Annotated in this window: 50 protein-coding genes and 1 pseudogene (2 of these 51 running past the window's edge); 27 read left to right on the top strand and 24 right to left on the bottom strand. The window is 63.1% G+C overall.

Translation table 11 applies throughout. The annotated features are described in order from the left end of the window. Positions 1-559, bottom strand: the 5' portion of a protein-coding gene (locus E2A64_RS01350) for a Maf-like protein (protein WP_133282652.1). 38 nt of this gene lie to the left of the window's left edge; the window shows 559 of its 597 coding nt (coding positions 1-559); the start codon lies at positions 557-559; its stop codon lies beyond the left edge, outside the window. A 20-nt stretch (positions 560-579) separates the two neighbouring features. Then, positions 580-1,410 (bottom strand): pyruvate, water dikinase regulatory protein, encoded by an 831-nt coding sequence (locus E2A64_RS01345; RefSeq protein ID WP_428977436.1) that lies wholly within the window; start codon positions 1,408-1,410, stop codon positions 580-582. Between the two features lie 368 nt (positions 1,411-1,778). On the opposite strand from E2A64_RS01345, the gene hemE reads away from it, so the two are divergent. The 8 genes from hemE (at position 1,779) to E2A64_RS01305 (ending at position 10,520) form a co-directional block, all read left to right on the top strand. Continuing rightward, entirely contained in the window at positions 1,779-2,813 is a 1,035-nt protein-coding gene (gene hemE / locus E2A64_RS01340) for a uroporphyrinogen decarboxylase (protein ID WP_133282650.1), read from the top strand. After that, complete coding sequence (gene hemJ, locus E2A64_RS01335; protein ID WP_428977435.1) at positions 2,810-3,385, top strand: protoporphyrinogen oxidase HemJ; 576 nt, start codon at positions 2,810-2,812, stop codon at positions 3,383-3,385. Before hemE ends, hemJ begins: the two co-directional genes overlap by 4 nt. 172 nt (positions 3,386-3,557) lie before the next feature. Next, positions 3,558-4,823 carry a transcription termination factor Rho gene (gene rho, locus E2A64_RS01330; RefSeq protein WP_133282649.1) on the top strand — a complete coding sequence of 422 codons (1,266 nt, stop codon included), beginning with the start codon at positions 3,558-3,560 and terminating at the stop codon, positions 4,821-4,823. A gap of 26 nt (positions 4,824-4,849) precedes the next feature. After that, the gene (gene mnmE, locus E2A64_RS01325) at positions 4,850-6,151 is read left to right on the top strand and encodes a tRNA uridine-5-carboxymethylaminomethyl(34) synthesis GTPase MnmE (RefSeq protein ID WP_133282648.1); all 1,302 of its coding nucleotides are present in this window, start codon (positions 4,850-4,852) and stop codon (positions 6,149-6,151) included. A 136-nt stretch (positions 6,152-6,287) separates the two neighbouring features. After that, positions 6,288-8,159 (top strand): tRNA uridine-5-carboxymethylaminomethyl(34) synthesis enzyme MnmG, encoded by a 1,872-nt coding sequence (gene mnmG, locus E2A64_RS01320; protein WP_133282647.1) that lies wholly within the window; start codon positions 6,288-6,290, stop codon positions 8,157-8,159. A gap of 6 nt (positions 8,160-8,165) precedes the next feature. Then, positions 8,166-8,807, top strand: a complete 642-nt coding sequence (gene rsmG / locus E2A64_RS01315; RefSeq protein WP_133282646.1) for a 16S rRNA (guanine(527)-N(7))-methyltransferase RsmG — start codon at positions 8,166-8,168, stop codon at positions 8,805-8,807. Beyond that, a complete protein-coding gene (locus tag E2A64_RS01310; protein WP_133282645.1) occupies positions 8,804-9,598 on the top strand; it encodes a ParA family protein in 795 nt (264 codons plus the stop codon). Before rsmG ends, E2A64_RS01310 begins: the two co-directional genes overlap by 4 nt. A gap of 28 nt (positions 9,599-9,626) precedes the next feature. After that, positions 9,627-10,520 carry a ParB/RepB/Spo0J family partition protein gene (locus E2A64_RS01305; protein WP_133282644.1) on the top strand — a complete coding sequence of 298 codons (894 nt, stop codon included), beginning with the start codon at positions 9,627-9,629 and terminating at the stop codon, positions 10,518-10,520. A gap of 25 nt (positions 10,521-10,545) precedes the next feature. On the opposite strand, the gene holA is transcribed toward E2A64_RS01305, so the two are convergent. From holA to leuS, 3 genes are read right to left on the bottom strand one after another with little or no spacing between them, the layout of a single operon-like run. Further along, the gene (gene holA / locus E2A64_RS01300; protein ID WP_133282643.1) at positions 10,546-11,607 is read right to left on the bottom strand and encodes a DNA polymerase III subunit delta; all 1,062 of its coding nucleotides are present in this window, start codon (positions 11,605-11,607) and stop codon (positions 10,546-10,548) included. Beyond that, positions 11,607-12,125: an LPS assembly lipoprotein LptE gene (locus E2A64_RS01295; protein ID WP_133282642.1), complete on the bottom strand. Its 519-nt coding sequence runs from the start codon at positions 12,123-12,125 to the stop codon at positions 11,607-11,609. Before E2A64_RS01295 ends, holA begins: the two co-directional genes overlap by 1 nt. Continuing rightward, positions 12,112-14,733, bottom strand: a complete 2,622-nt coding sequence (gene leuS, locus E2A64_RS01290) for a leucine--tRNA ligase (RefSeq protein ID WP_133282641.1) — start codon at positions 14,731-14,733, stop codon at positions 12,112-12,114. Before leuS ends, E2A64_RS01295 begins: the two co-directional genes overlap by 14 nt. Positions 14,734-14,938: 205 nt before the next feature. On the opposite strand from leuS, the gene E2A64_RS01285 reads away from it, so the two are divergent. From E2A64_RS01285 to E2A64_RS01275, 3 genes are all read left to right on the top strand, one after another. Then, positions 14,939-15,610: a YggS family pyridoxal phosphate-dependent enzyme gene (locus E2A64_RS01285; protein WP_133282640.1), complete on the top strand. Its 672-nt coding sequence runs from the start codon at positions 14,939-14,941 to the stop codon at positions 15,608-15,610. 206 nt (positions 15,611-15,816) lie between these two features. After that, positions 15,817-17,727 (top strand): propionyl-CoA synthetase, encoded by a 1,911-nt coding sequence (locus E2A64_RS01280; RefSeq protein ID WP_133282639.1) that lies wholly within the window; start codon positions 15,817-15,819, stop codon positions 17,725-17,727. A 122-nt stretch (positions 17,728-17,849) separates the two neighbouring features. Next, entirely contained in the window at positions 17,850-18,635 is a 786-nt protein-coding gene (locus E2A64_RS01275) for an SDR family NAD(P)-dependent oxidoreductase (RefSeq protein WP_133282638.1), read from the top strand. Positions 18,636-18,714: 79 nt separating this feature from the next. On the opposite strand, the gene E2A64_RS01270 is transcribed toward E2A64_RS01275, so the two are convergent. Further along, positions 18,715-19,416, bottom strand: coding sequence for a DUF1013 domain-containing protein (locus tag E2A64_RS01270; RefSeq protein WP_133282637.1), 702 nt, complete (start codon positions 19,414-19,416; stop codon positions 18,715-18,717). A 253-nt stretch (positions 19,417-19,669) separates the two neighbouring features. Here E2A64_RS01270 and acs point away from each other — a divergent pair, with 253 nt between their 5' ends. Then, complete coding sequence (gene acs / locus E2A64_RS01265) at positions 19,670-21,616, top strand: acetate--CoA ligase (RefSeq protein WP_133282636.1); 1,947 nt, start codon at positions 19,670-19,672, stop codon at positions 21,614-21,616. Between the two features lie 319 nt (positions 21,617-21,935). Here acs and E2A64_RS01260 read toward each other — a convergent pair whose 3' ends face one another. Then, a complete protein-coding gene (locus E2A64_RS01260) occupies positions 21,936-22,178 on the bottom strand; it encodes an excalibur calcium-binding domain-containing protein (RefSeq protein WP_133282635.1) in 243 nt (80 codons plus the stop codon). 534 nt (positions 22,179-22,712) lie between these two features. Next, entirely contained in the window at positions 22,713-22,934 is a 222-nt protein-coding gene (locus E2A64_RS01255) for a DUF1674 domain-containing protein (RefSeq protein ID WP_133282634.1), read from the bottom strand. 90 nt (positions 22,935-23,024) lie between these two features. Between E2A64_RS01255 and htpX the strand changes: the two genes are divergently transcribed. The 4 genes from htpX to purH all read left to right on the top strand — a co-directional run bounded on the left by htpX (position 23,025) and on the right by purH (position 28,970). Then, positions 23,025-23,984 (top strand): zinc metalloprotease HtpX, encoded by a 960-nt coding sequence (gene htpX / locus E2A64_RS01250; RefSeq protein ID WP_133282633.1) that lies wholly within the window; start codon positions 23,025-23,027, stop codon positions 23,982-23,984. Beyond that, positions 23,975-25,399 carry an RsmB/NOP family class I SAM-dependent RNA methyltransferase gene (locus tag E2A64_RS01245; RefSeq protein ID WP_428977459.1) on the top strand — a complete coding sequence of 475 codons (1,425 nt, stop codon included), beginning with the start codon at positions 23,975-23,977 and terminating at the stop codon, positions 25,397-25,399. Before htpX ends, E2A64_RS01245 begins: the two co-directional genes overlap by 10 nt. 111 nt (positions 25,400-25,510) lie before the next feature. Then, entirely contained in the window at positions 25,511-27,211 is a 1,701-nt protein-coding gene (locus tag E2A64_RS01240) for a heparinase II/III family protein (protein WP_133282631.1), read from the top strand. A 145-nt stretch (positions 27,212-27,356) separates the two neighbouring features. Continuing rightward, positions 27,357-28,970, top strand: a complete 1,614-nt coding sequence (gene purH, locus E2A64_RS01235; RefSeq protein ID WP_133282630.1) for a bifunctional phosphoribosylaminoimidazolecarboxamide formyltransferase/IMP cyclohydrolase — start codon at positions 27,357-27,359, stop codon at positions 28,968-28,970. 95 nt (positions 28,971-29,065) lie between these two features. Here purH and E2A64_RS01230 read toward each other — a convergent pair whose 3' ends face one another. Genes E2A64_RS01230 through E2A64_RS18000 form a run of 3 tightly spaced genes read right to left on the bottom strand, consistent with a single transcriptional unit; the run spans position 29,066 to position 34,988 of the window. Further along, positions 29,066-32,494, bottom strand: a complete 3,429-nt coding sequence (locus E2A64_RS01230) for an error-prone DNA polymerase (RefSeq protein ID WP_133282629.1) — start codon at positions 32,492-32,494, stop codon at positions 29,066-29,068. A gap of 9 nt (positions 32,495-32,503) precedes the next feature. Further along, on the bottom strand, positions 32,504-34,006 hold the full coding sequence (locus E2A64_RS01225) for a Y-family DNA polymerase (protein WP_280177533.1): 1,503 nt from the start codon (positions 34,004-34,006) through the stop codon (positions 32,504-32,506). Then, complete coding sequence (locus E2A64_RS18000; RefSeq protein WP_244598108.1) at positions 33,957-34,988, bottom strand: ImuA family protein; 1,032 nt, start codon at positions 34,986-34,988, stop codon at positions 33,957-33,959. Before E2A64_RS18000 ends, E2A64_RS01225 begins: the two co-directional genes overlap by 50 nt. 218 nt (positions 34,989-35,206) lie before the next feature. On the opposite strand from E2A64_RS18000, the gene E2A64_RS01220 reads away from it, so the two are divergent. Beyond that, the gene (locus E2A64_RS01220) at positions 35,207-35,632 is read left to right on the top strand and encodes a metallopeptidase family protein (protein ID WP_133282627.1); all 426 of its coding nucleotides are present in this window, start codon (positions 35,207-35,209) and stop codon (positions 35,630-35,632) included. Between the two features lie 10 nt (positions 35,633-35,642). Here E2A64_RS01220 and E2A64_RS01215 read toward each other — a convergent pair whose 3' ends face one another. From E2A64_RS01215 to E2A64_RS01205, 3 genes are read right to left on the bottom strand one after another with little or no spacing between them, the layout of a single operon-like run. Further along, a complete protein-coding gene (locus tag E2A64_RS01215) occupies positions 35,643-36,803 on the bottom strand; it encodes an amidohydrolase (protein WP_133282626.1) in 1,161 nt (386 codons plus the stop codon). Position 36,804: 1 nt separating this feature from the next. Then, entirely contained in the window at positions 36,805-37,011 is a 207-nt protein-coding gene (locus tag E2A64_RS01210; protein ID WP_133282625.1) for a DUF1737 domain-containing protein, read from the bottom strand. An 11-nt stretch (positions 37,012-37,022) separates the two neighbouring features. Next, the gene (locus E2A64_RS01205; RefSeq protein ID WP_133282624.1) at positions 37,023-37,934 is read right to left on the bottom strand and encodes an HpcH/HpaI aldolase/citrate lyase family protein; all 912 of its coding nucleotides are present in this window, start codon (positions 37,932-37,934) and stop codon (positions 37,023-37,025) included. A gap of 163 nt (positions 37,935-38,097) precedes the next feature. Here E2A64_RS01205 and E2A64_RS01200 point away from each other — a divergent pair, with 163 nt between their 5' ends. From E2A64_RS01200 to E2A64_RS01170, 7 genes are all read left to right on the top strand, one after another. Continuing rightward, the gene (locus E2A64_RS01200) at positions 38,098-38,343 is read left to right on the top strand and encodes a hypothetical protein (protein WP_133282623.1); all 246 of its coding nucleotides are present in this window, start codon (positions 38,098-38,100) and stop codon (positions 38,341-38,343) included. Positions 38,344-38,494: 151 nt separating this feature from the next. After that, a complete protein-coding gene (gene leuD, locus E2A64_RS01195) occupies positions 38,495-39,100 on the top strand; it encodes a 3-isopropylmalate dehydratase small subunit (protein ID WP_133282622.1) in 606 nt (201 codons plus the stop codon). An 88-nt stretch (positions 39,101-39,188) separates the two neighbouring features. Continuing rightward, on the top strand, positions 39,189-39,452 hold the full coding sequence (locus E2A64_RS01190; RefSeq protein ID WP_133282621.1) for an acyl carrier protein: 264 nt from the start codon (positions 39,189-39,191) through the stop codon (positions 39,450-39,452). After that, complete coding sequence (locus E2A64_RS01185) at positions 39,449-40,660, top strand: beta-ketoacyl-[acyl-carrier-protein] synthase family protein (protein ID WP_133282620.1); 1,212 nt, start codon at positions 39,449-39,451, stop codon at positions 40,658-40,660. Before E2A64_RS01190 ends, E2A64_RS01185 begins: the two co-directional genes overlap by 4 nt. Before the next feature lie 127 nt (positions 40,661-40,787). Beyond that, the gene (leuB, locus tag E2A64_RS01180) at positions 40,788-41,891 is read left to right on the top strand and encodes a 3-isopropylmalate dehydrogenase (protein WP_133282619.1); all 1,104 of its coding nucleotides are present in this window, start codon (positions 40,788-40,790) and stop codon (positions 41,889-41,891) included. A 220-nt stretch (positions 41,892-42,111) separates the two neighbouring features. Next, a complete protein-coding gene (locus E2A64_RS01175; RefSeq protein ID WP_133282618.1) occupies positions 42,112-43,143 on the top strand; it encodes an aspartate-semialdehyde dehydrogenase in 1,032 nt (343 codons plus the stop codon). Between the two features lie 154 nt (positions 43,144-43,297). Next, positions 43,298-44,119, top strand: a complete 822-nt coding sequence (locus E2A64_RS01170; protein ID WP_133282617.1) for a lytic murein transglycosylase — start codon at positions 43,298-43,300, stop codon at positions 44,117-44,119. Positions 44,120-44,155: 36 nt separating this feature from the next. Here E2A64_RS01170 and E2A64_RS01165 read toward each other — a convergent pair whose 3' ends face one another. From E2A64_RS01165 to E2A64_RS01145, 5 genes are read right to left on the bottom strand one after another with little or no spacing between them, the layout of a single operon-like run. Further along, a complete protein-coding gene (locus tag E2A64_RS01165; protein WP_133282616.1) occupies positions 44,156-44,575 on the bottom strand; it encodes a nuclear transport factor 2-like protein in 420 nt (139 codons plus the stop codon). Between the two features lie 40 nt (positions 44,576-44,615). Further along, positions 44,616-45,266, bottom strand: a complete 651-nt coding sequence (locus tag E2A64_RS01160; RefSeq protein ID WP_133282615.1) for a carbonic anhydrase — start codon at positions 45,264-45,266, stop codon at positions 44,616-44,618. A gap of 58 nt (positions 45,267-45,324) precedes the next feature. Beyond that, complete coding sequence (locus E2A64_RS01155; RefSeq protein WP_133282614.1) at positions 45,325-46,071, bottom strand: DUF429 domain-containing protein; 747 nt, start codon at positions 46,069-46,071, stop codon at positions 45,325-45,327. Positions 46,072-46,085: 14 nt separating this feature from the next. Beyond that, positions 46,086-46,967, bottom strand: coding sequence for a pyridoxal kinase PdxY (pdxY, locus tag E2A64_RS01150; RefSeq protein WP_133282613.1), 882 nt, complete (start codon positions 46,965-46,967; stop codon positions 46,086-46,088). Then, positions 46,964-47,209, bottom strand: a complete 246-nt coding sequence (locus E2A64_RS01145) for a hypothetical protein (RefSeq protein ID WP_244598107.1) — start codon at positions 47,207-47,209, stop codon at positions 46,964-46,966. The genes pdxY and E2A64_RS01145 overlap by 4 nt, the downstream gene beginning before the upstream one ends. Before the next feature lie 229 nt (positions 47,210-47,438). On the opposite strand from E2A64_RS01145, the gene E2A64_RS01140 reads away from it, so the two are divergent. Together E2A64_RS01140 and E2A64_RS01135 are read left to right on the top strand one after the other, a co-directional pair. Further along, a complete protein-coding gene (locus E2A64_RS01140) occupies positions 47,439-52,235 on the top strand; it encodes an NAD-glutamate dehydrogenase (protein ID WP_133282611.1) in 4,797 nt (1,598 codons plus the stop codon). A gap of 58 nt (positions 52,236-52,293) precedes the next feature. Further along, positions 52,294-53,691, top strand: coding sequence for an MFS transporter (locus E2A64_RS01135; protein ID WP_133282610.1), 1,398 nt, complete (start codon positions 52,294-52,296; stop codon positions 53,689-53,691). A gap of 4 nt (positions 53,692-53,695) precedes the next feature. Here E2A64_RS01135 and E2A64_RS01130 read toward each other — a convergent pair. The 5 genes and pseudogenes from E2A64_RS01130 to E2A64_RS01110 form a co-directional block, all read right to left on the bottom strand. Further along, positions 53,696-53,923, bottom strand: a pseudogene (locus E2A64_RS01130) (ABC transporter permease); the annotation flags it as partial. A 122-nt stretch (positions 53,924-54,045) separates the two neighbouring features. Next, a complete protein-coding gene (locus E2A64_RS01125; protein WP_133282609.1) occupies positions 54,046-54,531 on the bottom strand; it encodes a hypothetical protein in 486 nt (161 codons plus the stop codon). A gap of 142 nt (positions 54,532-54,673) precedes the next feature. Next, complete coding sequence (locus E2A64_RS01120; protein ID WP_133282608.1) at positions 54,674-55,549, bottom strand: LysR family transcriptional regulator; 876 nt, start codon at positions 55,547-55,549, stop codon at positions 54,674-54,676. Positions 55,550-55,827: 278 nt separating this feature from the next. After that, a complete protein-coding gene (locus E2A64_RS01115; RefSeq protein WP_133282607.1) occupies positions 55,828-56,571 on the bottom strand; it encodes an SDR family oxidoreductase in 744 nt (247 codons plus the stop codon). Between the two features lie 28 nt (positions 56,572-56,599). Then, positions 56,600-57,001, bottom strand: a complete 402-nt coding sequence (locus E2A64_RS01110; protein ID WP_133282606.1) for a (R)-mandelonitrile lyase — start codon at positions 56,999-57,001, stop codon at positions 56,600-56,602. A 102-nt stretch (positions 57,002-57,103) separates the two neighbouring features. On the opposite strand from E2A64_RS01110, the gene E2A64_RS01105 reads away from it, so the two are divergent. Then, positions 57,104-57,347: the beginning of a LysR family transcriptional regulator gene (locus tag E2A64_RS01105; RefSeq protein WP_133282605.1), read on the top strand. The gene runs 650 nt beyond the window's last position; 244 of the gene's 894 nt are visible here — the first part of the coding sequence; its start codon is at positions 57,104-57,106; its stop codon lies off the right edge, out of view.

Genomic DNA, 57,347 nt, shown 5'->3' with positions numbered 1-57,347 from the left:
GCAGCGGCAAGAGCGGCAGACCGACGATGGTGAAATAGTCACCCTCGATCCTGTCGAAAAGCTGAACGCCCACGCCTTCGAGCTGGTAGGCGCCGACGCTCTTGAGAACCTCGTCGCCCGCCTCGGCCAGATGGCGGCCGACGAACTCCGGCGAAAGATCGCGCATCGTCAGGCGCGCGATCGAGACATGTCGCCACAGAACCTCTTCGCCACGCGCGATCACCACAGCGCTGTTGAGTTCGTGCGTGCCGCCCGAAAGCGCAAGAAGCCGGCGCCGGGCCGCATCCATGTCGGCAGGCTTGTGGAGAATTTCGTCGTTGAAGGAAAGGGTCTGGTCAGCGCCGATCACCAGCGCATCGGGATGCCGGGCGGCTACATCCTTTGCCTTGGCTTCGGCCAGGATCGTGGCCATGTCCTCGGGCGAGATCCCGCTGCCCCCGACTGCCTTCTCGACGGCACGCTCGTCGATATCAGCCGATTCGGTTTCGAAACGAACCCCGGCATTGCCGAGAAGCATCTTCCGGAAGGGGCTCGTGGAGGCAAGAATTATTCGTGTCATTTATATCTCTCTGTCCGGCATCAGCGCCATTTGGGACGAAGCGCGAGAATGGCGGCCGCGGTTTCCTCGATGGAGCGACGAGTGACGTCGATCAGCGGCCAGCCGTTCTTGTCGCACAGCATCCGGGCATATTTGATTTCCTCGGAAATCAGCGAACGATCGGTATAGACTTCGCCCTGAAAGCCCTCGGTGCGACCCAGTATACGGTTCTGGCGGACATGGGAAATCCGGTCGACCGAGGCGATGAGCCCGACGATCAAAGGCTTTTTCGCCCTGACGAGATCCTGCGGCAGCGGCACGCCCTGGACGATCGGGATATTGGCGACCTTGAAGCCGCGATTGGCGAGATAGATGCTCGTCGGCGTCTTCGACGTGCGCGAAATGCCGAGAATGACAATATCGGCATCCTCGAAATTCCCCGGCAGAACGCCGTCGTCATGGTCCATGGTGAAGTTCAGCGCGTCGATCCGACGGAAATATTCCTCGTTCATGTCGTGCTGGGCGCCGACACGGCGCTTCGACGGCGCACCGAGATAACGCTGGAAAACCTGCAGCACCGGCTCGAGCACCGATACGCAAGGAAGCCCCATGTCACGGCATTTGAGTTCGATGATCGAGGCGAGATCGGTGTCGATGATGGTGTAGAGCACGATCCCCGGCGCGCCATCGATCGCATCGAGCACGGCGAGAAGCTGTTTTCGGTTGCGGATCAGCGGATAGACGTGCTCGAGCGCCTGGGCGCCATGGAACTGGGCAGCCGCCGCGCGACCGGCCGCCATCAGCGTTTCCCCCGTCGAATCGGAGATCAGGTGGAGATGAAAATAGTTTTTACCCTGATCCACAAAATACATCCGCGACTGTTGAGAAAGCTGGACGAAACCCGAGGTAAGGAGGGGAAGGGGGTTTTGGCAAGGACAACCCACCGGGTTTTCCACACCGGCCGGAGTCGGGACAGAGGCCAGACACGATTCCGGAGCCTGGTTGTTGAATGCGGGATTTCGTCGCGGACCGCCAATTACCTGTTTCAGCAATTAACTGGAATCACTGCACGAATCCGAATTTTCCGGATTCGTTACATGCCTTCGTTAACGGCGGTTAATTTTCACAGCCTGTGGATTTCCTGTGACTCCCGTGGGGATTGGCGTTAATCCCGGGAACCAACAGACTCTAAGAAACAGAATCCTATTCAAAAAGGATTCTATATTTAGGAAGGTTGGGGATGACGTCCGTCAGAAAGCTCTTGAAAGTCCTTGAAGGTGAAGCGGTCACCCCGCCTCCGATCTGGCTGATGCGCCAGGCTGGACGCTACCTGCCCGAGTACCGGGCAACCCGTTCGCAAGCCAACGGCTTTCTCGATCTTTGCTACACCCCGGACTTGGCTGTTGAAGTGACGATGCAGCCGATCCGGCGTTTCGGTCTCGATGCCTCCATCCTCTTCTCCGACATCCTGGTGATTCCCGATGCCTTGGAGCGGAACGTCCGTTTCGTGGAAGGCGAGGGGCCGCGAATGGATCCCATCTCTGCCGAGGAGATCGCAAACCTTCCGAAACCCGAAATCGCCAGGAAGCTTGGGCCGGTCTTCGAAACGGTTCGGCGGTTGCGCGGGGACCTGCCGGAGGAAACGGCGCTCCTGGGTTTCTGCGGCGCTCCATGGACGGTTGCGACCTACATGATCGCCGGCCGCGGCACACCGGAACAGGCCCCTGCGCGGCTGTTTGCCATGAACCATCCGGATGAGTTCCTGAAACTCCTCGACGCGATCAGCGAGCTTTCTGCCGAATATCTGGTCCAGCAGCTCGATGCGGGTGCCGACGCGCTGCAGATATTCGATTCCTGGGCGGGTGTTCTGAGCGAGACCGATTTCGACCGTTTCTGCGTAAGGCCGATGAAAAGGATCGTCGATCTGGTGCGGGCAGCGCGACCGGGCGCCAGGATCATCGGTTTTGCCAAGGGGGCGGGTGCGCTTCTCGAGGATTACCGGGAACGCACCGGCGTGGATTGCGTCGGGCTCGACTGGACTGTGCCGCGTTCGCTGGCACGAAGGATCCAGCAGGGTGGGGCAGTTCAGGGCAATCTCGACCCGCTTCTCATGGTGGCCGGCGGTAGGGCACTGGACGAGGGGATCGACCGCGTGATGTCGGATCTCTCGGAAGGTCCGTTCATCTTCAATCTCGGCCATGGCATCACCCCGCAGGCCGATCCCGAAAACGTCACACGGCTCGTTGAACGCGTGAGAGGCTGGAGACGGGCGTGAGCGCGCAAGATAACGGCAGAGGCTCCGTGGGGCCGGAAAAGGCCGTGTCGGCCGCTGAGGGGCGCAGGGCGGCCCGCAAGGCGGCATTCTGGATCGCCGCGGTCGTCGTCCTGGCAATTCTCGCCATCATCTTTCAGCCGCCCTGGCTCTACGAGTGGCTGAAGGTCCTTCACGTCGTTGCGGTCATCTCCTGGATGGTGGGGCTGTTCTACCTGCCCCGGATTTTCGTCTATCACAGCGATTGTGAACCGGATTCGGAAACGGATCGCACATTCATCGTCATGGAATCCCGGCTTCTGAAGGTCATCATGGGCCCGGCGATGATGGTGACCTGGGGTGCCGGCCTGGCACTCGCCTGGCTCGGTTTCGGTTTCATCGGCCTGTGGCTGTGGCTGAAGATCCTGTTCGTGGCGGGTCTTACCGGGTTTCATCACTATCTGGCGAAATCGGCGAAACGGTTCGCGGCCGGCGAGCGGCCGGGAACGGCGCGTCAGTGGCGGATGCGCAATGAAATTCCGACGGTTCTGATGATCGGGATCGTGATATTCGTCATCATAAAACCGTTTTCCTGAGCGAATAGGCGCATGACGCCATTGAGAGCGCCGGAAAACGGGGCTTGCGGCGTTTCCTGTGAAACGCTATCTAAGTGGCATCTCCTTAGCGGATGTTTGTATCGCGTCGGCGCTCGCCGAACATTCCAGGTCCATCCGCAACTCTCCAAATATCAGAATATACGGATTTCCCATGCAGGAAATGAAGCTTCAAGAGCTTAAGAACAAGACACCGACAGACCTTCTGGAGTTCGCCGAATCGGTCGAGGTGGAAAACGCCAGCGTCATGCGCAAGCAGGAGCTGATGTTCGCCATCCTGAAACGGCTTGCAGCCCAGGACGTGGAAATCATCGGTGAAGGCGTCGTCGAGGTATTGCAGGACGGTTTCGGCTTCATGCGCTCGGCGCAGGCCAACTATCTTCCCGGTCCGGACGACATCTACATTTCGCCCTCGCAGATCCGCCGCTTCTCGCTGAAGACGGGCGACACCGTCGAAGGCCCGATCCGCGGCCCGAAGGAAGGCGAACGCTATTTCGCGCTTCTCAAGGTCAACACGATCAACTTCGAGGATCCCGAGAAGATCCGCCACAAGGTCCATTTCGACAATCTGACTCCGCTCTATCCGACGGAGCGGCTGCGGATGGAGCTCGAGAACCCGACCACGAAGGACAATTCTCCGCGCGTGATCGATCTCGTCGCTCCCCTCGGCAAGGGCCAGCGCGGCCTCATCGTCGCGCCGCCGCGTACCGGTAAGACGGTTCTTCTGCAGAATATCGCGCATTCGATCACCGCAAATCATCCGGAATGCTACCTGATCGTTCTGCTGATCGACGAACGTCCGGAAGAAGTGACCGACATGCAGCGTTCGGTGAAGGGCGAGGTCGTCTCCTCGACCTTCGACGAGCCCGCCGTTCGCCACGTGCAGGTGGCCGAAATGGTGATCGAGAAGGCCAAGCGCCTCGTCGAGCATGGCCGCGATGTCGTGATCCTGCTCGATTCGATCACCCGTCTCGGTCGCGCCTACAACACCGTGGTGCCGTCATCCGGCAAGGTGCTGACCGGTGGTGTGGATGCCAACGCCCTGCAGCGTCCGAAGCGCTTCTTCGGTGCCGCACGCAATATCGAGGAAGGCGGCTCGCTGACGATCATCGCCACCGCGCTGATCGATACCGGCTCGCGCATGGACGAAGTCATCTTCGAAGAATTCAAGGGCACCGGTAACTCGGAAATCGTTCTCGACCGCAAGGTGGCGGACAAGCGCATCTTCCCGGCCATGGACATTCTCAAGTCCGGCACCCGCAAGGAAGACCTTCTGGTTCAGCGCCAGGATCTGCAGAAGATCTTCGTGCTGCGCCGGATCCTTGCGCCCATGGGCACGACGGATGCGATCGAATTCCTTATAGACAAGCTCAAGCAGACGAAGACCAATTCGGATTTCTTCGACTCGATGAACACCTGATCCACTGAGAACAGCGGGAGCGATTCGTGAGCGAAACGATCTTCTCCCTCTCGACCGGGGGTCTGCCTTCCGGCGTGGCCGTCATCCGTATCTCCGGTTCCGGGACTCGATTCGCTTTCGAAACGATATGCGGATCGGTACCGGAAGCGCGGCATGCCGCCTATCGCGTGTTCCGCGACAGCGACGGGCAGCCCATCGATCGTGGGCTGGCCCTTTATTTTCCCGCACCCGCCTCCTTTACGGGTGAGGAGTGTGGAGAATTTCATCTTCACGGCAGCCGCGCGGTCGTTGCGCGATTTCTCGAGGTGCTCTCCGCGCTTGATGGTTTTCGCCAGGCGGAAGCCGGCGAGTTCACACGCCGCGCGTTCGACAATGGCAAGATGGATCTCACGGCCGTCGAGGGCCTGTCAGACCTTTTGGCGGCGGAGACGGAAATGCAGCGCCGCGCTGCGCTCGATCAGGCCGGCGGGCACCTCAACAGCCTCTATGAGGGCTGGATGCATCGCCTGACCCATTGCAGGGCGATGCTCGAAGCGGATTTCGACTTTGCCGACGAAGAGGATGTTCCCGGTACTGTCGCAGATCAGGTCTGGCCCGATATCACCGCGTTGAAATCTGAAATAGAACAACATATTCAATGCGTTAAGTGGGGCGAGACAATAAGGGACGGCTTCCGCGTGGCATTGGTGGGCGCGCCGAATGTCGGTAAGTCGACATTGCTCAACCGGTTGGCGGACCGTGACGTCGCCATTGTCTCGGATCGCCCGGGGACCACTCGCGATTCCATCGAGGTGAGGCTTGATATTGGCGGGCATCTGGTCCGGGTGATCGACACGGCCGGCCTCCGCGAGACTGAGGACGAGGTGGAATCAGAAGGCATCCGCCGGTCATTGCGGATGGCCGAGGCAGCGGATCTCATTCTGCTTCTGGATGACGGAAATTCCGAGATTCCGGATCGACTGCCGGATGTTCCCTGCATCAGGGTGCACAGCAAGTCGGATATCCGGGATGTGACCGAAGGGCCGGGTAGCCTGTCCCTCTCGGCCGTATCGGGTGAAGGTGTGCGGCAGCTGATCGACCTTATTGCCCGGGAACTGGCGCAGAGATCCGGCCGTATTGAAGGTCTGCCAAATCGGCAGCGTCACGAAACATTGCTTCGCGAGGCAGTTTCGCGTATCGAAGCAGGTCTTGAAGCGAGGGTGCTCGGCTCCGAGATCGCGGCTTCCGAGCTGATGGCCGCGTCAGAGGCTTTGGGGCGGATTACCGGGCGCGTGAACGTGGAAGATCTTTTGGGTGTGATATTCTCGCAGTTCTGCATCGGCAAGTGATTCACGTGAAACATCCGAATCCAGATCGTGAGTGATTCGCAATAAAATTGTTTCACGTGAAACGCCCGAGGTGCAATTCTCGGGCACTACCCGCTATGAGTCCAACCGCATCACCCCTGGAAGGGGAGAGTGAACCATGGATTATGATGTCATTGTGATTGGTGGCGGTCATGCCGGCAGCGAAGCTGCGGCAGCTTCCGCCCGTGCCGGCGCCAGGACGCTTCTGCTGACCAATCGTATCGATACGATCGGCGTCATGTCTTGCAATCCGGCGATCGGCGGTCTCGGCAAGGGTCATCTTGTTCGCGAGATCGACGCGATGGATGGCATCATGGGTATTGCTGCAGACCATGCGGGCATCCAGTTCCGTCTGCTAAATCGGCGCAAAGGTCCTGCCGTGCGCGGTCCCCGGACACAGGCCGACCGCAAGCTCTATCGCGAAAAGATCCAGGACCTGCTCAAGGCGCAACCCAATCTCGAACTGCTGGAAGGCGAGGCATGGGATCTCGAGCACGCCGACGGGGCTGTTACCGGCGTCAAGCTCAAGGACGGGCGAAGCATTGCAGCCAAGGCGGTCATCCTCACCACAGGTACGTTCTTGCGCGGGATGATCCATATCGGCGATCGGACCGTGCCGGCCGGACGTGTCGGTGAAGCGCCGTCACTCGGCCTGTCGGATACGCTGACGGGTTTCGGCTTCAAGCTCGGACGTCTCAAGACCGGCACGCCGGCGCGCCTGGATGGTACGACGATCGATTGGGACAAGGTAAGCTGGCAGGATGCCGACGAAGATCCGGTTCCCTTCTCATTCATGACGGACGAGGTCCCGCAAAGGCAGATCCGCTGCGGAATTACCCGCACGACGAGCGAAACCCACCGGATCATCGAGGAGAATATTCATCGCTCCGCCATGTATTCAGGCAGGATCGAAGGCGTGGGCCCGCGCTATTGCCCGTCGATCGAGGACAAGATCGTCCGCTTCGGCGAGCGCGACGGGCACCAGATCTTCCTCGAGCCGGAGGGTCTGGATGACGATACGATCTATCCCAACGGTATATCGACCTCGCTTCCCGAAGATGTCCAGGACCTGTTTCTGAGGTCCATTCCCGGACTTGAGAATGTTCGCATCAAGCAGCATGGCTACGCGATCGAATATGATCATGTCGATGCGCGCGAGTTGCGGCCGACGCTCGAGACGCGTGCGGTCACCGGACTTTACCTCGCCGGTCAGATCAATGGCACGACCGGTTATGAGGAAGCCGCTGCGCAGGGTCTGGTTGCCGGTCTCAATGCCGCGATGATCTCGACCGGTCGCGGTCCGGTGCAATTCAGCCGGACGGTATCCTATATCGGTGTGATGGTCGATGATCTGACCACGCATGGTGTGACCGAGCCTTATCGCATGTTCACGTCGCGGGCCGAGTTCCGCCTGTCACTGCGCGCCGACAATGCCGACATGCGGCTGACGCCGAAGGCGATGTCTCTTGGTATCGTCTCGGAAGCGCGCCGGACCAAGTTCGAAACCTATTCCGATTCGGTGGCGAAATGTATCGCCTTGGCGAAGACTGTCAGTGTCTCGCCGAACGAGGCTGAAATCCATGGCCTGGCTCTGAACAAGGATGGTATTCGCCGTTCGGCCTTCACCCTCCTTTCCTACCCGGATATCTCGCTCGAGCGCGTCATGCGGATCTGGCCGCAGCTCGGCGCATTCGATGCCAAGGTTCTCGAGGCGATGTCGATCGATGCGGCTTATGCCGTCTATCTCGAGCGCCAGGCGGAAGAGGTGGTAGCGCGTCAGAAGGAAGAGGGACGGAGTATTCCCGACGATTTCGACTATGGCTCGCTGCCGGGTCTTTCCAATGAGCTGAAGAAGAAGCTCAACACCGCGCGCCCGGCATCCATCGGTCAGATGGAACGGATCGAGGGAATGACGCCGGCTGCCGTGGCACTTGTCCTGGCCAATCTCAAAAGGTCTGGTCGCGTGCAAGCTGCTGTAAATGCTGGATAATCTACAATGAAGCCGCAAAATTCCGGGGATTCCCGTTTTGTTTCACGTGAAACAAGAGACCGCCTGAAGACCTACGAATCGCTCGTCCGCAAATGGCAGAAGTCCATCAATCTGGTCGCGCCCAGCACGCTTGACGAACTGTGGAGCCGCCATATCGAGGATTCGCTTCAGCTGTTCGCCCTCACGCCCGAGCCCAAGGTGTGGGCGGATCTGGGAAGCGGCGCCGGCTTTCCCGGTCTCGTCACGGCGATTTGTCTCGCCGAGGCGGGGGAGGGATGGGTTCACCTCATCGAGAGCAACAACAAGAAGGCGGCCTTCCTGCGAACGGCCATTACTGAAACCGGTGCAAGGGCCTCGGTTCATCCCGCGCGCATCGAGGCCGCGATCCCGACGATCGATCAACCGCAGGCCATATCGGCGCGTGCGCTTTCGTCTCTCGATGAATTGCTCGCATTCGTAGAACCCGTTGCCAAAAGGAATCCGACGCTGGAGTGCTGGTTCCATAAAGGCTTTGGATATCGCGATGAAGTGGCGATAGCGCGTGGGAATTGGCAATTCGATCTGGTAGAACATCCTTCCAGGGTGCTGGACGGATCCGTCATCCTGCAGGTCCGACAACTCGAGAAGATAGGCGCAGGCAAGTCATGAGGGCGGCCTCGAACAGGATCATCACCATCGCCAACCAGAAGGGCGGCGTCGGCAAGACCACCACAGCAATCAATCTGGCAACGGCACTTGCCGCCATCGGCGAGGAAGTGCTGATCGTCGATCTCGATCCGCAGGGCAATGCCAGCACGGGTCTCGGGGTCGATCGTCGTGATCGTGCATCTTCGACCTACGACATCCTGACCAATGGTGCATCGGTGTCGGAAACGGCGATGCAGACCGTGGTGCCGCATCTCTCCATTATCCCTTCGACGATGGATCTTCTGGGTGTCGAGCTTGAAATCGCCGGCGAGAAGGACCGCATCTATCGCCTCAAGAATGCCGTTCAGGCCGACGATGCCAGGCGCTATTCCTACATCCTGGTCGACTGCCCGCCATCGCTCAACCTCCTGACCATGAATGCCATGGCGGCCGCGCATTCCATCCTGGTGCCGCTGCAGTGTGAATTCTTCGCGCTTGAAGGTTTGAGCCAGCTTCTGGAGACCGTGTCGCGGGTGCGCGATACGCTCAATTCGGGGCTCGATATTCAGGGCATCGTGATGACGATGTATGATGCACGCAACAATCTCGCCCAGCAGGTGGTCGAGGATGTTCGCTCGCATCTGGGTGAGAAGGTCTACAGGACGCTGATCCCCCGCAATGTGCGCGTGTCCGAGGCTCCGTCTTACGGCAAGCCCGCGATCCTGTACGATCTCAAATGTGCCGGAAGCCAGGCCTATCTGCAGCTTGCTTCCGAAGTCATACAGCGCGAACGCAGCCGCAAGGCAGCCTGACGCATATCGCAGAGCATGGACGGGTAAGATGGCAGACGACACCAAGAAACGCCTCGGCCGCGGACTGGCCGCACTGATCGGGGAAATCGACCAGCCGGCCTCCGGTGATGCCGCTTCGAGGGCGCCGGTTCGGCCCGATCGCCTCGTGCCGATCGAACATGTCAGCCGCAATCCCAACAACCCGCGCCGGTCGTTCGACAAGTCCGAGCTCGAGGAGCTTGCTTCGTCCATCCGCAAGCACGGCATCGTCCAGCCGGTGGTCGTGCGGACCATGGCCGCCGATCATTTCGAGATCATCGCCGGTGAACGCCGCTGGCGTGCGGCGCAGCTCGCCGGCTTGGTGGAGATTCCGGTTCTGGTCCGCGATGTCGACGATCGTACGGCGCTCGAGATCGCCATCGTCGAGAACGTCCAGCGCAGCGATCTGAACCCGCTTGACGAGGCACTCGGCTACGAGCAGCTGATCGCGCAGTACAGCTATACCCAGAACGATCTCGGGGAAGTTATCGGCAAGAGCCGCAGCCACGTCGCCAATTCGCTTCGTCTTCTCAAACTGCCTGACGTGGTTCGTCAGATGCTGTCGTCCGGTGAACTCTCCGCCGGTCACGCCCGCGCGATCGTTTCGACGTCCGATCCGGAAGCGCTTGCACGGCAGATCGTCGATGGCGGCCTGTCCGTTCGCGATGCGGAAAAGCTCGCGCAGAAGGATGCCCAGCGCGCCGAGCAGGGCGTATCGGAAGAGCTCGAGAAAAAGAGCGTCGAGAAGGACGCGGACACGCTGGCGCTGGAGCGCAATCTCACCGATCGCCTGGGCCTGAAAGTGGCCGTCAGTCACAAAGGCCGTGGCGGATCGCTCAAGATCGATTACAAAAGTCTCGACCAGCTTGAATCCCTGTGCCGAATTCTCGGCGCAGATCTATGATATAAAACAATAGGTTAGGCTATTTCTAGCCTTGCATGAAACGCGGTCCGCCGGAAAGGCGGGCCGATATCAGGCATGTTCGCATGAGTGCAATTCGCGCCAGGGCGAATTCAATGGCCGGCTTGTTTCTAGTTTCGAAGATCGCATCCTCGAAGCGCTTGATCTCCTTGCGGATCAGCTCGAGGGACCAGTTGCGCAGCGCCTTTTCGAAGATGGGTTTGCGCTTGAAATGAATGGCGCGGCCACGGCCCTGCATCACGGCATTGAGCTGGCGCCCGTCATTTTCCATTTCGGCGCGCATCAGATCCATCAGCAGAAACTGCGACATCAGCCCACGCAGGACGAGAAAGACCGAGAGCTTGGATTTCTCGATGCGATCGAGAGCCATGTCCAGCTTGCGCAGATCGCCGCCGAGAACTGCATCGACGGCATCGTCCACGGAGAGCGATGCGACGTCGCCGATGGCGGCAATCACGTCTTCTTCCGTTACCTGGCCGTTACCGTGACAGTAAAGCGCGAGCTTGCGAAGTTCCCCTCGACTTGCGAGCCGGTCTCCGCCGAGCATGCTGGTCAACCGGGCGCGGGCGTCGCTGGCGATGGAAAGCCCGGCTGATTTCAGCTCCTCGTCGATCAGGGCCTGGACCGCGCGCGGGTCATCCGCATAGCAGGGAACGCCAACGGCAGTCCGGGTCTCGGCCACAAGCTTTCGCAACGGGCTCGATTTCTTGAGATCCCCGGCCTCGATGATGATGCGGGTAGAGGGAAGGTCGGTTCCGGCCAGGACCTTAAGTGCATCGACCAGACCTTTTTCCGCACCCGCATTGCGGATCCAGATCAGGCGGTCGCCACCGAAAAGGCTGACGGAATTGGCTTCATCGATCAGGCGGCCGGGATCACCGGACAGCTCGGAGGCGTCCATGCGGACGACCGAGAAGTCATCCTTCAGGTCAACGCCGGAATTGTTCGCGATTTCCGTGCCGCGCTCCGCCACAAGACCGCGATCGGGACCGAATATCAGCGCAATCGGGTAGGAGATCCGACCGCCGCGGGACAGCGACGCAAATTCATGCGCCTTGATTTCGGCCATCAGAGACCCATGCGTGAGAACTTGCCGGCGATATCCGCATTGAGAAACGCCGCAGCTTCGCGGGCTGCACGATTCTCCGCGTCGCGGATGGCGCGCACATCGGCATATTCCTGGTCGGGATTGTCGACCTGGGCCACCGCCTGTCGTTCGCCTGTGAACAGGGTCTTGCCGGTTGCCTGATCGATCATCTTGTAGGCACCGATCACGACGACACGGGCTGCGGTGAATTCGTCGTTGGTTCCGGCGGAGAGGACGCCCGTCTCCTTCGCCGTGACCTTCAGATCCATCTGGTAGGCCGTATTGGCAGGCTCGCCGGAGCCGCCCGAAAAGGCGAAGATCAATTCATTGCGAACGACCTGCTCGACGCGTGAACCGGGCTCGGTGATGGAGATCGAGCGCTCCTTGCCCTCCATGTCTGCATAGAGCGGACGAACCTGACATGCGGAGAGGGAGAGCGCGGCCGCTACGAGAAGGGAAGCGATACCGAGGCCGCGAAGAACCTGTCTAGATGACGACATTGACGATCCTTTTCGGAACTACGATCACCTTTTTAGGCTGTTTTCCCTCGAGCGCAACCCGTACGGCATCGAGGGCCAGGGCGGCTGCCTCGATTTCCTCCGGCGGGGCATCCGCGGGCACGGAAAGTTCGCCGCGCTTCTTGCCGTTGATCTGAACCGGCAGCACCAGTTCATCGTCGACCACAAGTGCGGGATCGAATGCCGGCCAGGCCTGTTCGGCAGCGAGACCGGTGCCGCCGATCTCCTGCCAGCAGGCTTCGGCCAGATGCGGCATCATCGGCGCGATCATGGCGACGAGAAACTCGACACCCTCGCGAAGGGCTGCCCTTGTCTCCGCGCCGGCCTTCTCGTCGAGCGCCGAAAGGTCGCGGGACAGCAGATTGGTCAGTTCGTAGATACGGGCCACAGCCTTGTTGAACTGGAGCCGGCCGAGATCTTCGCCGACGGCCTTGAGGGTCTTGTGAGCAGCTTTCGAGGTAGCGGAAAGCGGACCATCCTTAGCCGGATACGCAGCGACGCCGGCGATGGAAGGCGCGGCTTCGGCGACGAGGCGCCACAGGCGCTGCACGAAGCGGTGTGCGCCCTCGACGCCCGCCTCGCTCCAGATCACGTCGCGTTCCGGCGGGGAGTCCGACAGCATGAACCAGCGGGCGGTGTCCGCGCCATAGGTCGCGATGATATCGTCGGGGTCGACGACGTTCTTCTTCGACTTCGACATCTTCTCGATCGGACCGATTTCCACCGTGGCGCCGTCCGAGAGGCGGCTGGCGCTACGGGTGCCATCTATGTCGTCGATCCTTATCTCGGCGGGGGTGATGAAACCCTCGCCCGGCACCTTGTAGGTCTCGTGGACGACCATGCCCTGCGTGAACAGGCCCTCGAACGGTTCCTCGACCGTGTTGAGATGGCCTGTGGCCTTCATCGCGCGGGCGAAGAAGCGCGAATAGAGAAGGTGCAGGATCGCATGCTCGATGCCGCCGATATACTGGTTGACGGGCAGCCAGCCGTTCTTGCCGTCCACATAGTCGAGCGTTGTCGGCTCGGTCTCGTTCCAGGGATCGGTGAAACGGGCATAGTACCACGAGGAATCGACGAAGGTGTCCATCGTGTCGGTATCGCGGCGCGCATCCTTGCCGCAATTCGGGCACGACGTGTGCTTCCAAGTGGGATGGTGGTCGAGCGGATTGCCCGGCTTGTCGAAAGTGACATCCATCGGCAGTTCCACCGGCAGCTGATCGGCCGGAACGGGCACCGCGCCGCAATCATCGCAGTGGATGACCGGGATGGGGCAGCCCCAATAGCGCTGGCGGGAGATCAGCCAGTCGCGCAGGCGGTACTGCACGCGCCCCTGGCCCCAGCCCTTTTCCTCGTAGAGCGCGAGGGTGCGGTCCATCGCTTCCTGGCAGGTGATCTCCGTTCCCGGCTCGCCGTGCCAGTGAACGTAGCGCACCTTCTCCGTCTTCGCCGGCGTGAAGGCCTCGTCCCCGACCGATGCATCGCTGTCGAGCGGCTTGAAGACATCGACGACCGGCAGGCCGTATTTGCGGGCGAAATCCAGGTCGCGCTGGTCGTGCGCCGGGCAGCCGATAATGGCGCCGGTGCCATAGTCCATCAGCACGAAATTGGCGATCCAGAGCGGCAGTTCGAAATCGGGGTCTGCCGGATGGGTGACCTTCAGGCCGGTGTCGTAGCCAAGCTTCTCAGCCGTCTCGATGGCCGCCGCGGAGGTGCCGATGGCGCGGCATTTTGCGGTGAAGGCGGCAATCTCCGGATTATCCTGCGCCAGCGCCTTGGCCAGCGGGTGATCAGCGGCGATCGCGGCGAAGGTCGGCCCCCACATCGTATCGGCGCGGGTGGTGAAGACCGGCAGACTGTCAAAGCCTTCAGGCGCACCCTTGAGGCCGAACTCGAAGGCGAGACCGGTCGACTTGCCGATCCAGTTCTGCTGCATGGTCCGAACCTTGTCGGGCCAGCGCTCGAGCGTTTCCAGGCCATCGAGCAGCTGTTCGCTCATCGAGGTGATCTTGAAGAACCACTGGGTCAGGTCGCGCTGCTCGACCGGTGCGCCCGATCGCCAGCCGCGGCCGTCGATCACCTGCTCGTTGGCAAGCACGGTCATGTCGACCGGGTCCCAGTTCACCTTGGCGGACTTGCGCTCGACGAGATCGGATTTCCAGAAGTCGAGGAACATTTTCTGCTGGTGGCGGTAATAGGCCGGATCGCAGGTCGCCAGTTCACGCGCCCAGTCGAGCGACAGGCCCATGGTCTTGAGCTGGCCCTTCATGGTCTCGATATTGGCATAGGTCCAGTTGCGCGGGTTGACCTTGTTGTCGCGCGCGGCGTTTTCCGCCGGCAGGCCGAACGCGTCCCAGCCCATCGGGTGGAGCACATTGTAGCCCATGGCGCGGCGCCAGCGGGCAATGACGTCACCCATCGTGTAGTTGCGGACATGGCCCATATGGATACGGCCGGACGGGTAGGGGAACATTTCCAGCACGTAGTATTTCGGCCGCGGGTCGTCGTTCCGGGTCTCGAAAAGGCGCGCCTCATCCCAGGCCTTCTGCCAGCGGGGTTCCGTGTCGCGCGGATTGTAACGTTCAACTGCCATGTGAAATATTCCGAAAAGGGCCGATTTGTCGGGGCGACCTTCACCATGAAAGCCGCCAAGCGTCAACTGCAACTGCCCGCATAGTGGCGCCGAATGGCCCCTTGATGGCAGGAACGGCGCTTCCCGGCCTTCTCAATCGCCCGGTCATGACCTAAGACCGCGATGTTCGACTGATCCGACAAGACTGCCACGGGACGGAAAAACCATGAGCGCGCAAGACAATCTTACTATCGTTCTCGACCAGATCGCCACGGCCGAGGCCGATGCCGGCAGGGCAAGAGGATCGGTGCGTCTGGTCGCCGTTTCCAAGACCCACGATGCGGATGCCATCCGCCCGGTGATCGAGGCCGGCCAACGTGTCTTCGGCGAGAACCGCGTGCAGGAAGCCCAGGACAAGTGGCCGGGGCTGAAGGAGGATTTCGACGATATCGAACTCCATCTGATCGGTCCGCTGCAGTCCAACAAGGCCGAGGATGCAGTGGCGCTCTTCGATGTGATCGAGACGATCGACCGGGAAAAGATCGCGCGTGCCATCGCCAGGGAGATGGAGAAGCAGGGCCGTTCTCCCAAACTCTATGTCCAGGTCAATACCGGCAGCGAGGAACAGAAGGCGGGGATCGCGCCCGAGGAGACGGTCGCCTTCGTGACTATGTGCCGCGATGAACTCGGTCTTTGGATCGAGGGACTGATGTGCATTCCACCGGTCGACGAGAACCCCGGTCCGCATTTTGCGCTTCTCGCCAAGCTCGCCGGTGAATGCGGCCTGGAGAAGCTCTCCATGGGCATGTCCGGCGACTACGAGATCGCGGTCGCCTTCGGAGCCACGGAAGTCCGTGTCGGCAGCGCGATCTTCGGCGCGCGCGACTATCCCGCCTGAGCCGGCGGTTTCCCCATCTCCATCATTTGCGGTCCGGCTCATCTGGCCGGGCGGGCGCGACTGTGCGACAGTTTGTATCACGGCATGCGGCGCGCGCGGGCCCGAACCTAGCCCAAGGTAGTGTTTCGCCTGAAAGCGAAGAAGCCTAGTTTCGCCGCGGTTCAGTGAGGAGCGGGCGCGTGGAGGCGCCCGGGTGGAGGTGAGTCATGCAGGGCGCTTATCGCGAAGTCTACGATTCCTGGAAATCCGACCCCGAAGGGTTCTGGCGCGAACAGGCCAGGGCCATCGACTGGTTCAGCGATCCCGACCGGATCTTCGACAAGGACATGGGAACCTATGGCCGGTGGTTTCCGGATGCGGTGGCCAATACCTGCCACAACTGCCTCGACCGGCATGTCGAGAACGGGCGTGGCGGCCAGGCGGCGCTGATCTATGACAGCCCGGTCACCGGCAAGAAGAAGACCTATAGCTATTCCGAACTGCTCGGCGAGGTCACGGCGCTTGCGGCATCGATTGCCGATCTCGGCGTGTCGAAGGGCGACCGGGTCATCATCTACATGCCGATGGTGCCGGAAGCGATCATGGCGATGCTCGCCTGCGCGCGTCTTGGGGCGGTGCATTCCGTCGTCTTCGGCGGGTTTGCCGCCGCCGAACTGGCAACCCGCATCGAGGACAGCCAGGCCAAACTCGTCATTTCGGCATCCTGCGGCATCGAGCCGGGGCGCATCGTCTCCTACAAGCCGCTTCTCGACAGGGCGATCGAGATGGTGTCGACGCCGCCCGAAAACACCATAATCGTCCAGCGCGAGGAACAGGTCTGCGATCTGGTCGAGGGTCGCGATCATGATTTTCTGACGCTGATGGAGAAGAACCGCGGCCGCGACGTAGCTTGCGTTCCGGTGGCTGCAACCGATCCGCTCTATATCCTCTACACGTCGGGAACGACCGGGCAGCCCAAGGGCGTGGTACGCGATACCGGCGGCCACATGGTGGCGCTCAACTGGTCGATGGACGCCATCTACAGCGTCAAGCCGGGGGAGGTCTACTGGGCGGCCTCCGACATCGGCTGGGTGGTCGGCCATTCCTATATCGTCTACGGGCCCCTGCTTCACGGCAATACGACGATCGTCTTCGAGGGCAAGCCGGTGGGTACGCCGGATGCCGGCACCTTCTGGCGGATCATCGAGGAATACAAGGTGGCCGCTCTCTTCACCGCGCCCACGGCCTTCCGCGCGATCCGCAAGGAGGACCCGAAGGGCGAGTTCATCGGCAAGTACGATCTCTCTTCGCTTCGAACGCTCTTCCTTGCCGGAGAGCGGGCCGATCCGGACACGATCCAGTGGGCCGAGGCGATGCTTGGCGTGCCGGTCATCGATCACTGGTGGCAGACGGAAACCGGCTGGACGATCGCGGGCAATCCCACCGGTATCGAGATGCTGCCGGTCAAGCACGGCTCCCCGGCCGTCGCCATGCCTGGCTATGACATCGAGGTGCTCGACGATGCGGGGCATCCGGTCGGGCCCGGGACGCTCGGAAACATCGTGGTGAAGCTGCCGCTGGCGCCAGGCAACCTGCCGACCCTGTGGAATGCCGAGGCGCGGTTCCGCGATGCCTATCTCACCGAGTTCCCCGGCTACTACAAGACGGCGGATGCGGGCTATGTCGATGAGGACGGCTATCTCTTCATCATGGCGCGCACCGACGACATCATCAATGTCGCCGGCCACAGGCTTTCGACGGGCGGCATGGAAGAGGCCATCGCCAGCCATCCGGATGTCGCGGAATGTGCCGTCGTGGGCATAGCCGACCCGATGAAGGGGCAGCTGCCGGCGGGCTTCGTCGTCATCAATTCGGGGGTGGAGCGCGACATGGCCGACATCGAGGCCGAGATCGTGGCGCTTGTGCGCGAGAAGATCGGCCCGGTGGCCGCCTTCAAGATCGTCATGACCGTCAACCGCCTGCCCAAGACGCGCTCGGGCAAGATCCTCCGCGCCACCATGCAGAAGATCGCCGATGGTGAAAGCTGGAAGATGCCGGCCACGATCGACGATCCGGCGATTCTCGACGAGATCACCGCGACGCTGCGCGAGCGCGGTATCCTGAAGGACGGCAGGTGAGGCGCGGGGTGTGGCGCCGGATGAAAGGCGGGATGAAAGATTGACCCTGCAGTGGGGCGGCGGCATCTTGCCCCGCAATACCGAAGCGGGCAGTTCGGCCCGCCGCACTGAAAGGAATTCACATGCGTCTTGATGGAGAAACCGCAATCGTCACCGGCGGCGCCAAGGGGATCGGCCTCGCCATTGCCCGGCGCCTGGCGGAGGAAGGCGCGAAGGTCGTCATCGCCGATGTCGATGTCGAGGCGGGCAAGCAAGCCGAGCGCGATCTGGCCGCCGTGGGGACGGTGGAATTCGTCGAGGCCGACGTTTCCGAGCGGCTCGACGTCCACAACCTGATCACCGCTGCGGTGGACAATCACGGGCCGCTGGGCATTCTCGTCAACAATGCCGGCATCGTTCACCAGGCCGACTTTCTCGAGATCGAGGAAGAGGATTTCGATCGCGTGATTTGGGTCAACCTGAAGAGCGCCTTCCTGTGCGGCCAGGCCGCGGCGCGCCAGATGGTCAAGCAGCTCGAAGACGGCGTGAAGCCGGGCCGCATCATCAACATGTCGTCGATCAACGACACGGTGGCGCTTCCCAACCAGGTGCCCTACTCGGTATCCAAGGGCGCGGTGAAGCAACTCACCAGAGTGATGGCGCTGGCGCTTGCGCCGCACGGGATTCGCGTCAATGCGATCGGTCCCGGCTCGATCATGACCGACATGCTGGCCGCGGTTAACAACGATCCGGACGCCAAGAACAGGATCCTGTCGCGTACGCCGATCGGCCGGGTGGGTGAGGCGAGCGAGATTGCCTCGGTCGCCGCGTTCCTCGCCTCGGACGATTCGAGCTACATGACCGGTCAGGTCGTCTATGTCGACGGGGGCCGGCTGCCGCTAAACTACACCGTGCCCGTCAGGGACTGAGCGCAGGGCTCAACCAGCCAAGAACAAAAAAGCCGGGCGCAAGGCCCGGCTTTTCGTGTCTGGGGAAGGCTTCCCGCCTTCAATGCCGATCGTCGTCGTCTTCGTCGTCTTCCGGCTTGCTCTTCATCGAGGAGAGCTTGGCGAAAACGGCATCGGCGTCGATCTCGTCGTCCTCGGACCTGTCCTCCGCCGGTGCGGCGAAGTTCTCGGTCTCGCGGGCGGAAACCAGCACGCTGTCGTTTTCATCGGTGACCGGGCGGTTCTTGGCGGCGCGGTCGACTTCGAGGTCGAGGTCGATCTGGCTGCACAGGCCGAGGGTCACCGGATCCATCGGGGTGAGGTTGGCCGAGTTCCAGTGGGTGCGGTTGCGGATCTGCTCGATGGTCGACTTGGTGGTGCCGACGAGGCGGGAGACCTGCGCATCCTTGAGTTCGGGGTGGTTGCGCACGAGCCAGAGGATGGCGTTCGGGCGATCCTGGCGCTTGGAAACCGGCGTGTAGCGCGGCCCCTTGCGCTTGGCTTCGGGCACGCGAACCTTCGGCTCGGAGAGCTTGAGTTTGTAGTTGCCGTCCGCCTCGGCGCGGGCGATCTCGTCACGCGAGAGCTGGCCGGTCGAAATCGGGTCGAGGCCCTTGATGCCCTGCGCGGATTCGCCGTCGGCGATCGCCTTCACCTCGAGCGGGTGAAGTTTGCAGAACGTGGCGATCTGGTCGAAGCTGAGCGCGGTGTTGTCGACCAGCCAGACGGCCGTCGCCTTGGGCATGAGTAGCTGCTGAGCCATGGATATAGAATCCTCCTGTCCGCCCACTCCGGTGGCGCGGGCCGTGGAAAGTAAAACCACTAATTCCGGGAATGGCGGTCGATATAGCTGTTTCGCCGCGCAATTGCAATTCAACTTTCAAGGCCCGATGATGGTCGATGGATGACCGGTTCCATTGTCTAATTTGCGATGTCGTCGAGCGCTGTTATGAAGGTGCCGGATTTAAGGGTCTGAACCGCGCCGGCGAAGCGCGGATCATGGTGAGGAGGAATTCATGACCGACGTCTACAAAGTCCCCAAGGGTGCCAAGAAACGTGCTCACATCGACAATGATACCTATGAGAAATGGTATCAGGAGAGCATCCGGAACCCCGACAAGTTCTGGAAGAAGCACGGCAAGCGGATCGACTGGTTCAAGCCCTACAGCAAGGTCAGGAATGCCAGCTTCGACGGCAAGGTCTCGATCAAGTGGTTCGAGGATGGCCAGACCAATGTCGCCTATAACTGCATCGACCGGCACCTGAAGAAGCGCGGCGACCAGGTGGCGATCATCTGGGAGGGCGACAATCCCTATGACGACAGGAAGATCACCTATAACGAGCTGTACGAGCATGTCTGCCGGCTCTCCAACGTGATGAAGAAGAACGGCGTGAAGAAAGGTGACCGCGTCACCATCTACATGCCGATGATCCCGGAAGCGGCCTATGCGATGCTCGCCTGCGCCCGCATCGGGGCGATCCACTCGATCGTCTTCGGCGGCTTTTCGCCGGATGCGCTGGCCGGCCGCATCGTCGACTGCGAATCGACCTTCGTCATCACCGCCGACGAGGGGCTGCGCGGCGGCCGCAAGATCCCGCTCAAGGACAATACCGACAAGGCGGTCGATATCGCCAAGCGCGACGGCGTGATCGTCAGCAACGTGCTGGTCGTCCGCCGCACCGCCGGCAAGGTGGCCTGGTACGACGAGCGCGACATCTGGTACCACGAGGCCATGGCCGAGGCGAAGCCGGACTGCCCGCCCGCCAAGATGAAGGCGGAAGATCCGCTCTTCCTTCTTTACACCTCGGGTTCCACGGGCAAGCCGAAGGGTGTGCTGCACACGACCGGCGGCTATCTCGTCTATGCCTCGATGACCCACGAATATGTCTTCGATTACCACGAGGGCGACATCTACTGGTGCACCGCGGATGTGGGCTGGGTGACCGGTCACTCCTACATCGTCTACGGACCGCTCGCCAACGGCGCCACCACGCTGATGTTCGAGGGCGTGCCGAACTATCCGACGCCGGGCCGTTTCTGGGAGGTGGTCGACAAGCACCAGGTCAACATCTTCTACACCGCCCCGACCGCCATCCGCGCGCTGATGGGCGCAGGCAACGATCATGTCACGAAGAGCTCGCGCAAATCGCTCAGGACGCTCGGCTCGGTGGGCGAGCCGATCAATCCGGAAGCCTGGGAATGGTATTACAAGGTCGTCGGCGACAAGCGCTGCCCGATCGTCGACACCTGGTGGCAGACGGAGACAGGCGGCATCATGATCACGCCGCTGCCGGGCGCCACCGACCTCAAGCCCGGTTCGGCGACGCGGCCCTTCTTCGGCATCGAGCCGCAGCTCGTGGATGCCGAAGGGGCCGTTCTCGAGGGTGCCACCGAGGGCAATCTCTGCATCAGCCAGTCCTGGCCCGGTCAGATGCGCACGGTCTATGGCGACCATGAGCGTTTCGTGCAGACCTATTTCTCCGCCTATAAGGGGAAATATTTCACTGGTGACGGCTGCCGCCGCGACAAGGACGGCTATTACTGGATCACCGGCCGCGTCGACGACGTGATCAATGTCTCGGGCCACCGCATGGGAACGGCGGAAGTCGAGAGCGCGCTCGTCTCCCACGATGCGGTATCGGAAGCCGCGGTCGTCGGCTATCCGCACGACGTCAAGGGGCAGGGCATCTACTGCTACGTCACGCTGATGGAAGGCGTGGAAGGTTCGGAGGAGCTGAAGAAGGAGCTCGTCAAGCATGTGCGCGGCGAGATCGGCCCGATCGCTTCTCCCGACAAGATCCAGTTCTCGCCGGGCCTGCCGAAGACCCGCTCGGGCAAGATCATGCGCCGTATCCTGCGCAAGATCGCCGAGGACGATTTCGGTTCGCTGGGCGATACCTCGACGCTCGCCGATCCGGCCGTCGTCGACGATCTGATCGAGAACCGGCAGAACAGGAAGTGACCTGATCCCGGCTTGGCGCCGTTGAACATCACCCGCTCGCCGCATGCCGGCGGGCGGGTTTTTTCATGCCCGCCTCTTGCCAAGACTGCCGATCGACCCCACACTCTGTGTGTCATTAACGTATTGAAAGGAGGTGATCCGATGTCGAGTGATTCCAGGGTTCCGGTTCGGTCTATGCGGATCGTACTCCGTCGGAGCAGCCTCTGACGGTGTAACGAACCGATCAGCCGGACAACGGTTCGACGACCGGCCGGCAACCGGAATTGCGAAGGCCGCCCGAAAGGGCGGCCTTTTGCATGTCGGGGATATCGTCCGGATCCTAGCAGCCGATCGCCCGGCGGATTTCATCGACCTGACGAAGGCTGTGGCAGACATTCTCGCAGGGGATGCCGTCATTGTCGCCATCGGCGCGGCTGTAGCCGTTACACCACAGCATCACGGCGTCCTCGCAGCTCGACATCTGCTTGCACGTCAACCGGGCCTCGACGACCGGCTCGTCGGCACGCGCGCTCGTTGCCAGAGCCGCAAGAAGCGCGACCGCGCCTATTCCAGAAAACCGCATATGAATCTCCCCATGCCCTGGTCCCTGTTTCGGACCAAACGCATTTATTAGCAATGCCAAATTCGCGGCATCCAGGGGTTAAGGCTGACGTGCCTTGTGGCCATCACGGATCCGGCCAGCGGGCGTTGATGCGCAATCAGTCCCGGAAATGTTTCACGTGAATCAGCGTTAACGCTTCGTGAGCGGGCAAATGGGGACGGTAGGGTAGGGCGACGGGGAAGGATGGAGCGCAAGCGATATGTTCCCACCTGTTCATCGTCCCGCGCCTGTAATCCTAGTGGCAGTGAACGTTTCCGGTGCTGTTGTCCATGTGGCAGCATTGGCCCGGGGGCGAGCTTTTCCTGCACCCGCCGCCATGCGCGGATGCGCTTGAGAACGACAACAGGACGGCAAGCGAATAAATCAGAGCTCGATAAAACATGAGATTTCCCTCTTCCACCTGGGCAGTGAAACAGGCCGAGGCCATAATTGCAACCTTAAATTATTCTATGATAATGTAACAATTAAAGATTGTATCCGGTTGCGGCCATGCACCTAGAAATCGATCGCGCGGCCGTTGATTTCCCAGTCGCCGTAGCGGGCGGGATCGGCGCCGCCGCGGCCGCCGACTTCGCGTTCGGCTTCCAGCCTGTCGGCTTCTGCTTTCTCGCGCCGTGCCGCGGCTTCGGCGAGGGCGCGCGTGGCTGCCGCGGGTAGAACCCTTTTCGGTTCGGCCTGCCCGGCGGTTTCGTCCGGGCTCTCGGTTCCATCAGTCATATTGAACAAACCTCATGTCTTACCCATTTTCTAATGGAACCGAAGCGCCGTGGCCAGTCCGGGCGAGGGCGCAGGAACCGGAGAAAACGGATGAACCTCGTTCGCACGGCCATGCTTCTGGCATTTATGACCGCGCTTTTCATGGGTGCCGGCTACCTGATCGGCGGCAGCGGCGGCATGATGATCGCCTTCGTGATCGCAGCGGCCATGAACCTGTTTTCCTACTGGAACGCCGACAAGATGGTGTTGCGCATGCACAATGCCGTGCAGGTCGATGCCAGCACGGCGCCGGAATTCTACCACATGGTGGCGGACCTCGCGCAGAATGCCGGCCTGCCCATGCCGAAGGTCTACGTCATCGACAATCCGCAGCCCAATGCGTTCGCCACCGGCCGCAACCCCGAAAATGCCGCGGTTGCCGCCACCACCGGCCTGCTGCATGCGCTCAGCAACGAGGAAGTGGCGGCCGTGATGGCGCACGAACTCGCCCATGTGCAGCACCGCGATACGCTGACCATGACGATCACGGCCACGCTCGCCGGTGCGATTTCCATGCTCGGCAATTTCGCCTTCTTCTTCGGCGGCAACCGCAACAATAACGGTCTCGGCATCATCGGCGTGCTCGTCGCCATGATCGTGGCCCCGCTTGCCGCCGCAATGGTGCAGATGGCGATCAGCCGGACGCGCGAATATTCCGCCGACCGGCGCGGGGCTGAAATATGCGGCGATCCGATGTGGCTCGCTTCGGCCTTGCAGAAAATCGCCATGGGGGCCAAAAGGGTGGTCAACGAGGAGGCCGAACGCAATCCGGCGACGGCCCATATGTTCATCATCAATCCCCTGAACGGCCAAAACATGGACAATCTGTTCTCCACGCACCCGGCGACCGAGAACCGCATCGCCGCGCTCAAGAAGATGGCGGCTGAAATGTCGCCCCGATCGCCGCAGGCGGAGGCCGCCGAAGGTCCGTGGTCGCGCACCCAAGCGACCGGTCCCGCGTCCGGCCCCTGGGGGCGTGAAGGTGGTTCACGTCGCGGGCCCTGGTCTTGACCGAAGCAAAGTCGAACGGGCCTGCGAGGCAGGCCGATGGCAAGGGGCGCGGCAGGGCACGCTCGAACCGCCGGGATCGCGACCAGTCGCGCCATGATGCCAAGCCGGGGCTGCAGGCCCGCATCGCCGCAACCCGCCTTCTGGGCGCGGTGGTCGACGGCAAGGCGTCGCTCGACGGGCTTCTGGACCGCGAACACGGCAATCCGCATTTCCTGGCGCTTTCGGAGTCCGACCGCGGTCTGGTTCGTGCGATCCTGCTGACCGCGCTGCGCCATCTCACCGTCATCGATGCGATCATCGACGGGCTGACCGAAAAGCCGCTGCCTGCCGGCGCCCGCTCGCTGCGTCACCTTCTCGCAATCGCGATCGCGCAGATCCTTCACCTCGACGTGGCCGATCACGCGGCCGTCGATCTTGCCGTCAGCCAGGCCGATGCCGATCCGCGCAATCGCCGCTTCGCCTCGCTGGTCAACGCGGTTCTGCGGCGGCTGATCCGCGAGCGCGACACGCTGCCGGCCAGGGTGGCGGATGCCACCGATCCCTTTCCGGCATGGTTCATGGAGCGATTGCGCTGCGCCTATGACGCGGCCACGGTCGCGGCGATCGCGGAGGCTCTGAAAGTGCCAGCGCCCCTCGATCTGACCGTGCGCGAGGATGCCGCGGGCTGGGCCGAGAGGCTCGGCGGCACCGTTCTTCCGACGGGCACGGTGCGCATTGCGCCCGGCGGCCCGCCGGTCTCCGACCTGCCCGGCTTCGATGAGGGCGCCTGGTGGGTGCAGGACGCGGCCGCCGCGATACCGGCCCGCTTGTTCGGATCGCTTGCGGGCAAGCGGGTTGCCGATCTCTGCGCCGCGCCCGGCGGCAAGACCGCACAGCTCATTCTCGCCGGCGGCGATGTCGTGGCGTTCGACCAGTCAGCCAGCCGGCTGAAACGGCTCGAGGGCAATCTCGCCCGGCTCGGGCTTTCCGCCGATACCCGCAAGGACCGGGCGGAGAAGGTGAGCGACGAGGCTGGATTCGACGCCGTTCTGCTCGACGCGCCCTGTTCGTCCACCGGTACGGTGCGCCGTCACCCCGATGTGGTCTGGACCAAGTCGGCCGAAGACATCACCAAGCTTGCCCGCGTCCAGCGCAGTCTGGTCGACCATGCGGTGACGCTGGTCAGATCGGGCGGCGCACTGGTCTTCTCGAATTGTTCGCTTGATCCGGAAGAGGGGGAGGAGATGATCTCGAATTTTCTCGCCGATCATCCGGAGTGGACGATTTCGCCCGTGTCGCCGGAGCTTCTGCCGGGTCTCGAAGGCGCGATCACCGCACGCGGCGAGGTGCGCACACATCCTGCCATGCTTGCGGCCGACATCCCCCAGATCGGGGGCATGGACGGGTTTTACGCTGTCATCTTGATACATCGATAAAAACCTATTGTTAACCAAATCGGTCCACTGCTAGACGGGACGTGGACAGTCCGTGATTTTGCAAATTGTTTTCCCGGTCGGGAACGGACTTGCAGCCAGGGACCTCAATGTTTGACCTTTTCGCTCGCCGATAGTCGCCGCACGACGGGATTTTACGTCACCGAAGCCTGGCAGCGTTTTTCGCGCAGGCTGGCGCTCGGGCGGATTTCGGCCGTGCGTTTCGCGGGCACTGTGCCAAACCGGCTCATCGTCGCGCCGATCGACCTGCGCGTGGCCGACCCCCATATCGCGACCGAAATCTATTATGGCCGCTTTCCGTTTGCCGGCACGCTTCTCGATACCGAGGGGGAATCGCCGTTCCAGCTGGACGCTCCGACACCCGGCTTTTTCGAAGAGCTTCACGGATTCGGCTGGCTGCGTCACATGCGTGCCGCCAACCACGATCTTGCGGCGGCGAACGCGCGCAGCCTGGTCGATGACTGGATTGCCGCCCATGGCCGGCAGCTCAACTCGCAATCCTTTCGGCCGGACATCCTTTCCACCCGTCTGATTGCCTGGTTCTCTCATTCGCCGGTGGTGCTGCGCGGCGCCGATCACGGGTTCTACCGGCGTTTTCTCAAATCGATCGCCCTGCAGGTGCGGTTTCTGCGCCATGTCGCGCCAGGCATCGCTCCGGGGGAGGCGCGGTTCAGGGCACGGATCGCGCTTGCCATGTCGAGCCTCTGCCTGCCCGTCAGCGGCAATGCCATCAAGGGAGCGGCCCGGCATCTCGACGAGGAGATCGCGCGGCAGATCCTTCCCGATGGCGGGCATGTTTCGCGCAACCCGCAGGTGCTCCTCAACCTGCTCACCGATCTTCTGCCGCTGAGGCAGACCTATGTGAATGTCGGGTCGCGCCTGCCGCCGCGGATGACGCCCGGAATCGACCGCATCTTCGCGGCACTGAAATTCTTCCGCCATTCCAACGGCGAATTGTCGCTCTTCAACGGCGCGACCATGGCTTCGGCCAACGCATTGTTCGCCGTTCTGCGCTATGACGATTCCTCGGGTGTGCCGTTCCGCGAGGCACCCCATTCCCGGTTCCAGCGACTGGCTGCGGGACCGACGGTGGTGATCGCCGATACCGGCCCGCCACCGACCGGAGGCCTGTCGCGCAGCGCCTTTGCCGGCTGCAATTCCTTCGAACTCTCCTCGGGCGGCGCGCGCTTCATCGTCAATGCGGGAGGACCGTTTCACGTGAATCGGCTGCATAGCGACTTCGCGCGGATGACGGCGGCTCACTCGACGGTCACCCTCAACGATTCGTCTTCGCTGCGCTATTCGCACTCGGCCTTTCTCGGGCCTGTTGTGGTCGGCGGGGTTTCGAAGGTCGAAATCGAGAACCTCGACAAGTCCGACGGAACCATCGGCTTTGCCGCCACCCATGACGGCTATGCAAGTCCCTACGACAAGCTGCACCAGCGCGAAATCATCCTTTCGCCGGATGGGCGGATGCTGACCGGCCGGGACCGGATATTCCGTGTCGGGGGAAGGGCGATGCCGCGGGATGACCGCGATCAGGCCGTCGCCCGTTTCCATGTTCACCCCAATGTAGCCATCCATCAGCATGATGACGGGACGATCCTGATGACGGCGGGCGACGGCGAAAGCTGGTCGTTCAACTGCACCGAAGTCCGGCCGGAGATCGAGGACGACGTGCATTTCGCAGATCTGGCCGGTCCGCGTGCGTGCAGACAGATCGCGATTGCCTTTCAACCCGTCGAGACCGCGGAGATCCGCTGGAGCTTTTCGCGCGTTTCGGGCCGGGACTGAAAATTACCCCGCAAACTGCGTCCATTTGCATGGCAAAAGCCCGGCCTTGGCGGTTTGCAGCACACGGGCGATGTGCTAACTCCCGCGCCATCCTCACACACATGAAAGGCCGGTCCTGAACGGGTCGGCGACAGGGACGCGCGACATGGCTGTCATTTCCAAGAATTATCCGGCCCCCGAGCGGGTGCAGGTCAAGCGGGCTTTGCTTTCGGTTTCCGACAAGACCGGCCTGATCGAATTTGCGACGCGGCTGTCGAAGGCGGGCGTCGAACTGGTCTCGACGGGCGGCACCGCCCGTTCGATCGCCGAGGCCGGACTGACCGTGCGCGACGTTTCCGAACTGACCGGTTTTCCGGAAATCATGGATGGCCGCGTGAAGACCCTCCATCCCGGCGTTCATGGCGGCCTGCTGGCCATCCGCGACGATGCCGAGCACATCTCGGCCATGGAGGCGCACAATATCGGCGCGATCGATCTGGCGGTGATCAATCTCTATCCGTTCGAGGAAGTCCGTGCCTCGGGCGGCGACTATGCCACCATGGTCGAGAATATCGACATCGGCGGTCCGGCGATGATCCGCGCGGCGGCCAAGAACCATGCCTATGTCGGGATCGTGACAGATCCCGCCGATTACGACCGGGTCGCCGATGCGATCGAGGCCGACGGCGGCGCGCTCGGGCTCGGACTGCGCAAGGAACTCGCTGCTCTCGCCTATGCGCGCACCGCGGCCTATGATTCGGCCATTTCGGGCTGGTTTGCCGAGGCCCTGGCCCTGGAGGCTCCGCGCCATCGCGCCTTTGGCGGCTCGCTGCGCGACGTCATGCGCTATGGCGAGAACCCGCACCAGAGCGCGGCCTTCTACGTCGACGGAAACAGCCGTCCGGGCGTGGCGACGGCCGAACTGCTTCAAGGCAAGCAGCTGTCCTACAACAACATCAACGATACCGATGCAGCCTTCGAACTGGTGAGCGAGTTCGGCGGTGGCAGGCCGGCCTGCGCCATCATCAAGCATGCCAACCCCTGCGGCGTGGCCGTGGGCGATAAGCTGCTGGATGCCTATCGCCAGGCGCTGCGCTGCGATCCCGTGTCGGCCTTCGGCGGCATCATCGCCTTCAATGGCGAGCTCGACGGTGAGACGGCCGAGGAAATCGTCAAGCTGATGACCGAGGTGATCATCGCGCCTTCGGTCAGCGATGACGCACGCAAGGTGATTGCCGCCAAGAAGAATCTGCGCCTGCTCGTCACGGGCGCGCTGGCGGACCCCGCAGCACCCGGCATGGCCTACAAGAGCGTTTCGGGCGGGCTGCTCGTGCAGAGCCGCGACAATGGCGTGATCACCAGGGACGATCTCAAGGTGGTGACCAAGCGGGCGCCGAGCGAGCAGGAGATCGAGGACCTCCTGTTTGCCTTCAAGGTCGGCAAGCACGTCAAGTCCAATGCCATCGTCTATGTGAAGGACGGCGCGACCGTCGGTATCGGCGCGGGCCAGATGAGCCGGGTGGATTCGGCCCGGATCGCTGCGCGCAAATCGCAGGATGCAGCCGAAGCCGCCGGTGAAGCCGGCATGCTGACCAAGGGCAGCGTGGTCGCTTCCGACGCCTTCTTTCCCTTCGCCGACGGGCTTCTCTCGGCTGTGGAAGCCGGGGCGACCGCGGTCATCCAGCCGGGCGGTTCGATGCGCGACGCCGAAGTGATCGCCGCCGCCGACGAAGCGGGCATCGCCATGGTGTTTACCGGCATGCGCCATTTCCGGCATTGATCCGGACGGCACCGGACGGTCCCGCCGGGCAGGTGCCATGGCGCGGGCTTTTGCCGATCGCCTTTTCTGACGGCTCCATCCCTTGTGGGGGGCCGTCAGTGAAAATTCCGCCCCTTCGGCATGACCCGGGCCACTTCGCTCGCCGGTTCGGAAAGGGCAGGAGGCGGCTCCCGGGAGGGGGTGGCCGGAGGCGGGTTTGCCGCCTTGAGCTTGCGGGCCGCCTGCGCGCCCGATTTCCGGAACATGCGGTTTTCCATCACCGGCCGGCGCACCTCGTCGCCACGGGCGAGACTTTCGATATCCGCTGATCTCGGATCGTGATCGGCGTCGAGCCAGGCCAGTTTGCCCGAGATGTCGGCGATCCGGTCGGCGACGAGATGGATGACACCGGATTCGTTCTGCAGCCGCCCCTCGACCCGGATCAGCCGGGCGCCCAGCACCTCGCGCCGGAATGTCTCGAAGGTCTTCGGCCAGACGATGATGTTGGCCACCCCGGTCTCGTCCTCGATCGTCATGAAGATCACGCCCTTGGCCGAACCCGGGCGCTGCCGCACCAGAACCAGCCCCGCAACGATGGTGCGCTGACCGGTCCGCAGGCTTTCGAGCCGCTGGTTCCGAACGATCCCCTGACCGGAAAGGCGCGCGCGCAGAAAGCTGACCGGATGGGCCTTCAGCGAAAAGGAAAGATAGCGGTAGTCGTTGATGACTTCCTCGCCGGGCGGCATGGCGGGCAGGCGCATCTCGGCCTCGAGCTCGGGCAATGGCGCCGCCGTCCTCTCGAAGAGGGGCAGGTGCTCGGAAGCTGCCGCCGGATCGAGCGCGCGGGCGGCCCAGAGTGCTTCGCGGCGCGACAGCCCGAGCGAGGAGAATGCGTCCGCATCGGCCAATCGTTCGACGGTGCCACGCGACAGGCCGGCGCGCAGCCAGAGGTCGCGAACGGAATCGTAGCCCGCGCCGCGCATTTCCACCAGTCGCGCCATGTCGGCCTCGGCCAAGCCCTTGACCTGCCGGAAGCCGAGCCGCACCGCATGATGGCTTTTGATGACGTCGCGCATGCCGGCATGGCGGGGGGCGATGGCTGCAGGATCGAAACAGGCCTGCTCGAGCGTGCAATCCCAGTCCGAGAGGTTCACATCGACCGGGCGGATTTCGACGCCGTGCTCGCGGGCGTCGCGGATCAGCTGGCCGGGCGCATAAAATCCCATCGGTTGAGCATTGAGGATCGCCGCGCAGAAGACATCCGGATAGACCGCCTTCATCCAGGAGGAGGCATAGACCAGAAGCGCGAAAGAGGCGGCGTGACTTTCGGGAAAACCGTATTCGCCAAATCCCTCGATCTGCTGGAAGCAACGTTCCGCGAACTGTTTTTCGTAGCCATTGGCGACCATGCCGTCGATCATTTTCCTCTGGAAGGTGTGGATGGTGCCGACGCGGCGGAAGGTGGCCATGGCACGGCGCAACCGGTCGGCCTCCGACGGGGTGAAGCCGGCGGCGACGATGGCGATCTTCATCGCCTGTTCCTGAAACAGCGGCACGCCGAGCGTCTTGCCGAGCACGGCGCGCAGTTCCTCCTTGGGATAGCTGACCGGTTCCTTGCCCTCGCGGCGCCTGAGATAGGGGTGGACCATGTCGCCCTGGATCGGCCCGGGGCGGACGATCGCCACCTCGATGACGAGATCGTAGAAATCCCTGGGCCTGAGGCGCGGCAGCATGCTCATCTGGGCGCGGCTTTCGATCTGGAAGACGCCGATCGTGTCGGCGCGCTGGATCATGGCGTAGACGCGGGGGTCTTCCTTGGGGATCGTGGCGAGGCTCAGCGGCTTTTCATAATGGGAGGCCAGCATCTTGAGCCCGCGCGCCAGGCAGGTGAGCATGCCGAGCGCCAGGATGTCGATCTTGAGGATGCCGAGGGCATCGAGATCGTCCTTGTCCCATTCCACCATGGTGCGGCCCTCCATGGCGGTGTTCATCAGCGGCACCACCTCGTCGAGCCGGTCGCGGGTGATCACGAAACCGCCGACATGCTGGGAGAGATGGCGCGGAAAGCCGCTCAGCCGCGCGGCATGATCGAGCACCTGCCGTGTGGTGCGGTCGGCGGTGTCGAGGCCCGCGATCTTCGCCTCGCGCTCGCCCATCGCCTCGGACGACCAGCCCCAGACCGAGCCCGACAGCGCCGAGATCGCGTCTTCGGACAGGCCGAAGGCCTTGCCGACCTCGCGGGCGGCGGACCGGGCGCGGTAGCAGATGACGGTCGCTGCGAGCCCCGCATGGTCGCGGCCGTAACGCTCATAGATGTACTGGATGACCTCCTCGCGCCGCTCATGCTCGAAATCGACGTCGATATCGGGCGGCTCGCGGCGCTCGGGCGAGATGAAGCGTTCGAAGAGAAGGTCGGCGAAGGTCGGGTCCACCTCGGTGATGCCGATGCAGTAGCAGATGGTAGAATTGGCCGCCGAGCCGCGGCCCTGGCAGAGAATGTCTTTCGACCGCGCGAAACGGACGATGTCCCAGACGGTGAGAAAATAGGGCGCGTATTCGAGTTCGGCGATCAGTTCGAGCTCGTGGGCGATCTGGCGCTCCACCCGCTCCGGCACGTTTTCTCCGTAGCGTCTCCGGGCGCCTTCCCCGGCGAGCCTTGCGAGATGTTCCTGCGCAGTGCCTTCGCCGAGCTTCTCGTCGGGATACTGATAGCGCAATTCATCGAGCGAGAATGTCAGTTCGCGTGCGAAACGCAGGGTTTCGCCGAGCGCCTCGGGGTAATCGCGCAGGAGATAGACCATCTCGGCCGCAGCCTTGAGATGGCGCTCGCCATGGGCGGAAAGCAATCGTCCTGCGCGATCGAGGGTCACATGGTGGCGGATGGCGGTCAGCACGTGCTGGTCGGCGCGGCGAGCCGGATCGTGGCAGAGCGCGTCGTTGCTGGCGATGGTTTTCACACGCGCGGCCCGGGCAATGCGCGACAGACGGGCCAGCCTGATCCGGTCATGGCCGTCATGCGCCGGAACAAGCGCCAGCCGGACCGCGCTGGCACAAGCGTCCTTCAACTGCCGGAGCAGCTCTCCCAGTTTCTTGTCCGGATCATTGCCCGATTCCGGGTCGCCGAAGCCGGCTCCGGCGCCCGGCAGCACGACGAGATTGAGTTCCTCGCCCCAGTCGAGAAGGTCTTGCAGATAAAGCGTGCAGGCCCCTTTTGCGGCGCGGAGATTGCCGCAGGTGAGCAGGCGGCAGAGCCGTGCCCAGCCGGCGCGGGTTTTCGGATAGGCGAGAATGTCCGGCGTGCCGTCGGAGAAGCAAAGACGGGTGCCGGGATGGAAGACGAGGCCGGATTCGCGGGCCGCCACATGGGCGCGCACCACCCCGGCGACCGTGTTGCGGTCGGCAAGTCCGAAACGGCGCTGGCCGAGGCGGGCGACCATGACCGCCAGTTCCTCGGGGTGGGAGGCGCCCTCGAGAAAGGAGAAATTGCTGCGCAGGCCGAATTCCGCGAAGGTCTCGGCCTGCGGCGCCGGTGCCGGAGCGCGCATCCGCCGGCCTCAGACGAAGAGGCCGTGGAGAAACCAGCGCGGAGTGCCGGGTTCCCGTTCGTAAAGTCCCTCGCGAAACAGCCAGTAGCGGCGGCCGGCCTCATCCTCGACACGGTAATAGTCGCGGGTCAGCGCATCCTCACCCTCGCTCCACCATTCCGCTGCGATGCGTTCGGGTCCCTCGGCGCGGCCGACGCGGTGGCGGGCATTGCGCCAGCTGAAAATGACCGGCGGACCTTCGGGAACCGCAGCCACTGCCGTTACGGGTTCGGGGCGGGAGAGAAGCCGCAGAGGCCGTGCGGCCGCAGAGGCCGGCGCAAGCGGAACGGCGCATGTGGGCCCTTTTCGGGAAGTAAGAGGCAGATGCGTCATCGCGCGCTCGGGGATGTGACTGTCGCGGGGGATGGGCTGAAGGACCCGGGCGGGGCCGAGACGGGCTGCCAATCGATCGGCGAGATCGTGGAAGCCGGCCTTGTCCGTGCCGCGGCCGTCGAAATCCGCCTGCGCGTCGGACAGCGTTTCGAAGACGGGGACCGAAAGACGGATCATCTCGAAGCCGAAACCGGCGTCGAAATCCTCGCCGATGGAGGCCAGGCGCTCGGCGAACAGACGGCAGAGGCGGGCGGGATCGCGCAATGGCCGGGCGGTGCCGACCTCAATCCGCCGCACCGCGCCGTCGACCCGGAAGAGCCTGAGTTCGGCGCGCCTTACGCCGGCGCCGCGTTCGGCCAATGTCTCCTTGAGGTTGGCGGCCAGCCGTCCGACCAGTTCGCCGATCGCATCGATGTCGCTGACGGGTTCGCCGAGCCGGCGTTCGCTCATGATGTCGGCAACCGGGCGGCGCGGCGAGATCGGCTCGCTGTCGAGGCCTTTCATCCGGTCGATCCGGCCGAGAAGCTCGCGACCGAAGCGGCGGGTGAGCGGTGCGCGGGGGGCATCGACCAGATCACCCACGCGCTTGAGACCGAGACGGGAAAGTGCCGCGGACACTTCAGAAGGCAGGCGAAGTGCCGCGACAGGCAGGCCGGGCATGATCTTCGCGATGTCGGCCGGGGTGGCGATGCGGCCGGGATGATGGCGGGCCAGCGCCCAGGCCAGAGCGGGGTTGGGGGCGATCGCGGCGCTGGCCTCGAAGCCGAGATGGAAAAGCCGGGCCATGCAGTCGGCCAAGAGCGCGCGCTCGCCGCCAAAGAGATGGGCGCAGCCTGAAATGTCGAGAAACAGCCCGTCGGGGCCGTCGCAACCGACAAGCGGCGTGTAGCGGTCGCCCCAGTCTGCAAGCGCTTCCAGAAGCCGGGCATCGGCCGCGGGATCGGCGGGAACCACGTCGAGATCGGGGCAGATGGCGCGCGCCTCGGCCACGCCCTGACCGGGACGAAGGCCGCGCGCACAGGCCGCGCGATTGAGCGCGGAAAGCCGCATCGCCCCTTTGATGTTTTCGGCGCAGGCGAGCGGGCCCGGTTCAGGATGCCCGGCCGAACGCCACCAGTGACCCGCCCGTGCGCGGCTGATCCGGTCGGTTGGCAGCGAGGGCAGCGCGATCGCCAGAATACGCCGCTCCGCCTGGACCCGCAGGAGCGTTCGCGCGGGATCCGCCTGCGCCTCGGCCCTCGTCGCGGGCGGCTGTGTCTCGGAGAAGGAAACGGCTGTCATGGGAAGACCACTCCACGGTGAGGGACAGGGGGGCGGGACGCCGGCTTTTCTCCAGCGTCACGGTGAGGGCAGGGCGGCCGAGGCTCTCGGGCAAGGGGTGACCGGGTGCGATCATGCGGGGTGCTGCCGGAGCGGGGGCGACGTGAAAGCGCGCGGGCGCTGCCGTGGCCTCGGACCGGGCGGCCTGGCGCAGCAGGAAAAGCGGCAGCCCACTCTCGCGGGCGCGAAAATGAAGCCGCCGGCTTTCGGTCAGCCCCATGCAGGCCGGATTGCCGCGGAGTTCGATAATAACCGCGTCGATATCGCGCCCGGAGGCCGCGGTTTCCGCTGCCCAGAGCGCCTCGCCCGGAGTGCGGGGATGCACCAAAAGGAGAGGCGGCAGGGATGTCTCGCCCCCGGTGTCCAGACCGGGAAGAAGTCCGGGCAAGCCGGGCAGCCAGACATCGCCACCTTCACGGCGGGCGGCGGGATCCGCGATCCAGACGACGGGGCCGGGGGCCTCCGCCTGAGCCGAGACCCGGCCACGCCTGAGCCGGGCGATCAGCATGGCGACGAAGCCGGTCGTTGCGCCCCAGTCGCGGGTCTCCGACGATCGGATCTCGGTGAGACCCGAACAGGACAGTCCGCCGCCTAATGCCTCGTCGAAAGGGGGAAGTCCCAGACAGCAACGGTTGTGGCGCCGCTTTCCGTGCACGGAACTTGCCTTGCCTGCAGGCACGGTCTCCTGTGCCGGAGCCGATTCGGAAAGCCGGTGTTCCTTGCCCTCCATGCGGGCTATGACCTGACGCAAGGCATGAACGGTCCCTTGCGCCCGCTCGGGGGTCGCCACTTCGAACTCCATGAATGTTCCTGTTATGTTCCTATCGATTCCAGAGCCCGGACGAAGAGTCAAGCAGGCCGGATAGGAATTTATTCAAGTGTCTGGATTCGCTTCCGGATTCTTTTCACCGCCCGTCTGCATCCTCGCGGCGATAACCACGATTCGCCGCAGGCTCTCGCAACGGCGGAAAGATTGACCTATATGCGGCCCATGAGACGAGTTTACAGGACCGCACGCTGATGGCGCGCGTCGACCAGACAGGGGATTGGGAAAGCCGCTATGCGCCCGGGCTGAGCGAATTCGAATCGCTCGCCCTCTCCGCCTATGCGCGGCTGCCCGAAAACTTCCGCACGCTTACCGTGTCCGACCTCATCATCGAGGTCGAGGATTTTCCGAGCGACGAGATCTTCGAGGATATGGGGCTGGAGACACCCTTCGACCTGCTCGGCCTGTTCGAGGGCCGGGGGCTGTCGGAGCGTTTCACCATCGAGACCGGCGAGATGCCGAACCGGATCCGGCTCTATCGCCGGCCGATCCTCGACTACTGGGCCGAAAACGAGGAGACGCTGGGTGATATCATCACCCATGTTCTCATTCACGAGATCGGGCATCATTTCGGCCTGTCGGATGCCGACATGGAGCGCATCGAGGCCGCCGCCGAATAGCGGCCTTTCTTCACCCCGTCCAGCCGCAGAGCTTGCGCGCGATATGGCCGAAGAGCGCCACGCCGGGGGCGATCAGCTCGTCCGGGAAATCGAAATCCGGGTTGTGCAGGCGCGGGTGATCCTCGCCGGAACCGAGCACGAACAGCGCTGTCCTGCCGACCCCGCCGAACCGGCCGAAATCTTCCGACCAGCGAAACGGCCCGCCGATCTCCACGCGCGGTGCGCCGAGTGCCGCTGCCGTCTCCTCGATGAAGGCGACGGCCTCCGCGTCATTATGGCCGGCGGCGAAATTCTCGAATTTCTCGAACCCGATGCCCAGCCCGCCGGCTTCCGCGAGGTTGCGGGCCAGCGTTTCCGCCTCGCCCATCAGTTCGGCCTGGAGGCCGTCGTCGATGGCGCGGATCGTCACCCAGATATCGGCCTCGCCCGGGGAAATGCCGAAGGCGGCTTCGCCCAGACGCGCATGCGACAGGGTGACCAGCGAATGACCCTCCGAATGGCCGAGCGTCTCGGGCAGTTTCGGCAGCGCCTCCATCAACCGGCCCATGACGGCTGCGGGGCTGACGCCCGCTTCCGGCTGGGCGGCGTGCGAGGTGCGGCCGGAGAGCCTGATCGCGAGGCCTTCGGACGCAAAGGTGAAGGGGCCGGAACGCACGCCGACGGAACCGAGCGGCAGACCGGGAAGATTGTGAAGCGCAAAGGCGTAATCCGGCCTGATGCGGGCAAAATCCGCGTCCGCGATCACCGCCGCGGCCCCCGCTCCGGTTTCCTCGGCAGGCTGGAAGAGCAGAACGACGCGGCCCTTGGCCGGCGGATTGGCTGAGAGCTCGGCGGCAAGTCCGCAGAGAATCGCCATGTGTCCGTCATGGCCGCAGAGATGGCCCTTGCCGGCGATTTCGGAGCGCCAGCCAAAGGTGGAGATCTCGGTGATCGGCAGGCCGTCGAGCTCGCAGCGGAAGAGGATGGTCGGGCCCTCGGCGCCGCTGTCGTACACGGCGGCGACGCCATGGCCGCCCAGGCCCGTCAGAACCTCGCCGGGTCCATGGCGTTCGAGTTCGGCGACGATGCGGGCGGCGGTGCCGGCCTCCTGGCCCGAAAGTTCGGGCTTGCGGTGGAGTTCACGCCGCAGCGTGACGAGCTCTTCGGGCGGTGCCTCGGGATAGCCGCTCATCCTACTGTTCGCCGAGTTTCATGTCGGACGTGTAATCCTTGCCTTCCACTTCCTTGTAGACGGCCTGGCCGCACTGCATGATGCCGGTCTCAGCGTTGAAGGCGTAAGTGGGCGAGCCGTGCAGGAACCAGCCCTTGTTCAGTGCCAGCGTCACCTTGTGACAGAAGCTCGAATCGTCGGGGCCGGTCAGGAGGCGGTAGAGTTTCATCAAAAATCTCCTCAAACAGATGATGTGCGGGCGGCGAGTGCGTCGGCCTTGGCAATCAGTTTCTCCGCCATGTCGGCATGCAGCCGTTCGACCATGCGGCCATCGAGACTGATCACGCCGGCGCGGGCATTTTCAGCCCGGGCGAAGGCTTCGACGATGCCGCGGGCCTCCGCGAGCTTTTCCGGATCGATGCCGAAAGCCCTGTTCGCGGCTTCGATCTGGCCGGGATGGATGAGCGTCTTGCCGTCAAAGCCCATGGCGCGTCCCTGTGCGCATTCGGCGGCAAAGCCCTCGGCGTCGCGGAAATCGTTGTAGACACCGTCCAATGCCTCAATGCCATAGGCGCGGGCAGCGAGCACGATCTCCATCAGCCATGTCGACAGATAGGGCCGTCCGGGAAGCGGCGCCACGCCGGTTTCCTTGACGATATCGTTGGTGCCGGTGACGAAGCAGTCGAGGCGGCCACCGGGCGTGCGCGAGGCGCGGGCGATCTGGCCGGCATTCATGATGCCCTTCGGAGTCTCGATCATCGCCCATAATCTCAGCGTCTCGGGAGCGTCGGTCCGGTCGAGCGCATCATCGATATCCGCGATATCTGCGGGATCCTCGACCTTGGGGATGAGTATCGCATCGGGCGCGAGATCGCGAGCGGCGCGCAAATCCGCCGCGCCCCAGGGCGTGGACAGCGCGTTGATGCGGATGACGGTCTCGCGACCATGTCCCAACGGTTCCCTGAGAAGCCTCGCGATGGTTTCCCGCGCCTCGACCTTGGCGTCGGGAGCGACGGAATCCTCGAGATCGAAGATCACGGCGTCGCACTCGAGTGTCCGGGCCTTGGCAATCGCACGTTCGTTGCCGCCCGGCACGTAGAGGACGGATCGTCGCGGCCGCGAGGGGCGGGAAGAAAAGGAGCTCGAATTCATGACCGCAAGTCATGCCCGCCCCGGGCCGATCTTTCAAGGGCCGGAGCTCCGGCGGGAAAGCCGGGCCGCGGTCCAATGCCGCAGCGGCCCGCCTGTCGGAACCAGACTGTTGAACCGGAGCGAAAAAATCCCCACATTGAGCGGGAACAACGGGACGAGAGACATGAAACGCATTCTTTTCGCAGTCTTATCCATCGCACTGGCCGGTTTCGCACTGGCGAGCTTTGCGGCCGTAAGCGTGATCGCCTTCGCGGCAATCGCATCGCTGACGCTCTGGGCGTCGGCCAAGGCGATGCTGCAGCGTTCCGCGCCGCAGCCTGCCTATGTGCGGACCGAGAGCCGCACGCCGCATGACCAGCGGATCACCCGCGTCTGGAACGACGGTCGCGGCACGATCATCGACATGTAGGCAAACCGCGAAGGATCGTCTTCGCTCCGCCCCTATCTGCAGGCACCCCGCCATCGCCGCGCGAGGTGCCTGAGCCTGTGATGCACACGCCCCCTTCTTTTTCCCGAACGCATTTGCTAAAGCGGTCCGAGCTAACGACAGGACCAATGCCATGGAAAAATTCACCCGTCTGACAGGCGTTGCCGCGCCCTATCCGGTCGTCAACATCGACACGGACATGATCATCCCGAAGGATTACCTGAAGACCATCAAGCGCACCGGCCTGGGCAAGGGTCTTTTCGCCGAGGCGCGCTACAATGAAGATGGTTCGGAAAATCCGGATTTCGTGCTCAACAAGCCGGCCTATCGCAACGCCCAGATCCTGGTGGCGGGCGACAATTTCGGCTGTGGCTCCTCGCGCGAGCACGCGCCCTGGGCGCTTCTCGATTTCGGTATCCGCTGCGTGATCTCCACCAGCTTCGCCGACATCTTCTACAACAACTGCTTCAAGAACGGCATCCTGCCGATCGTTGTCTCGCAGGGCGAGCTCGACAAGCTGATGGACGACGCCGAGCGCGGCTCCAACGCCACGCTGTCGGTCGATCTCGAGGCGCAGGAAATTCACGGTCCCGATGGCGGCACGGTCACCTTCGAGATCGACGAGTTCAAGAAGCACTGCCTGCTCAACGGTCTTGACGATATCGGCCTGACCCTCAACAAGGCACCGGCAATCGCGGCTTACGAGACCAAACTGGCCGCAGAGCGCAGTTGGGCCTAGGAGGCATTCTGCCCGGGAGATGGAACGGTGTCTTGACGCGCCGGTTATTCCCCGGTCAGCTTGTAACAGTATCAAGGGGAGTTCAGGCATGAGCGAAGATATCGAAAAGAAGGTGATTTCGATCATCGCCGGCGTCAGTCCGCGTGAGGAAAGCGAGATCACGGCGTCTTCCGAGCTCGATGAACTCGAAATCAACTCGCTCGAACTCACCGAAGTGGTGATGGATCTCGAGGACGAGTATGACGTCCATGTCGATCTCAATACCGCCGAGGCGTGGGAATCGCTGAAGACCGTGGGCGACGTGGTGGCTCTCATCAGGGAACTGCTCGCAGAGAAATCGGCCAACTCATGACGCGTAGCCGCGTCGTCATCACCGGGTTGGGCGGGATCTGTTCCATCGGCCGCAACGCCGACGAGATCTGGGCCAACATGAAGGCGGGTTACGACGGCAGCACCGATCTGTCGATCGAACGTCGCGACCTCAAGGTCAACATGGTCTACCCGCTCATCGACCGGATGGAAGATGACGGCATCGATCCGCGCCGCAAGGTGGCGATGGGCGAGTTCAGCCGTATCTCGGTGATCGCGGCGCGCCAGGCGATGGCGCAGGCGGGCCTGTCGGCAGGCGATTATGACGAATTGCGCTCGGGTGCGGTCATCGGTACCGGCATCTACGGCGCCGACGCCGTCGACGAAAGCTATCGCGATATCCTCGAGCGCGGCAAGAAGCGCGCGCATATCCTCACCGTGCCACGCGCCATGCCGGGCGCTCCGGCGGGCCAGGTCTCGATGGATCTGGGCCTGCGTGGCCCGGTATTCGGCGTCACATCGGCGTGCACGTCGGGCAATCACGCGCTGATCTCGGCGGCCGATCAGATCCGGCTCGGGCGCGCAGACATCATGCTTGCCGGGGGCACCGATACGCCCATTGCCTACGGAATCCTGAAAGCATGGGAGGCGCTTCGGGTGCTGGCGCGTTCGAAATGCCGGCCGTTTTCCGGCAATCGCGACGGACTTCTGCTCGGCGAGGGGGCCGCGGTCGCGGTCATCGAAAGCTACGAGCACGCCAGGGCTCGCGGTGCCACCATTCTCGCGGAAATCCTCGGCAGCGGCCTTTCGGGCGATGCGTCGGATATCGTGACGCCGACGGTCGAAGGGCCGGCGCAGGCGATCCGCAACTGCCTCGCCGATGCGGGACTGTCGGGCGACGCGATCGACTATGTCAACGCGCACGGCACCGGCACGCAGGCCAATGACAAGACCGAGACGAAAGCCATCCGCATGGCGCTCGGAGCCGCTGCGGATGGGGTTTCGGTGTCCTCGACCAAGTCGATGCATGGCCATTGCCTGGGCGGATCGAGCGCGATCGAGATGATAGCCTGTGTCGGCGCGCTGCGCGACGGCATCGTGCCGCCGACGATCAATTTCGAAGAGAAGGATCCCGATTGCGATCTGGACGTGACGCCGAACACGGCACGGGAGCGGGACGTTCGCGTGGCGATCTCCAACGCCTTCGCCTTTGGCGGCACCAATGCGGTGGTGGCTTTCGGCAAGGTCTGAGGCGAGCGACAGTCCTCGACATCGCGACGCAGGCCGAAGGGCAGGAACCGGGATGAAGCGTCTTCCATCCGGCGGTGGAAGGCTCTAAGAACAGCGCCGAAGACAAATCCATTTCGAGGCAAATTCCATGGCTAACCGCAAACTCTTCCTGCTTCCCGGCGACGGCATCGGCCCCGAGGCCATGAGCGAAGTCCGCAAGCTCATCGCATTCATGAACGCGGAAGAATCCGCCGGGTTCGAAACCGATGAGGGACTGGTCGGCGGTTCGGCCTATGACGCGCACGGCGCGGCGATCTCGGACGCCGACATGGAAAAGGCGATGGCAGCGGACGCGGTGCTCTTCGGCGCCGTCGGCGGTCCGAAGTGGGACGGCGTGCCCTATGAGGTTCGCCCGGAAGCCGGTCTCCTGCGTCTTCGCAAGGACATGGAGCTTTTCGCCAACCTGCGCCCCGCCATCTGCTATCCGGCATTGGCCGCATCCTCGTCGCTGAAGCCGGAAGTGGTCGAAGGCCTCGACATCCTGATCGTTCGCGAGCTGACCGGCGGCGTTTATTTCGGCGAGCCGAAGGAGATCATCGATCTCGGCAACGGCCAGAAGCGCGGTATCGACACACAGGTCTACGACACCTACGAGATCGAGCGCATCTCCGGCGTCGCCTTCGAACTGGCGCGTACCCGCCGCAACGAAGTCTGCTCGATGGAAAAGCGCAACGTCATGAAGTCGGGCGTGTTGTGGAACGAGGTGGTGACCGCCACCCACAAGGCGAAATATTCCGACGTCAAGCTTTCTCACATGCTGGCCGATGCCGGCGGCATGCAGCTCGTGCGCTGGCCCAAGCAGTTCGACGTCATCGTCACCGACAACCTGTTCGGCGACATGCTGTCCGACGTCGCCGCCATGCTGACCGGTTCGCTCGGCATGCTGCCGTCGGCCTCGCTCGGCGCGCCCGATCCGAAGACCGGCAGCCGCAAGGCGCTTTACGAGCCGGTGCACGGGTCTGCGCCGGACATCGCCGGTCAGGGCATTGCCAATCCGATCGCCATGATCGCCTCCTTTGCCATGTGCCTGCGCTATTCCTTCAACATGGTGGCGGAAGCCGACCGCCTGGAAGCCGCGATCTCGAGCGTGCTCGATTCCGGCCTGCGCACCGGCGACATCATGTCCGAGGGCTGCACCAGGGTCTCCACCAGCGAGATGGGCGATGCTGTGGTCAAGGCCTACGCCGGCTGAGCCGCACGCGGGTTTGTTTTCAATCGCGCGTCGCGGGCCTGGCCATGCGGCGCGCGACGTCGTTTTGATTGACTTTTGGCGGCTTCTGGATCATGAAGGCTCCCGCCATGACAACGATCAAGACCAAAACCACGATCTGAACGCTTCCGCCCCACACTCTCCCGGGGGCGGGATGAGTGGTGCTTGACCAAAAGCAAGGGGGAGAACGGAGCAAGGTAACATGGGTTTCAAAATCGCAATCGCCGGTGCCACCGGCAATGTCGGCCGGGAGATGCTCAACATCCTCGCCGAACGCAACTTTCCGGCCGATGAAGTCATCGCGCTGGCCTCCAGCCGTTCGATCGGCACCGAGGTGTCGTTCGGGGACAAGACGCTCACCGTCAAGAACCTCGAAACCCATGATTTCTCCGACACTGACATCTGCCTGATGTCGGCAGGCGCCTCCGTCTCGCAGAAGTTCTCGCCGAAGATCGCCGCCGCCGGCTGCGTCGTCATCGATAACTCGTCGGCCTGGCGTTATGATTCCGAAGTGCCGCTGATCGTTCCGGAAGTGAACCCTGACGCAATCGAGGGCTTCCGCAAGAAGAACATCATCGCCAACCCGAACTGCTCGACCGCGCAGCTCGTCGTCGCGCTCAAGCCGCTGCACGACAGGGCGAAGATCAAGCGCGTGGTGGTTTCGACCTACCAGTCGGTGTCCGGCGCCGGCAAGGACGCCATGGACGAGCTGTTCAACCAGACGCGCGCGGTCTTCGTGGCCGATCCGATCGAATCCAAGAAGTTTCCCAAGCGCATCGCCTTCAACGTCATTCCGCACATCGATACCTTCATGGAAGACGGCTACACCAAGGAAGAGTGGAAGGTTCTGGCCGAGACCAAGAAGATGCTCGATCCGAAGATCAAGGTCACCTGCACGGCGGTACGCGTGCCGGTCTTCATCGGTCATGCGGAATCGGTGAATATCGAATTCGAAAACGAGATCACCGCCGACGAAGCCCGCGACATCCTGCGCGAGGCGCCGGGCTGCCTCGTCGTCGACAAGCATGAGCCGGGCGGCTACGTCACGCCCTATGAAAGCGCCGGTGATGACGCGACCTTCATTTCACGCATTCGCGAGGACGCGACCGTCGAGAACGGTCTGAACATGTGGGTGGTGTCCGACAACCTGCGCAAGGGCGCGGCGCTGAACACGATCCAGATCGCCGAACTGCTCGTCAATCGCGGCCTCCTGAAGAGCCAGGCCGCCGCCTGATCGGGCATATCCGGAACCGAATTGGAACCGAATGGAGAGGGCCCGCGTTCAGGCGCGGGCTCTTTTCATTTTTCAGAGGCTCCCGTGACTTTCTTGCTCATTACTGGCAAAGTCCGCGCGGGGCGGAATTCTTCTAAATAGAGGTTTCTAAAACATGGTCAGACACGGTCGGCGTCGTTTCGGTATTCTTGCAGCCGCGCTTCTTGCAGCAGGCATTTCCTCTCCCGCCTTCGCGGCGCAATGCGGCAACAACGCCGGCGGGTTCAATAACTGGATCGGTCAGTTCAAGTCGGAAGCCGCCCAGCGCGGCGTTTCACCGCGGACGCTCGATTCCGCCTTCCGCAATGTACGTTACGCCACCAAGACCATCAGCCTCGACCGCAACCAGCACACGTTCAAGCTCTCGCTCGAACAGTTCATGGCAAAGCGCGGTGCGAATGCCATCATTTCGCGCGGCAAGCAGCTGAAGCGTTCGAATGCGGCGCTGTTCCAGGCTATCGAGAAGAATTACGGCGTGCCCGCCGGCCCGCTTCTGGCCATCTGGGGCATGGAGAGCGGCTTCGGCTCCTTCATGGGCAATCAGCACACCGTTTCCGCGGTTGCGACACTCGCCTATGACTGCCGCCGTTCGGCCTATTTCACCGACCAGCTCTATGCGCTGCTCGATCTGATCGAGCGCGGCTGGGTCAGCCCGGAATTCAAGGGCGCGGCGCACGGCGAAATCGGTCAGACCCAGTTCCTGCCGCGCAACGTGATCAATTACGGCGCGTCGGGCGACGGCAACCGTTCGGTGGACCTGCGCTCGAAGGCCGACGCGCTCGCCTCGACGGCCAACTTCCTGCGCGCCCATGGCTGGCAGCGTGGCGGCGGCTATCAGCCCGGACAGACCAATTTCCGCGCCATCCAGGGCTGGAATGCCGCCGGCGTCTACCAGAAGGCCATCGCCATCATCGGCGCCGAGATCGACGGCAGCTGACGGCTCGGGGACTGGCGACGAAGGCGGGAGCCCGGCCTAGAAGTCGGCGCAGCTCTCGCCTTCCATCGTCTGCACGCTTCCGGTGATCCTGCCGCCCGCGAAGGTGAAGACTTCGCGGGTATAGAGTTCATTGGCGGGGAAACGGTAGCAGACGAGCGCCGTGGCCCCGGAATCGGTCGCCGGGACACCGGTATCGAGCCGCCAGTCGAAGCTTGCGCCTTCGATGCTGTCCTTCCACTCGCCGAGCGAACCCAGAAATTCCTGCTTCGTCTGGGTGATACCCAGATCGTCCATGCGGATTTCCGCGTCATCGGTCAGCAGCGAGGCGAGCTTCTCTGCATCGGCGGCAAAAAGTGCCGGATACCACCGGTCGAGGACCGGCGCTCCGCTATCGGCACGGCAAGGTGCCGCCGAAAGGGCGATCGCGCCCAGCAGCAGGGCAAAGAGTTTCGGCATCGGTTCCTCCATCATGTGGCGGGACCAGTGCCGGTCCCCGTCAGGCCACTTCCACCTCGGGGCGGACGAAATCGCCGCTGTCCTTGTCCATGACCCACAATTCGCCCGAGGAAATATCGAACCAGGCGCCGTGGATTTCCAGCTTGCCCTTATCCTCGAGGATCTTCACGCAAGGGAAGGTGCGGAGATTGGAGATCGAGTTGCGGATCGATATGCGCTCCATCGCGGTCTGGCGCTCGGAGCCCGTCATCAGGCTCGATTCCTGGATCTTCTCCGCCGCCGGCTTCAACAGGCTGATCCACTGGCCGATGAAATCGCCGGGGGAAAGCGGCTTGGCGGCGGGGTCGAGGCTCGCGGCGATACCGCCGCAGCGGCCATGGCCCATGACCAGGATATTGCGGATCTTCAGCGCCTGGACGGCGAATTCGAGCGCCGCCGACGTCGAATGGTAATTGCCGTCCGGCTCGTAGGGCGGCATCAGATTGGCGACGTTGCGGACGACGAAAAGCTCGCCGGGACCGCAATCGAAGATGGTTTCCGGCGCCGCGCGTGAATCGCAGCAGGCGATCACCAGCGTGTGCGGCTCCTGGCCGGTTTCTGCAAGCTGCCTGTAGCGCGCGCGCTCGGCGGTGTAACGGCCGGTCATGAAGGTCTGATAACCGGCGAGAAGACGTTCCGGGAATTTGCTCATACAAGCCAATTAGCGGGGTTCTGCGGGGATATCAATATTCCCCGACCCCGGCGGGCGCTCAGCCGTGGATGGCGACCGGAATGCCGTGACTGTCGCGGGCGGGACTTTCGGGCCATGTCCGGGTGCTGCCGTCGCGATGGCGGGCTGCGATCAGCAGGTTCACGGCGGCATCCACCCGGTCGTCCAGCGCCACGCCGCGCGGGGGTGGAGCCGCGAAGAAGCTTTCCGGCATTCCGAGCTTCGTCAACAGCGCCACACGCTCGGCAATGCCGGCCGGATTGACCCGGCCCTTGATCTTCTTGGGCGTTGCCATCGCCGACATGAAATTGAGCACGCAGAAGGAGAATTCAGGATGGCATTCGATCACCCGATCCCGAAGCGCTTCGTCGTTTCGCAGGCTGGCATCGATCTCCAGGATTTTTGGAAACAGATGGAAGGCCTGTTTGGAAACCTTGCGCGGCGGGTTCGAGGTTCGGAGCGATATGTCGCAAGCCGAACGATAATCCGCCGCCTCAACCGCCCCGCGCGCGGGTATGGAAAAGACGCTCGACTGGCGTTGCCCCAGATGGGGGCGGATCGCCTGTTCCGGTCCGCGCCCGCCGCCTGTCACGACGTCCGGCAGGCCTATCGGCATGTCCACCGCGATGATCGCGCCGGGTCCGAGACGGTCGACCAGTGATGCAAAGTCGGAAAAGACGGACATCCGCGGATCGGATATCGCCCCGTGCACCGCGACCCAGCCCGCCGGGCAGCCGTCAACGCCACAGAGAGCGGTGTCGGGCGAAAAATTTCTAAGCCGGCTCATGATTTCTCAGGCGGTCATTTCGGCCCGGTGACGACGCGGCGCATGTGAATCATCGCCATCGGCGTCTTCAGGCTTTGCGCGTCGGTCTCGAGCGTGAGTTCGTCGGCCCCGCGTTTCGACGTGCGGGCAAGGATCTCGAAGACCGCGCCGGTTGCGAGCCGCAAGGCCTTTTCGCTGGAATTGCCCTCGATCAGACGGGCAAGAAAGGTGGCGGACAGGAGATCGCCGAGACCATTCGGCGGGTTCGCGATCACCCGGTGCTCGGCCATCATCACCTGGTCTCCCTCGACCAGCATGGTGCCCGTATTGCCCTTCATCATCGCGAAAGCCGACGTCACGAGAACACGTGCGGGACCAAGTGTCTGCGCGGCTTCGACAAGTGCCTTGGTGTCCGGGATCTTCGCGCCGCTGAGCCAGCCCAGCTCGAAGACGTTGGGCGTGGCGATGTCGGCGAGGGGAATCAGCCGATCCCGAATGCCCTCCGCCAGCGGTCCGGGCACATAGAGGCGTTCGCCGTCTCCCATGACGGGATCGCAGAGATAGAGTGTATCGGGGTTCTTGTCCTTGATGGTCTCGATCAACCGGGCCACCGGCTCGATCTGGCCGACATCGCCGATATAGCCGGTCAGGATCGCGCCCACTTCGCCTATCCAGGGCGCATTGGCGAGATCGCCGGCCAGGCTGGCGAACTGTTCCGCATCCGGAACGATGCGGGTGGCAAGCGAATGGCCGGGGTGCCAAGGCAGCGTGACCGTGGGCAGGGACCATACCGGGAAGCCGAGTGTTTCAAGCGCGAATACCAGCGCGCGATTGCCGACGGAGCCGCGCACGACGTGACTTGAAATGGCGAGAACCGCCGGGTGGCGGACATCGTCGGGCGCACCGGTCTGGCTCATCCGAGAACTCCGAAGATCAGCCAGAAGACGAGCACGACAAAGGCCGCGGCCGCCAGCCCGCGGCCGATGCGGGTGCCCCAGAGTTCGGACGAATCGGTCTGGTCGGCATCGGAGGCTGAAAAGTGGCGGCGCAACCCGTCGGTCGACTGCCTGAGCAGCGGGCTTGCCGAGAGGTTGCCCTGATCGGAAAGCCTTTCGAGCTCTTTCCGCGCCTTGCGGCTGGTCTCGTCGTGATCGTTCATCATACCCGTTTCCGGCGGTTTCAGGCTCTTTCTGTCCTAACACATGCGCGCCGCGCAGCAAGGTTCGGCGGTGCCTGTTTTATCATCGAAAGCATCTTTCCAGCCTTTGGTTGTTTTGTCCCGGCTGTCATGTAATGTCCTCACAAGCCGGTTATTCAACGACCGCAGCCCGGGTGGGGGAGCGTTCTCCGCGGGTCCAATAATAACTCCGGCAACGGGGAGTGATGAGATGACATCCACGCATGATGACGCGGTCGCCGAGATCCTGGCTTCCGTGAAGAAGGCCGCCGCCAAGCAGAAAGACCCTTCGGTCGATCCGGACATCCTGTTTTCCGGAACCAGTCCCGACGATCTCTCCCAGTATTCTCCAGAGGACCTTGCCAGTATCGCGGCGCAATCCGAGAAGGAGATCCGCGCCTGGGACGGCAAGGCGCCACGCATCTCGCTGCTCGAGCCGGACAATGTCGAATGCGATGGCAAGAAGGTCTCGATCCTCTGCATCACCACCGCAAACAAGCCGTTTCTCTATGATTCGGTGATGGGCGAGGTCACCGCTCAGGTTCGCGAGATCCTGCTGACGGCGCATCCCATCCTCTATGTCCGCGAAGGCGAGGAACTGACGCTCTACCGGCCCGGCATCGACCGGTCGAAGGAGAACACGGTCAGCCACATTCAGCTGCACATGCCGCGGCTCGGGCAGAAAGCCGGCGCGACGCTCGTCGAACGCGTCGAATTCGTGCTCGCCCAGGTTCGCAGCGCGGTTCAGGACTGGAAGGCGATGGTGCTTCGCATCGATTCGGCTGCCGCCGATATCGCCTATCTGCGGGTGGATGAAGGCGAGACGGATGCGCGCGACGAGGCTCTGGCCTTCCTGTCATGGCTGCGCGACGACAATTTCACCTTCCTCGGCATGCGCGAATACGTCTATTCCGAGGCTTCGGGCAGCGGCGAGCTCACGCGTGCTGGCTCGCGGGGCCTGGGGATCCTTGCCGATCCGGACGTGCTGGTGCTGCGCCAGGGCAAGGACCAGGTGATGACGTCGCCGGAAATCCTCGATTTCCTGCACGGCCCGGATTTCCTGATCGTCACCAAGGCCAATGTGCGGTCGGTCGTCCACCGTCGCGCGCATATGGACTATGTCGGCGTCAAGCGTTTCGACGAGGACGGCAATGTCATCGGCGAGTTGCGGGTGGTCGGTCTCTTCACTTCCACCGCCTATACACGGTCGGTGACCGAGATCCCGCTCCTGCGCTCCAAACTCGCCAAGGTGATCGACAATTTCGGCTACGACCCGGACAGCCATTCCGGCAAGCTGCTGCTCAATACGCTCGAAGCCTATCCGCGCGATGAACTGTTCCAGATCGATGCCGATCTGCTCACCATCTTCTGCCGCAAGATCAATGAACTCACGGACCGTCCGCGCGTCCGTGTCCTGCCGCGCATCGACCGGTTCGATCGATTCGTGTCCGTAATGGTCTATGTGCCGCGCGATCAGTACGATTCCACCGTTCGAGAGAAGATCGGGGCCTATCTCAAGGTTGCCTATAATGGTCGCCTGTCCGCCTATTACCCCTCCTTCCCGGAAGGCGGGGTGGCGCGCGTCCATTTCATCATCGGCCGCTACGAGGGCAAGACGCCCGAGATTCCACACGATCAGCTCGAGCGCGACATCAAGGCGATCGTCGCGCGCTGGGAAGACGAGTTCCTGTCCATCGGCGGTGAGGATGCAGATCGCATCTATGTCAGCCAGTCCTACAAGGAGCGCTTCAATCCGCAGTCGGCGGTCGCCGATATCGCCGATATCAAGGGGTCGCTCGAAGCCGAAGACGGATTGCGGATCGCACTCTACCGGCAGGACGACGATGACGACGATCATCTCGGTCTCAAGATATTCCATGCGGATACGCCGCTGGCGCTGTCACGCCGCGTGCCGCTGCTCGAAAATCTCGGCTTCCGGGTGATTTCCGAGCAGACGCACGAGCTGGCGGTCGGCGATACCGCCGATACCAAGCGCGCGGTTCTGCTGCACGACATGGAAATCGCGCGCGCCGACGGGCTGCAATTCTCGCTGCATGAGGATTCCGAGCGGCTGAAGGAAGCGTTTCTCTCCGTCTGGCGCGGCGAGATCGACAATGACGGTTTCAACCGGCTGGTGGTGCGCGCCGGGCTGAGCGCGCGCGAGGCGATGGTGCTGCGCGCCATTGCCCGCTATCTGCGTCAGGCGGGGCTTCATTATTCGCAGGACTACATCTCCGACACGCTGTCGCGCTATCCCGACATATCCGTGAAGCTCTTCGATCTGTTCCGGACCCGTTTCGATCCCGATCTGGGGGACATGTCCCGCGAGGAAGCGCTCGAGCGGATTTCGGCCTCGATCGAGGAGGACCTCGCCGAGGTTCCGAGCCAGGACGACGACCGGATCATCCGCCGCTTCGTCAACGCGATTACCTCGATGCTGCGGACGAACTATTTCCAGCGCGACGACAACGGCCATCCACGGCCCAATCTCGCCTTCAAGCTCGATCCGCGGGCACTCGAAGCCCTGCCGGAACCGCGCCCCTTCCGCGAGATATTCGTCTATGGCGCCGCCGTCGAAGGCGTTCACTTGCGCTTCGGCCCCATCGCGCGCGGTGGCCTGCGCTGGTCGGACCGTGCGCAGGATTACCGTACCGAGGTGCTGGGACTGGTGAAGGCACAGCAGGTCAAGAACGCGGTGATCGTTCCCGTCGGCGCCAAGGGCGGGTTCTATCCCAAGCGCCTGCCGGTCGACGGCGGTCGCGAGGCGGTCTTCGAGGCCGGCCGCGACGCCTACAAGCTGTTCATCAGGACATTGCTGTCGGTGACCGACAATCTCGACGGCGACACGGTCCTGCCGCCTGCCGATACGGTTCGCCATGATGGCGACGACCCCTATTTCGTTGTCGCCGCCGACAAGGGCACGGCCACATTCTCCGACACCGCCAATGCGATCAGCCAGGAACAGGATTTCTGGCTCGACGACGCCTTTGCCTCCGGCGGTTCGGCCGGTTACGACCACAAGAAGATGGGCATCACGGCCCGCGGTGCCTGGGAAGCGGTCAAGCGCCATTTCCGCGAGATGGACATCGATATCCAGAGCCAGCCCTTCACGGTGGCCGGTATCGGCGACATGTCGGGCGACGTGTTCGGCAACGGCATGCTGTTGTCGGAGGAGATCCGGCTCGTGGCCGCCTATGATCACCGCGACATCTTCATCGATCCGAACCCGGATTTTGTAGCCGGATTCGCCGAACGCAAGCGGCTCTTCGACCTGCCGCGCACGAGCTGGCAGGATTACGACAAGGAAAAGATGTCGCCCGGCGGGATGATCATCCCGCGCTCGCTCAAGTCGGTTGAGCTGACGGGTGAAGCGGCCAAGGCAATCGGCATGGAGCCCGGGCGCACGACGCCGCAGGACATCATGTCGGCGATCCTCCGCATGGAAGTCGATCTCCTCTGGTTCGGTGGTATCGGGACCTACATCAAGGCCGATGGCGAGGCGGACACGGATGTGGGCGACCGCGCCAACGACGTGATCCGCGTGACCGCCGACGAGGTTCAGGCCAAGGTGATCGGCGAGGGCGCCAATCTGGGCGTCACCCAAAGGGGCCGCATCGCCTATGCGGCCAAGGGGGGACGCTGCAACTCCGATGCGATCGACAACTCGGCCGGGGTGAATTCGTCCGACGTCGAGGTCAATATCAAGATCGCGCTTGCCAACGCCATGCGCGAGGATCGGCTGACGCGCGAGAACCGCAACACGTTGCTCGCCTCGATGACGGATGCGGTGGCGGAGCTGGTGTTGCGCAACAACTATCTGCAGACGCTCGCCATTTCGCTCGCGCATAATGAGGGCCTTGCCGGCCTTTCCGAACATGCCCGGCTGATGAACGCGCTGGAAAGCCGCGACCTGCTCAAGCGCAGGGTGGAGACGTTGCCCGACGATGCCGCCATCGCCGAACGCCGCGCGGCAGGCCGGGCGCTGACGCGTCCGGAGATAGGCGTGCTTCTGTCCTATGCCAAGATCGTGCTTTTCGACGAGATCGTGGGGTCGGATCTGCCCGACGATCCCTATTTCGAAGATGCGCTCATGAGCTATTTCCCGCCGAAGATGCAGGATGATTACCGGCGCGACATCGAAACCCACCGGTTGCGCCGCGAGATCGTCGCCACGCTTCTCGGCAATGATGCGATCAACCGCGGCGGTCCGGCCTTCGTGATCCACATGGGCGACCAGTCCGGCGCCACGGCTCCCGATGTCGTCCGCGCCTTCGTGATGGCGCGTGACGGGCTGTCGCTGCCCGACCTCTACGACCGTGTCGACGCGCTCGACACCAAGGTGCCGGGCGAGTTGCAGAACGAGCTTTATGCCCGGATCGGCCAGGCGCTGAGCGCCTCGTCCACCTGGGCGCTGAAGACCGGCACAGCAATGAGCGGCGAGATCAGCGCGACGGTCGCCGAAATGCGCGCAGCGGTCGCCGAGCACTTGCCGACGCTTCTCGGCGCGGTGCCCGAATTCCTCGAAGGCGAGATCGACGAGACGAAGTCACGGCTTACGGAACTCGGAATTCCCGCCGGGTTGGCAGCCGATATCGCGCATCTGTCGGTACGGGTCATGGTGCCCGACGTGCTGCGGGTCGCGCGTCTTTCGGGCGAGAGCATCGACAAGGTCATCCAGACCTATTTCGCCATCACGGAGGCTTTCCGCATCGGACGTATCCAGGCGGCGGCGGGACGACTTCAGCCGGCAGATCACTACGAGAACCTGGCGCTGGGGCGCAATCTCGACGAGATCTACGAGGCGCGCCGGGTGATCGCGATATCGGCTCTGACGTCATTCGCAGATGCCGAGGACCCGTTCGAGAGCTGGCGGGCCGAGAACCACGGTCGCATCGGACACGTGGCCGGGCAGATCCTGCAGCTGGCGGAGACCGGCGAGCTGACGGTGGCCAAGCTGACAGTGGCTGCTGGCATGATGAGCGATCTGGCGCGCTCGTTGCGCGCATAGGAACCGGTGACGCAGATGCCCGCAGGCGAAGATCGTCCATGCGGCGGAGGGACGCGCAATGAATGAACCGATCGCGGAGAAGCCCGTGCCACGGCGGGGCATTTTCGGCTGGATGATGTTCGACTGGGCGGCCCAGCCGTTCTTCACCGTCGTCATCACCTTCATCTTCGGTCCCTATTTCGTCTCGCAGATGGCGGGGGATCCCGATCTCGGTCAGGCGTGGTGGGGCTATGCGATCACGGCGTCGGGGCTCATCATCGCCATCATGTCGCCGGTGCTGGGTTCCATCGCCGATGCGATCGGGCCGCGCAAGCCGTGGATCGCGGTCTTCGCCGTGGTCAAGATCGCAGCGCTGATCTCGCTCTGGTGGGCGGCACCGGGGTCGTCGCTGTTCTTTCCATTCCTGCTGGTCGTGCTTGCATCGGTGGCGGCCGAGTTCTCGATCGTCTTCAACGATTCGATGATGCCGCGGCTGGTGAAGCCCGAGAATGTCGGGCGCATCTCCAATATCGCGTGGGGGCTCGGCTATCTCGGCGGCATGATCGTGCTGATCTTCGTGGTCCTGTTCATGGCGGGCAATGAGGAGACAGGGAAGACGCTCCTGGGCCTGACGCCGATCTTCGGGCTCGATCCGGCAGAGGGCGAGGGTGCGCGCGCCACCGGGCCGCTGGCGGCGATGTGGTATCTCGCCTTCCTGCTGCCGATGTTCCTCTTCACGCCCGATTATCACCGTCCGACATCGGTCGGGTCCGCCGTCAGCACCGGGTTGCGCGAACTCGCAGGCACGATTTCCGAAGTGCGGCGCAAGGCCGGCATCCTGAAGTTCCTGATCGCCCGGATGATCTATCAGGACGGGGTGAACGGGCTGATCGCGCTCGGCGGCACGTTTGCGGCGGGGATGTTCGGCTGGCAGACGATGGAAATCGGCATTTTCGGCATCATCCTGAACGTGGTCGCCATCGGCGGCTGTATCTGGGCGTCGCGGCTCGACTACAAGATGGGCTCCAAGGCCATCGTGATCATGTCGATCATCTGCCTGCTGATTGCCACGATCGGCATTATTTCCACCGGTCCCGGCTTCACGCTCTTCGGGCTGGTCCAGATGGGGACGACCGAAACCGGCGGATTGTTCGGCACGCCGGCGGAAAAGGTCTACATTCTCTTCGGCCTGCTGATCGGCATCGCCTTCGGACCGGTGCAGGCCTCCTCCCGCTCCTATCTGGCGCAGAGCATCCACCCCGACGATGCGGGCCGGTATTTCGGCATCTATGCGCTTTCGGGCCGGGCCACATCCTTCCTGGCGCCCCTGTCGGTTGCGACCGTGACGCTGATAACCGGATCGGCGCGCTACGGCATGGCGACGCTGATCATCTTCTTCGTCGTGGGGCTGGCCATCCTTCTGGCAACGCCGTTTCCGGCCCAGAAGGTCGAGCGTGACGCGCGGGAGCTGGCCTAGATCCTCAGCCGGCCTGTTCGGCGCCGCCGGCCACGGAGTTCGCCATGCGCGACTGGCGCCTGCGCTCGCGGTAGCGGTTGAACTGGTTGTCGGCAAGGACGCCGACCAGGATGACGCTGCCCATGACCGCGAAATTGAGCGATGAGGGAATTCCCAGAAGATTGACGAGGTTCTGCAGCACCTGCAGCAGGATCACGCCCAGCACCACGCCGACGATCGAGCCCTCACCGCCGCACTACGAAATGGGCGAAATGGTCGCCGAACTGATCATCGACGCCGCCGGCGGCCTGGAAGCCGGCCCCCGCCAGATCAAGGTCGAATGCGAACTGGTGGAACGGGAATCGGTGTGAGGGGTTAAAAGCAAACGTTAAGTGTGCCGGTTTTCTTTACCGCTTCCGCCCAGTCGGGACCGAGGATTTCCCGCGCAGAAACGGCGTGTTTCGCTTCAGGCTCCTGCTCTTTGTACATCCGAATTGCGAAAGCCTGATCGTACCCGCCATAGACGATCGGCATGCCGGGCTGGTACGTCGTGGTTCCAAAATAGTGGCCGCCACTTATTGTCCCCGTTGTGGAATATGTGCCGGGGCCTTGAACGACCTGAACGTTGTTGGAATTTTGCGCCCCCACGATGATGTAGCGATCAAAGCCTGCCTTGATTGTCTCAACTGCAGCTTGTTTTTGAGCAATTTTTGCGGCGCCGCTGCCTCCACACATTGCTTCCGCGCTCGTATGGACAATCAGCGTATTTGCTGAAGTTCGAACAGTATTAGACGAAGTGCAGCCTGCTGCCAGCGTTGCTGCTATCGCCAAAGAAAACACGGAACTTGCTCTGAAATGCATGTCTCAAATACCCCCTGATGCAGAGGCGAGAACAAACATGAGCGTAGGCTGTGGTCAATTCCTTATGAAGGCTATCCTAAAGCGTGTCCCAAGTTATTGTTGCCAATCGTTGTACAACTGCGCTCTGCCCTCCAACTCCCCCTCACTCGCCCGCAAACACGCTCCTGATCGCCTTCACCGCCGTTTTCAGCGTGGCGTCGCGGGTGTTGCTGGAACGGGTGGCGAGGTCGAGCGGGTAGGCGGGCAGTTCCACCGGCGGGGAGAAGGTGACGAAGCCGCCGAGGGCCGCGATCGCCTGCGCCGCATGGGCGGGAAGAGTGGTCACCATGCCGGCCTCGAGAAGAAACGGCACGGCGGTGAGATGGGTGCCGACGGCCGCCACTTTGCGGGTCCGGCCCATTAACGCGAGGGCGGTGTCGACGATGTCCGTCAGTCCGCTCGCCGCGATCATCAGCTGCGGTCTGGCGCAGAAGGTCTCCAGGTCCATGTCGATCCGGGTATCGCCGGTGCCGCGCATCAGGCCGAGATAGCCTGAAGTGCCCAGCGAATGGCGCAACAGCCCGCGCGCGGTCAAGCCGCCCGAGCCGAGGGCAATGTCGATCCGGCGTTCGGCCAGAAGGTCGGCTGCGTTCGCGCCGTGGCACGGCCGCAGCACGGGCAGCATGTCGGGGCAATCGCGCCGCAGCCGTGTGACGATGGATGCGCCATAGGCCATCTCGATATCGCCGGACATGCCGATGAGGATATGGCTCCGGCCGGTTTCCACCGGCAGCGAGGCGCGAACCGCATCCATGGCGCGGCGAATGTCGGGGGCGAGCGCCAGCGCCCGCGGCGTCGGGGCCAGTCCCTTGCCGGTGCGTTCGAACAGGGGATCGTCATAGACCTTGCGCAGGCGCGCGAGCGAGGCGGATACGGCAGCCTGCGTCAGGTCGAGCCGGATCGCCGCCCGGGTGGCGCTTTCCTCTTCGAGCAGGATCTCGAAGACCCTGAGCAGGTTCAGATCGAGCGAGGTATCCATAAACGGCACTTATATCAAATGACCATGACATGTTTCGCATGCATGGTCGCGCCGTGCAATCAGGATCGACGGATAGCGGCGCGCCGGTCCCTGCTTCGATCATTTGCGCGCGGATCCGCCTTCAAGCGCAGACCAGGCGCGAACACCCGCGATCTGCCCGGAAACTGCCTGGAACCAGAGCGAAAAGGCGCGGGGGGAAGCCCGCGCCTTTTCCGTCACGCAGCGACGGGCGATCGCCCTGCATGGCTCACGCCGTGCGCGCAAGTACCGTCACCGCCTTACCAGGGCTGGCGCGCAGGACCGACGGTAAACTCGTTGACCGTGGTGTCTTCCGGCATGTCGAGCGCGAAGGCGACGACATCGGCAATCCGCTCCGGCGCGATCCCGTAGGCGTCATAAAGCTCTTTCATGCCCTCGGCGGCCTTTTCATCGGTAATGGTGCCCAGCAGTTCGGTATTGATCGCCGCCGGATAGATCGTGGCGGTGCGGATATTCGTCCCTTCCGCTGCGGATTCCATGCGCAGAACCTCCATGAAGTTGCGCACGAACCATTTGGTGCCGCCATAGACCGAGGCGCCCGGATAGGCCTTCAGTCCCGCGACAGAGGAGGTGGCAAGAATGTGCCCCGACTTCTGTTCGAGGAATTTGGGCATGACGGCTGCCACGCCGTGAAGCACGCCCTTGATGTTGACGTCGACCATCCGGTCCCACTCGTCGGTCTTGAGCGCCGAGACCGGGCTGCTCGGCATCAGGCCGGCATTGAGGAATATCGCGTCGACCCGCCCGAAGGCGTCGATGGCCGCCTCGACGATACGATGGTTGTCCCCGGCATTTGCCACGTCCAGAGCCGTCCAGACGGCCCGGCCGCCAGCCTGTTCGATCTCGCCGGCGAGATCCTTCAACCGGTCCTCGCGGCGGGCGCCGAGAACGAGCTTTGCGCCGTCCCTGGCCAGGCGTCTGGCTGTGGCTTCGCCGATGCCTGACGAGGCTCCGGTAATGATGATGACCTTGTCCTTGATCATGAAATTCGTTCCTTTCGGTATCGGTGCCTTATTCGGCGGCGGCGTATTGCGCGTCGGAGACCTTCTCCATCCAGTCGACGGTCTTGCCGTCGCCGACCTCCTGTATGGCGGTGTGCGTCATGGCGTGGTCGGGCGCGGCACCGTGCCAGTGCTTTTCACCGGGCGCGAACCAGACCACGTCTCCCATCCCGATTGTCTCGATCGGGCCGCCCCATCTTTGAACGCGGCCTTCGCCGGCGGTCACGATCAGCGTCTGGCCCAGCGGGTGGGTGTGCCAGGCGGTACGCGCACCGGGTTCAAAGCTGACGCTCGCACCCTGCACACGGTCCTTGTCAAAGGGGTTGAACAGCATTTCGACCTTGACCGACCCGGTAAACCAGTCGGCGGGGCCGTCATTCCTCGAACGTCGGGTGGCCCGTGAAATCTCCATTTTCGTTCCTTTCCGGCTTTTGCATTCGATCTCTATCTAGGCTTTGCGGAACTGTTCGATTAGACATGATAAATTGCATGCACTTTTGAATTGGCTTCATGAATGGCGCGGGACGAACTGAGTGAGCTGAGAACCTTCGTGCTGGTGGCGCGGGAGGAGAGCTTTACCCGAGCGGCCGCAAGGCTCGGCGTGTCCCCCTCCGCGGTCAGCCACACGGTACGCGCGCTCGAGGGGCGACTGGGGCTAAGGCTTCTGACCCGCACCACGCGCAGCGTGGCGATGACCGAGGCGGGGGAGCGCCTCTACGGTTCCGTCTCCGAACATCTCGCCCAGATCCAGGCGGAGA

Origin of the sequence: Pseudohoeflea suaedae (genome assembly GCF_004354915.1) — a bacterium.
GTDB classification, from domain to species: Bacteria; Pseudomonadota; Alphaproteobacteria; order Rhizobiales; family Rhizobiaceae; genus Pseudohoeflea; species Pseudohoeflea suaedae.
Note: the sequence above shows the minus strand (reverse complement) of the source record. Positions and strands in the feature narration are given on the sequence as shown.

Bases quoted from the DNA above. Each gene is read 5' to 3' on its own strand.
- E2A64_RS01345 (WP_428977436.1), bottom strand. From the start codon at position 1,410: ATGTATTTTGTGGATCAGGGTAAAAACTATTTTCATCTCCACCTGATC.
- hemE (WP_133282650.1), top strand. From the start codon at position 1,779: ATGACGTCCGTCAGAAAGCTCTTGAAAGTCCTTGAAGGTGAAGCGGTC.
- rho (WP_133282649.1), top strand. From the start codon at position 3,558: ATGCAGGAAATGAAGCTTCAAGAGCTTAAGAACAAGACACCGACAGAC.
- mnmG (WP_133282647.1), top strand. From the start codon at position 6,288: ATGGATTATGATGTCATTGTGATTGGTGGCGGTCATGCCGGCAGCGAA.
- rsmG (WP_133282646.1), top strand. From the start codon at position 8,166: ATGAAGCCGCAAAATTCCGGGGATTCCCGTTTTGTTTCACGTGAAACA.
- E2A64_RS01310 (WP_133282645.1), top strand. From the start codon at position 8,804: ATGAGGGCGGCCTCGAACAGGATCATCACCATCGCCAACCAGAAGGGC.
- E2A64_RS01305 (WP_133282644.1), top strand. From the start codon at position 9,627: ATGGCAGACGACACCAAGAAACGCCTCGGCCGCGGACTGGCCGCACTG.
- holA (WP_133282643.1), bottom strand. From the start codon at position 11,607: ATGGCCGAAATCAAGGCGCATGAATTTGCGTCGCTGTCCCGCGGCGGT.
- E2A64_RS01295 (WP_133282642.1), bottom strand. From the start codon at position 12,125: ATGTCGTCATCTAGACAGGTTCTTCGCGGCCTCGGTATCGCTTCCCTT.
- leuS (WP_133282641.1), bottom strand. From the start codon at position 14,733: ATGGCAGTTGAACGTTACAATCCGCGCGACACGGAACCCCGCTGGCAG.
- E2A64_RS01285 (WP_133282640.1), top strand. From the start codon at position 14,939: ATGAGCGCGCAAGACAATCTTACTATCGTTCTCGACCAGATCGCCACG.
- E2A64_RS01280 (WP_133282639.1), top strand. From the start codon at position 15,817: ATGCAGGGCGCTTATCGCGAAGTCTACGATTCCTGGAAATCCGACCCC.
- E2A64_RS01275 (WP_133282638.1), top strand. From the start codon at position 17,850: ATGCGTCTTGATGGAGAAACCGCAATCGTCACCGGCGGCGCCAAGGGG.
- E2A64_RS01270 (WP_133282637.1), bottom strand. From the start codon at position 19,416: ATGGCTCAGCAGCTACTCATGCCCAAGGCGACGGCCGTCTGGCTGGTC.
- acs (WP_133282636.1), top strand. From the start codon at position 19,670: ATGACCGACGTCTACAAAGTCCCCAAGGGTGCCAAGAAACGTGCTCAC.
- E2A64_RS01260 (WP_133282635.1), bottom strand. From the start codon at position 22,178: ATGCGGTTTTCTGGAATAGGCGCGGTCGCGCTTCTTGCGGCTCTGGCA.
- E2A64_RS01255 (WP_133282634.1), bottom strand. From the start codon at position 22,934: ATGACTGATGGAACCGAGAGCCCGGACGAAACCGCCGGGCAGGCCGAA.
- htpX (WP_133282633.1), top strand. From the start codon at position 23,025: ATGAACCTCGTTCGCACGGCCATGCTTCTGGCATTTATGACCGCGCTT.
- purH (WP_133282630.1), top strand. From the start codon at position 27,357: ATGGCTGTCATTTCCAAGAATTATCCGGCCCCCGAGCGGGTGCAGGTC.
- E2A64_RS01230 (WP_133282629.1), bottom strand. From the start codon at position 32,494: ATGCGCGCTCCGGCACCGGCGCCGCAGGCCGAGACCTTCGCGGAATTC.
- E2A64_RS18000 (WP_244598108.1), bottom strand. From the start codon at position 34,988: ATGGAGTTCGAAGTGGCGACCCCCGAGCGGGCGCAAGGGACCGTTCAT.
- E2A64_RS01220 (WP_133282627.1), top strand. From the start codon at position 35,207: ATGGCGCGCGTCGACCAGACAGGGGATTGGGAAAGCCGCTATGCGCCC.
- E2A64_RS01215 (WP_133282626.1), bottom strand. From the start codon at position 36,803: ATGAGCGGCTATCCCGAGGCACCGCCCGAAGAGCTCGTCACGCTGCGG.
- E2A64_RS01210 (WP_133282625.1), bottom strand. From the start codon at position 37,011: ATGAAACTCTACCGCCTCCTGACCGGCCCCGACGATTCGAGCTTCTGT.
- E2A64_RS01205 (WP_133282624.1), bottom strand. From the start codon at position 37,934: ATGAATTCGAGCTCCTTTTCTTCCCGCCCCTCGCGGCCGCGACGATCC.
- E2A64_RS01200 (WP_133282623.1), top strand. From the start codon at position 38,098: ATGAAACGCATTCTTTTCGCAGTCTTATCCATCGCACTGGCCGGTTTC.
- leuD (WP_133282622.1), top strand. From the start codon at position 38,495: ATGGAAAAATTCACCCGTCTGACAGGCGTTGCCGCGCCCTATCCGGTC.
- E2A64_RS01190 (WP_133282621.1), top strand. From the start codon at position 39,189: ATGAGCGAAGATATCGAAAAGAAGGTGATTTCGATCATCGCCGGCGTC.
- E2A64_RS01185 (WP_133282620.1), top strand. From the start codon at position 39,449: ATGACGCGTAGCCGCGTCGTCATCACCGGGTTGGGCGGGATCTGTTCC.
- leuB (WP_133282619.1), top strand. From the start codon at position 40,788: ATGGCTAACCGCAAACTCTTCCTGCTTCCCGGCGACGGCATCGGCCCC.
- E2A64_RS01175 (WP_133282618.1), top strand. From the start codon at position 42,112: ATGGGTTTCAAAATCGCAATCGCCGGTGCCACCGGCAATGTCGGCCGG.
- E2A64_RS01170 (WP_133282617.1), top strand. From the start codon at position 43,298: ATGGTCAGACACGGTCGGCGTCGTTTCGGTATTCTTGCAGCCGCGCTT.
- E2A64_RS01165 (WP_133282616.1), bottom strand. From the start codon at position 44,575: ATGCCGAAACTCTTTGCCCTGCTGCTGGGCGCGATCGCCCTTTCGGCG.
- E2A64_RS01160 (WP_133282615.1), bottom strand. From the start codon at position 45,266: ATGAGCAAATTCCCGGAACGTCTTCTCGCCGGTTATCAGACCTTCATG.
- E2A64_RS01155 (WP_133282614.1), bottom strand. From the start codon at position 46,071: ATGAGCCGGCTTAGAAATTTTTCGCCCGACACCGCTCTCTGTGGCGTT.
- pdxY (WP_133282613.1), bottom strand. From the start codon at position 46,967: ATGAGCCAGACCGGTGCGCCCGACGATGTCCGCCACCCGGCGGTTCTC.
- E2A64_RS01145 (WP_244598107.1), bottom strand. From the start codon at position 47,209: ATGAACGATCACGACGAGACCAGCCGCAAGGCGCGGAAAGAGCTCGAA.
- E2A64_RS01140 (WP_133282611.1), top strand. From the start codon at position 47,439: ATGACATCCACGCATGATGACGCGGTCGCCGAGATCCTGGCTTCCGTG.
- E2A64_RS01135 (WP_133282610.1), top strand. From the start codon at position 52,294: ATGAATGAACCGATCGCGGAGAAGCCCGTGCCACGGCGGGGCATTTTC.
- E2A64_RS01125 (WP_133282609.1), bottom strand. From the start codon at position 54,531: ATGCATTTCAGAGCAAGTTCCGTGTTTTCTTTGGCGATAGCAGCAACG.
- E2A64_RS01120 (WP_133282608.1), bottom strand. From the start codon at position 55,549: ATGGATACCTCGCTCGATCTGAACCTGCTCAGGGTCTTCGAGATCCTG.
- E2A64_RS01115 (WP_133282607.1), bottom strand. From the start codon at position 56,571: ATGATCAAGGACAAGGTCATCATCATTACCGGAGCCTCGTCAGGCATC.
- E2A64_RS01110 (WP_133282606.1), bottom strand. From the start codon at position 57,001: ATGGAGATTTCACGGGCCACCCGACGTTCGAGGAATGACGGCCCCGCC.